This is a genomic window from Lysinibacillus sp. VIII_CA, assembly GCF_049943995.1.
Lineage (GTDB): Bacteria > Bacillota > Bacilli > Bacillales_A > Planococcaceae > Lysinibacillus > Lysinibacillus pinottii.
Genome location: NZ_JBNFXM010000007.1, coordinates 173015 through 215257, shown reverse-complemented (window position 1 = coordinate 215257; position 42243 = coordinate 173015). Strand labels below are relative to the sequence as shown.

39 protein-coding genes and 1 riboswitch (1 of these 40 running past the window's edge) are annotated in these 42243 nt (G+C 37.7%); of the genes, 3 read left to right on the top strand and 36 right to left on the bottom strand.

Features of this window, described 5'->3' with window-relative positions; genetic code table 11:
* Positions 1-196: 196 nt before the first annotated feature.
* The 13 genes from ACP3VS_RS12375 to sufC all read right to left on the bottom strand — a co-directional run bounded on the left by ACP3VS_RS12375 (position 197) and on the right by sufC (position 13190).
* A complete protein-coding gene (locus tag ACP3VS_RS12375) occupies positions 197-547 on the bottom strand; it encodes a YutD family protein (RefSeq protein WP_031417695.1) in 351 nt (116 codons plus the stop codon).
* A gap of 32 nt (positions 548-579) precedes the next feature.
* Complete coding sequence (gene lipA / locus ACP3VS_RS12370; protein ID WP_031417697.1) at positions 580-1497, bottom strand: lipoyl synthase; 918 nt, start codon at positions 1495-1497, stop codon at positions 580-582.
* A 106-nt stretch (positions 1498-1603) separates the two neighbouring features.
* The gene (gene yunB / locus ACP3VS_RS12365) at positions 1604-2401 is read right to left on the bottom strand and encodes a sporulation protein YunB (protein WP_012292339.1); all 798 of its coding nucleotides are present in this window, start codon (positions 2399-2401) and stop codon (positions 1604-1606) included.
* A 23-nt stretch (positions 2402-2424) separates the two neighbouring features.
* Complete coding sequence (locus tag ACP3VS_RS12360) at positions 2425-3534, bottom strand: HD-GYP domain-containing protein (RefSeq protein ID WP_012292338.1); 1110 nt, start codon at positions 3532-3534, stop codon at positions 2425-2427.
* Between the two features lie 36 nt (positions 3535-3570).
* Complete coding sequence (locus tag ACP3VS_RS12355; RefSeq protein WP_036164322.1) at positions 3571-4935, bottom strand: bifunctional metallophosphatase/5'-nucleotidase; 1365 nt, start codon at positions 4933-4935, stop codon at positions 3571-3573.
* Between the two features lie 35 nt (positions 4936-4970).
* On the bottom strand, positions 4971-5795 hold the full coding sequence (locus ACP3VS_RS12350) for a sulfite exporter TauE/SafE family protein (protein WP_012292336.1): 825 nt from the start codon (positions 5793-5795) through the stop codon (positions 4971-4973).
* The gene (locus ACP3VS_RS12345) at positions 5795-6652 is read right to left on the bottom strand and encodes a DUF72 domain-containing protein (RefSeq protein WP_012292335.1); all 858 of its coding nucleotides are present in this window, start codon (positions 6650-6652) and stop codon (positions 5795-5797) included. Before ACP3VS_RS12345 ends, ACP3VS_RS12350 begins: the two co-directional genes overlap by 1 nt.
* A gap of 134 nt (positions 6653-6786) precedes the next feature.
* Positions 6787-7755: an ABC transporter substrate-binding protein gene (locus tag ACP3VS_RS12340; protein WP_198695086.1), complete on the bottom strand. Its 969-nt coding sequence runs from the start codon at positions 7753-7755 to the stop codon at positions 6787-6789.
* A 189-nt stretch (positions 7756-7944) separates the two neighbouring features.
* Positions 7945-9342 carry a Fe-S cluster assembly protein SufB gene (sufB, locus tag ACP3VS_RS12335; protein WP_031417705.1) on the bottom strand — a complete coding sequence of 466 codons (1398 nt, stop codon included), beginning with the start codon at positions 9340-9342 and terminating at the stop codon, positions 7945-7947.
* 98 nt (positions 9343-9440) lie between these two features.
* Complete coding sequence (sufU, locus tag ACP3VS_RS12330; protein ID WP_012292332.1) at positions 9441-9866, bottom strand: Fe-S cluster assembly sulfur transfer protein SufU; 426 nt, start codon at positions 9864-9866, stop codon at positions 9441-9443.
* Positions 9856-11085 (bottom strand): cysteine desulfurase, encoded by a 1230-nt coding sequence (locus tag ACP3VS_RS12325; protein WP_012292331.1) that lies wholly within the window; start codon positions 11083-11085, stop codon positions 9856-9858. The genes sufU and ACP3VS_RS12325 overlap by 11 nt, the downstream gene beginning before the upstream one ends.
* Positions 11085-12392, bottom strand: a complete 1308-nt coding sequence (sufD, locus tag ACP3VS_RS12320) for a Fe-S cluster assembly protein SufD (protein ID WP_012292330.1) — start codon at positions 12390-12392, stop codon at positions 11085-11087. Before sufD ends, ACP3VS_RS12325 begins: the two co-directional genes overlap by 1 nt.
* Before the next feature lie 18 nt (positions 12393-12410).
* Complete coding sequence (gene sufC, locus ACP3VS_RS12315; protein ID WP_016994918.1) at positions 12411-13190, bottom strand: Fe-S cluster assembly ATPase SufC; 780 nt, start codon at positions 13188-13190, stop codon at positions 12411-12413.
* Positions 13191-13711: 521 nt separating this feature from the next.
* On the opposite strand from sufC, the gene ACP3VS_RS12310 reads away from it, so the two are divergent.
* Entirely contained in the window at positions 13712-14614 is a 903-nt protein-coding gene (locus ACP3VS_RS12310; protein WP_036164331.1) for a LysR family transcriptional regulator, read from the top strand.
* 323 nt (positions 14615-14937) lie between these two features.
* Here the strand turns inward: ACP3VS_RS12310 and ACP3VS_RS12305 are convergent, their stop codons facing one another.
* The 15 genes from ACP3VS_RS12305 to ACP3VS_RS12235 form a co-directional block, all read right to left on the bottom strand.
* Positions 14938-15999, bottom strand: a complete 1062-nt coding sequence (locus ACP3VS_RS12305; RefSeq protein ID WP_099806109.1) for a glycosyl hydrolase family 18 protein — start codon at positions 15997-15999, stop codon at positions 14938-14940.
* 22 nt (positions 16000-16021) lie between these two features.
* Positions 16022-17773: a polysaccharide deacetylase family protein gene (locus tag ACP3VS_RS12300; protein WP_012292326.1), complete on the bottom strand. Its 1752-nt coding sequence runs from the start codon at positions 17771-17773 to the stop codon at positions 16022-16024.
* A complete protein-coding gene (locus ACP3VS_RS12295) occupies positions 17770-19641 on the bottom strand; it encodes a glycosyltransferase family 2 protein (RefSeq protein ID WP_426388827.1) in 1872 nt (623 codons plus the stop codon). The genes ACP3VS_RS12300 and ACP3VS_RS12295 overlap by 4 nt, the downstream gene beginning before the upstream one ends.
* A complete protein-coding gene (locus tag ACP3VS_RS12290) occupies positions 19638-21068 on the bottom strand; it encodes a polysaccharide deacetylase family protein (protein ID WP_227256894.1) in 1431 nt (476 codons plus the stop codon). Before ACP3VS_RS12290 ends, ACP3VS_RS12295 begins: the two co-directional genes overlap by 4 nt.
* Before the next feature lie 16 nt (positions 21069-21084).
* Entirely contained in the window at positions 21085-22410 is a 1326-nt protein-coding gene (locus ACP3VS_RS12285) for a nucleotide sugar dehydrogenase (protein WP_227256893.1), read from the bottom strand.
* A 668-nt stretch (positions 22411-23078) separates the two neighbouring features.
* Positions 23079-23930 carry a MetQ/NlpA family ABC transporter substrate-binding protein gene (locus tag ACP3VS_RS12280; RefSeq protein ID WP_012292322.1) on the bottom strand — a complete coding sequence of 284 codons (852 nt, stop codon included), beginning with the start codon at positions 23928-23930 and terminating at the stop codon, positions 23079-23081.
* Positions 23931-23996: 66 nt separating this feature from the next.
* Positions 23997-24665: a methionine ABC transporter permease gene (locus ACP3VS_RS12275; protein ID WP_031417714.1), complete on the bottom strand. Its 669-nt coding sequence runs from the start codon at positions 24663-24665 to the stop codon at positions 23997-23999.
* On the bottom strand, positions 24655-25683 hold the full coding sequence (locus tag ACP3VS_RS12270; protein ID WP_031417715.1) for a methionine ABC transporter ATP-binding protein: 1029 nt from the start codon (positions 25681-25683) through the stop codon (positions 24655-24657). The genes ACP3VS_RS12275 and ACP3VS_RS12270 overlap by 11 nt, the downstream gene beginning before the upstream one ends.
* Positions 25684-25766: 83 nt before the next feature.
* A riboswitch (SAM riboswitch) is annotated at positions 25767-25870 on the bottom strand.
* A gap of 56 nt (positions 25871-25926) precedes the next feature.
* The gene (locus tag ACP3VS_RS12265) at positions 25927-26238 is read right to left on the bottom strand and encodes a thioredoxin family protein (protein ID WP_426388825.1); all 312 of its coding nucleotides are present in this window, start codon (positions 26236-26238) and stop codon (positions 25927-25929) included.
* 15 nt (positions 26239-26253) lie between these two features.
* A complete protein-coding gene (locus ACP3VS_RS12260) occupies positions 26254-26595 on the bottom strand; it encodes a hypothetical protein (RefSeq protein WP_031417716.1) in 342 nt (113 codons plus the stop codon).
* 91 nt (positions 26596-26686) lie between these two features.
* A complete protein-coding gene (gene gcvH, locus ACP3VS_RS12255) occupies positions 26687-27067 on the bottom strand; it encodes a glycine cleavage system protein GcvH (RefSeq protein WP_025116632.1) in 381 nt (126 codons plus the stop codon).
* 81 nt (positions 27068-27148) lie between these two features.
* Positions 27149-27505 carry an arsenate reductase family protein gene (locus ACP3VS_RS12250; protein WP_031417717.1) on the bottom strand — a complete coding sequence of 119 codons (357 nt, stop codon included), beginning with the start codon at positions 27503-27505 and terminating at the stop codon, positions 27149-27151.
* Between the two features lie 186 nt (positions 27506-27691).
* On the bottom strand, positions 27692-29476 hold the full coding sequence (locus ACP3VS_RS12245) for an acyl-CoA dehydrogenase family protein (protein ID WP_426388823.1): 1785 nt from the start codon (positions 29474-29476) through the stop codon (positions 27692-27694).
* A gap of 258 nt (positions 29477-29734) precedes the next feature.
* The gene (locus ACP3VS_RS12240) at positions 29735-30907 is read right to left on the bottom strand and encodes an acetyl-CoA C-acetyltransferase (protein ID WP_031417718.1); all 1173 of its coding nucleotides are present in this window, start codon (positions 30905-30907) and stop codon (positions 29735-29737) included.
* Between the two features lie 48 nt (positions 30908-30955).
* A complete protein-coding gene (locus ACP3VS_RS12235; RefSeq protein WP_031417719.1) occupies positions 30956-33340 on the bottom strand; it encodes a 3-hydroxyacyl-CoA dehydrogenase/enoyl-CoA hydratase family protein in 2385 nt (794 codons plus the stop codon).
* A gap of 376 nt (positions 33341-33716) precedes the next feature.
* Here ACP3VS_RS12235 and ACP3VS_RS12230 point away from each other — a divergent pair, with 376 nt between their 5' ends.
* Both ACP3VS_RS12230 and ACP3VS_RS12225 read left to right on the top strand, forming a co-directional pair.
* Positions 33717-34034 carry a thioredoxin family protein gene (locus ACP3VS_RS12230; protein ID WP_031417721.1) on the top strand — a complete coding sequence of 106 codons (318 nt, stop codon included), beginning with the start codon at positions 33717-33719 and terminating at the stop codon, positions 34032-34034.
* A gap of 59 nt (positions 34035-34093) precedes the next feature.
* Positions 34094-34597 carry a C39 family peptidase gene (locus ACP3VS_RS12225; RefSeq protein ID WP_031417723.1) on the top strand — a complete coding sequence of 168 codons (504 nt, stop codon included), beginning with the start codon at positions 34094-34096 and terminating at the stop codon, positions 34595-34597.
* 90 nt (positions 34598-34687) lie between these two features.
* Here ACP3VS_RS12225 and ACP3VS_RS12220 read toward each other — a convergent pair whose 3' ends face one another.
* From ACP3VS_RS12220 to ACP3VS_RS12185, 8 genes are all read right to left on the bottom strand, one after another.
* The gene (locus ACP3VS_RS12220) at positions 34688-35575 is read right to left on the bottom strand and encodes a 5'-3' exonuclease (RefSeq protein ID WP_031417725.1); all 888 of its coding nucleotides are present in this window, start codon (positions 35573-35575) and stop codon (positions 34688-34690) included.
* 108 nt (positions 35576-35683) lie between these two features.
* On the bottom strand, positions 35684-36676 hold the full coding sequence (locus ACP3VS_RS12215; RefSeq protein WP_031417726.1) for an agmatinase family protein: 993 nt from the start codon (positions 36674-36676) through the stop codon (positions 35684-35686).
* Between the two features lie 240 nt (positions 36677-36916).
* Entirely contained in the window at positions 36917-37909 is a 993-nt protein-coding gene (locus tag ACP3VS_RS12210) for a polysaccharide deacetylase family protein (RefSeq protein ID WP_197224254.1), read from the bottom strand.
* 4 nt (positions 37910-37913) lie between these two features.
* On the bottom strand, positions 37914-38618 hold the full coding sequence (locus tag ACP3VS_RS12205; protein ID WP_012292305.1) for a hypothetical protein: 705 nt from the start codon (positions 38616-38618) through the stop codon (positions 37914-37916).
* A gap of 22 nt (positions 38619-38640) precedes the next feature.
* Positions 38641-40314, bottom strand: coding sequence for a GNAT family N-acetyltransferase (locus ACP3VS_RS12200; protein WP_031417730.1), 1674 nt, complete (start codon positions 40312-40314; stop codon positions 38641-38643).
* Between the two features lies 1 nt (position 40315).
* Positions 40316-41446 (bottom strand): glycosyltransferase family 4 protein, encoded by a 1131-nt coding sequence (locus ACP3VS_RS12195; protein ID WP_031417731.1) that lies wholly within the window; start codon positions 41444-41446, stop codon positions 40316-40318.
* 10 nt (positions 41447-41456) lie between these two features.
* On the bottom strand, positions 41457-42092 hold the full coding sequence (locus tag ACP3VS_RS12190; RefSeq protein WP_426388819.1) for a sugar transferase: 636 nt from the start codon (positions 42090-42092) through the stop codon (positions 41457-41459).
* 140 nt (positions 42093-42232) lie between these two features.
* Positions 42233-42243, bottom strand: the 3' portion of a protein-coding gene (locus ACP3VS_RS12185) for an SACOL1771 family peroxiredoxin (protein ID WP_012292301.1). 439 nt of this gene lie beyond the right edge of the window; 11 of the gene's 450 nt are visible here — the last part of the coding sequence; its start codon lies off the right edge, out of view — the gene reads right to left on this strand; its stop codon occupies positions 42233-42235.

The following is a 42243-nucleotide window of genomic DNA, read 5'->3' as shown; positions in this document are numbered from 1 at the left end:
AAGAAACTAGCTACTTGGACGTGGCAGACAGCTTAAGAGAGCCTCTATGCTCGAAGAGTATGTTGGATACAGCAATGTTTTACCAGATATTGAAATGAAAGAGAAAGAAACATGACAAAAGCCATCGAGAATAAACTTCTCGATGACTTTTGTCTACAGTCTAACTTGATGTATGATCACATCAAGTTTCTTCTTTTTATTCTGCTAATGGTTCTTGGTCGGTTGGCTGTGCAGTTACTTCATTCACATCCAGCACCTCTGGCTGTTTCATAACTTTCCCTGTTTTACGTAAGACAAAATAAGCGCAGCCAAAATTACAATATTCATATAAATAATCTTGAAGCGTGCTTATTTTCGTATCAAAAGTTGACTTTTGATTTTTATCATCAAAAAAGCCCTTTAATCGTAATTGATTATAGCCCCAATCACCTACTATATAGTCGTATCTAGCTAATATATCGGAATACCTTTCCTGAAAAACTTCCTCCTGAAAGGCTTCGCGAAAATCTTCTAATAGTTCATATTCTAATCCTTCAACTATGATCAAAGTGACACCACCCTCTTGTTCATCCTTGACGTTTAGAGCTCTGCTTGTAACTGACGTTCTTTTGTTGCAGCATTTACTTGTTCGTCAGCATGATAACTACTACGTACAAGTGGGCCAGCTTCGCAATGTTTAAAGCCTTTTTCCATAGCAATTTTTCGCAGTTTCCCAAACTCTATCGGTGAATAATATTTTTTAACTGGTAAATGCTTTTTCGTAGGCTGTAAATATTGACCAATCGTCATGATATCCACATTATTTGCTCGTAAATCATCCATTACTTCTAAAATTTCTTCATGCGTTTCTCCTAAACCAATCATTAACGATGATTTCGTCGGAATTTCTGGTTGCATTTCTTTAGCTAGACGTAGGAACTCCAAAGAACGCTCGTATTTTGCACGAGCACGGACTCTTGGTGTTAAACGACGTACGGTTTCAATGTTATGGTTTAAAATGTCTGGCTTCGCATCCATTAGCATTTGAAGATTCTCCTTCATACCACCTAAATCAGATGGTAATACTTCAACAGATGTGAAAGGACTTTTGCGGCGAATAGCACGTACTGTTTCTGCTAAAACTTCCGCTCCACCATCTTTTAAATCGTCACGCGCTACCATAGTAATGACAACGTGTTTTAGGTTCATAATAGCTACTGAATCTGCAACGCGTTCTGGCTCTGCCAAGTCTAACTCATTTGGTAAACCTGTTTTTACTGCACAGAATCGACAAGCACGTGTACAAACCGAACCAAGAATCATCATTGTAGCCGTACGTCTTTCTCCCCAGCATTCATGAATATTTGGACAGCGAGCCTCTTCACAAACAGTATGAAGATTTTTCTCACGCATAAGCTTTTTAAGACCTTTATATTCATCATTAGTGTTTAGTTTTATTTTTAGCCAGTCTGGTTTTCTTAAATGTTCTTCTTTACTTGTAGGTTTACAAGATGTCATACGGATATCGCCCCTATCAAAAATATGCATTTTTTATATTAACTATCTTCACTGTTGTCAATGTAACATATTAAATGAACTCCAACAACTATCACAGTAAACATTTCTATTTAAAAGGCACAGGTATTTCAATGGAAGGTTGAGGCGCATCACTGCTATTGGTATAGATGTTCGGTACTGGACCTCTAGTTAACCCCATAGCAACAGGAATATCCTGTGCAACGGTTGAAGATTTACTTGCAAAAGGAACAATAATTTGGACATTTACCTCTAAATGAATGCCCACCTCAACATACGCACTATTAATCCCAAATTCCTGAATAGATGAGGTCACGTTACTATGGACATTTCCTATCACATGGAATCGTATAGGGATTTTTGGTCCTAAATTTCCGAGCAAAGGAATATTCGCTGCTTGCCCGAGTGGTACAAAAAAGACAATACCATCCCCTTCCTGAATTCTATTAATATCATATTCAACATTATCTAATTCAGGTAAATGTGATAGTTCTCCTTGTTCTGCCTGCTCTAAATACATTTTTACAAGCTCTAATGTCTCCGCTCGAACGCGATTAATAATTTCCGTATTAAACTTGGTTGTCATCATATCAGAACTACCTGGAGGAATATCTTCAATGATATCATTTACATCTAATACATTGGAGGTACGTGAGTTAATGGCTTTACTTACTACATATGATGCAATTTTTGTAGTTTGTACTTCTGCATATTGCAAATAGGTGGGCATGAGCCGTTCATTTAAATAATAAATAAATAATATAAGACAAACAACCATACTAACAATTAAAATGGTTAAACGATTAAGACGTATTCCCCTTTTATGATAAGAGCGCAATTTCATCCTTTTTCGAGGGAAAAACAAAAAAATCTCCTCCTGTTCCATAACGTATGAACAGGAGGAGTATTTTATTCTACCTTTGCAGGAACCATGTAATCCGTCTCAACATTTTCAATTAGAATGCTAGGAAAGTCCACTAAATTGATTTCATATGTAGCTGCGAGCAATTGATTTTGCTCCTCAAAAATACGAATCCATGGTAATGCGGCATCCAACGGGTTTTGTCTAGATACTATGCCACGTCGACCATCTGATAATTTTAAGATAACTCCATTTGGATAATGAACGACTGCTCTTTTTAGGGCATTTACAATGCGAGCATCATATAGCGTACCAGAGCCTGCCTCTACAATAGCTAGTCCCTGTGAAGGAAGCATTTTTTCACGATATACTCGATTAGTCGTAACCGCGTCAAAAACATCAGCCACGCCAATAATCTTGGCAAATGGGTGAATTTCAAAATCAACTAGTCCTCGTGGATAGCCACTACCGTCAATACGCTCATGATGTTGAAACGCACAATGGGCCACAAGCAATGAAATAGAATGTAAATTGCGTAATAAATCAAAGCCATAGCGGGCATGCATTTTCATGGCTTCAAATTCTTCATTGGTTAAGCGACCTGGTTTCGTTAGGATATCTTTTGGTACCATTAGTTTACCTACATCATGTAGTAATGCACCTATCCCTACTAACCGTAAATCCTCAGCAGAGTAGCCGAGCTCTTTGGCGATGGCTATCGAGTAAAGTGTCACTTGAAAGGAGTGTTGATATAAATACTCATCAAATAAATAAGCATCTGTTAATATCGTTAAAATTTCATCATTTCCAGTAACAGCAGAAAGTAATTCATCTACAATCGAGACAATTGTCTTTGATTGTTGATCTAATATATAAGAGGCATTTACTGAATTTAAACCATCGATTGATTGAAATGAATCTTTAATTGTTGTAATGACTTTATTTCGCATTGCAGGTGGCACAGTTTCTTCTACTTCAATGCCCTCCGAAATATCATCGTCAATGTATAGGTAATGTGTATTTAACTGTTGAAGTCGCTGAATAATACGGTCATTAATGATAACATCCTTCTTTAAAAGCGGATGCCCCGCCTCATTCCAAATGGTTCTGCCTAATACCATTCCTTCTTTTAATACATCGATTGAAATTAATCGCATGATTTCTTCCCCAATCCATTCTTTAAGCTCACTCTATTACTTAAAGAAACTTTGACCATAATCTATCATAATGTTTCGTAAAAATTCTGGTAAAATATATTGCTTCTTTGCATATTTGAAACTTGGATAAAAATATCCAAAAGTAAACAAATCTAATGTAACAAGTTTATAGATGTGATTGTCATCTGCCAGCTTACCATTAATTAACAACTGACGATTGTCGTTCATGGAAAAACCATATGTCAACATTTTTCCAAAGATCACACCTCTAAACCCTAATCCTTTTAATTCAATATAAGGCCATTCCTCATTTTTGGATTGCATATAGATTTCCTTCATTTCCATAACAGATAATTCAATTGTACATAAATTAATAGGATGTGGAAAAATTCGATGCAAATCTAATGCTGTCACAGTTCCCTTTGGGAGACCGTCTAAAAAAATACCAGCATTAAACAAGGCACAATCAGCACCACTTTTTTCTAAAATAGCATGTGCAAATAAATCAGATAGCTGTGAGTAGTGGAACCATTCCTTATTATAAGATTTCTTTGTCGTAAATACTGGCGTATCCAATATTCTAATTCCTTCATCCTCTAGGGATTGTACAATTTGCTGTTCGTTTTGGATATTTGGCAAGTCCTTATTATGAATTAAAGCATCCTTTTTTTCAACAATTTTCCTCATTTTTTTATCATATTCGATAACAAGATGTCCTGTGTATTGACCAAATTTTCCTCCACCTGTCAATAAAACACCATTGACGAGTTTCCCTTCTGGCAAGACATGATGTGTATGTGATCCAAATATGACGTCAATTTCTGGACATTCCTCTGCTAATAGCTCGTCTTCAGTTATCCCTAAATGGGATAGGCATAAAACAATATCAACCTCTTTACGTAGTTGATGAGCTAAACGAAGAAGTGTGCTTCGTGCTTCAACCATTTGCCAATTTAACGCCTGATAATACACTTCAAACATAGCCGTTGCTGCAATTATTCCTAGCTTCGTACCCTTTTCCGTTGTAAGCACAACATAGGGCTTCAGCCAGGCTGGATTTCTCCCCTGATACGCATCAATATTACCTACGACAACATCAAAATTCGCATCATCATATAAATGAAAAAGCTCATCATGGGACAATGTAATGCCCTCGTTATTCCCAATTGTCACTACATCGTATGCTGCCTCATTAAGTAATTGTACGTTCCCCTTACCAATCGTCGCTTCAGTATAAATATTAGAGCGATCTAAATGATCCCCCACATCAAACAAATAACTTGTTTCCCCTATTTTCGCTAGACTGCTGCGCTTCTCTTTCACATAGCTTTGCATTCGTGGCCAATACTTAAAATGACTATGCAAATCATTTGTGTGAAAAATATGGATTTTTTCAAGCATTAAAGCCACCTCATTTCATTCGCTAGTATAGCCGATTAAGCCAATATCCCTTCAACGATGGAACGAATTCCTAATAATAATAAAATAATCCGAAGAACCAGTACAAGCGTATCTGATTTAATTTTTTTATTTAAGGCTGCACCTAGCTTCGCTCCAATATATGCTCCTGGTATTACGGGAATTGTATAAAGCCATGGAACATGCCCTAAATATATATGGCTAGCCGTATTTACAACAGACGTTAAAAAAACTAAAAACATCGAAGTTGCTATTGCTACATGTGGTGGAAATAAGAACAAAATAATCATAGCTGGCACAATCATTGAGCCCCCACCTATACCAAACAGACCTGAGGCAAACCCTACCCCAAATGTAAATAAAATGGCAAACCAAATCGGATAGCCATAGACAAAGGTTTTCCCTTGTGCATCAGTAAACTCCTGTTGCAGGCCATTTTTCACAAACCATTCTACCGGCTTCAATTTGTCGCGGACAAGTAAAATAATGGATAAAATAATAAGCAAAATACCAAAGTATAAATTGAAGGATGGTAAATCTAATCCTTTATTAACCCATGCACCCAAAATGGAGCCTGGAATACTGCCGATAAAAAATATATAGCCAGTTTTATAATCCACCGTTTTCGATTTCATATAGCTTAATGTCGAGGCAAGTCCTGTAAAAATCATCATGACAACAGATAAACCAACAACTTTTTGTGGTGTTATATCTGGGATCATACCAAGGTTTAAACCGATATATAAAGTTGCTGGCACTAATACCACGCCACCACCAAGCCCAACTAATGAGCCAAGGAGACCTGAAAATAATGCAATAATTACTAATAAAATAAACGCCATTATAATTCCCCTTCAAACATGTTTAATTGTTTAGGCGCTAACCCAACATCTTTAATATTCAAAACACCCTGTAATTCCTTTGCGTTCTTCGCTGCATGATTACCTGAATTGTTATTAAATAATATAAAAAGTTCCTGCACCTCTGGCTCAAGCTTGAGAATTTGCTGCCCAAGCTGTTGCAATTCTTCTTTATTGTAGTCATATAAAAAGCGCACTTTGCGCCAGTTTTCTGCATTCCCTGTATTACGCCAGCCATGTATATTTCGCCCATGAATACGCACCAGCGCCTTATCGGCAGTTACTACAGGATAGAAGGGTACCGATCCTACGCCAGCCTGCGGCTCATCACAAATCGTATGAATAAATTGATGCTCTCTTAAAAAGTCCATTGTTTGTTGTACTACATTATCTGCATACCATGTTTGATTGCGAAATTCGATAGCCACTTGGAAATCCTTTAATTGTTGACGAATATACAATAAGTATTGAACATTTTTTGACTGACAATCAAACCATGGTGGAAACTGAGCTAAAATCATTCCTAATTTTCCAAAACGTTTAAATTCTTGGGCACATTCAATAAAAGCGTTAAACATATCATTCTTTGATTCAAAGGGAATATCTCCCCGTAAATGTCCAGTCATGCCTTGATAGGCCTTCACTACAAAACGAAAATTCTCCGGTGTATTCTCACACCATTTACGAACATTATCTTTGGATGGTATGGCATAAAAAGAAGTATCTACTTCCACCGCTAAAAAATGACCTGTATAGTCAAATAATTTATCCTTTGAAGAAGTCACTCCACTATAAAGTGAAGGGTGATCGCCCCATCCAGTTAATCCAACTACAATCATGTGACATCCTCCTTTATCTACAACATAATCATAGCATACAGTCTTCTCCTACAATTAAACATCATGTAAAAAAAATATAGCTTTTCACAAGAAAAAGCATGAGTCCTTATAGGATTGAACTCATGCCAAACAAGCTATTTATCAAGATTTTGTTGGATTGCCTCTAAAAAAGTAATACGACTAAACGCTGGGCCACCTTCCATTAGTGGGTCCACAACATTAACAAACACTTGCTCATTTTTAAAGGCATTTATATTTTGGATAATGGGATTCTGTTTAAAATCTTCTAACGCATTTGGAGCATCCGCATTTTCATCCGTTGAAAACTGGACAAATAAAAAATCTGGATTCATATCCGCTAGTTGCTCAACAGAAATCGCTTCTTGAGATGTTGCCTTAGCAATTTCAGCAGGAACTTCTAAACCAAGCTCACCATATAGAACAGGGTTTAAAAATACTTCTTTTGGATAGACATAAGCTTGTCCCCCACGAATTCGAATGGCTGCTACTTTTTTGTCTTCTAGTTTTTTTGTTAAGCTAGACTTTGCCGTTTCAATATCTGCCTTATATGTAGATAATATTTTTTCTGCCTCTGCTTGCTTGCCTGTTAATTCAGCTAATAAGTTTAAATTAGATTCCCAATTCGTAGAGATATGCGAAACTAAAATGGTTGGAGCAATTTTTTCTAATTTACTTTGTACTTCCTCTGGAAATTTCGTTGAGCCTAAAATCACATCTGGATCTAATTCTAATATTTTTTCAAAGTTTGGCTTAATCTTCTCCCCAATCGACTCTGCCTTATCTGTAACAGCAGCGTATAACTCAGGGAATTTACCACCAACCGCAATCGCTCCTACTGGATGGACATCAAGTACCACCATATCTTCCATGGCTTCCATCGCACCCGTCACAACAATTCTTTCGACCTTTTCTGGCACTTCATAGCTTTCTCCTAGATAATCTATTGTTCTTGTCAAATTTTCATTGGTAGTACTATCTTGTGTTTGTGCCACTTCCTCTTTCATCGACTCTGTGGACCTATCTTCCTCTGTTGTTTTCTTCTCTCCGCATGCAGCGAGGCTCAGCATAAATACCGCTATCATACTAATAAATAGAAACTTGTTTCTCACGTATTCATTCTCCCTTCTTTAATTGATATTGATTCTCATTATCATTTTAGTATGTCTCCTTATAAAAATCCACTATTATTTCAATATATTAAGGAAGTTGTTTTCTTTACAAAACAAAAACCCTTGCCACACACATCGTTGTGACAAGGGTTAATTGATAAATTACCCAATAGAACCTTCCATCTCGAATTTGATAAGACGGTTCATTTCTACTGCGTATTCCATTGGTAATTCTTTTGTAAATGGCTCAATGAAGCCCATTACAATCATTTCTGTCGCTTCTTCTTCAGAGATTCCGCGAGACATTAAATAGAATAATTGTTCTTCAGACACTTTTGAAACTTTAGCTTCATGCTCTAAAGAAACATTATCATTAAGGATTTCGTTGTATGGAATTGTATCAGATGTTGATTGGTTATCCATAATCAGCGTATCACATTCAATATTGGCACGAGCACCACTAGCTTTAGGACCGAAACGAACTTGTCCCATATATGTTACCTTACCACCTTGTTTAGCAATCGATTTAGAAACGATTGTAGAAGATGTGTTTGGTGCCATATGAATCATTTTCGCTCCAGCATGTTGATGTTGACCTTTACCTGCTAATGCGATAGATAGCGTCATACCACGAGCGCCTTCACCTTTTAGGATACATGCTGGGTATTTCATTGTTAATTTAGAACCGATGTTACCATCAATCCATTCCATTGTACCGTTTTCTTCAACAACTGTACGTTTCGTTACAAGATTGTATACGTTGTTTGCCCAGTTTTGAATCGTTGTATAACGGCAGTAGGCATCTTTACGAACAACAATTTCTACAACAGCTGAGTGTAAAGAGTTTGTTGTGTAAACAGGGGCTGTACAACCTTCAACATAGTGTACATGTGCGCCTTCATCCACAATAATTAGCGTACGTTCGAATTGACCCATGTTCTCAGAGTTAATGCGGAAGTAAGCTTGTAGAGGTGTTTCAACTTTAACGCCTGGTGGTACATAGATAAATGATCCACCTGACCATACAGCTGAGTTCAATGCCGCAAATTTATTATCTGTGTATGGGATTACTTTACCCCAATATTGTTTGAAAATATCTTCGTTTTCACGTAATGCTGAGTCTGTATCTTTAAACACAATACCAAGATCTTCAAGGTCTTGCTTCATGTTGTGATAAACTACCTCTGACTCATACTGCGCAGATACACCCGCAAGATATTTTTGTTCTGCTTCTGGAATACCTAATTTATCAAAAGTAGCTTTGATTTCATCAGGAACTTCATCCCATGATTTTTGTGTCGCTTCTGATGGTTTCACATAGTACGTAATTTCATCAAAATCTAAATCGCCAAGATCGCCACCCCATTGCGGCATTGGTTTTGTATAAAATGTTTCAAGTGCCTTTAAGCGGTACTCTAGCATCCACTCTGGCTCTTGTTTCATATTTGAAATTTCACGGACGATTTCTTCAGTCAAACCACGTTTTGAACGGAAAATTGATACGTCCTTGTCATGGAAACCGTATTTGTAATCGCCGATATCAGGCATTTTTTTAGCCATCGTTTCTCCTCCGTTCATTGAGCTATATTTTCGAGGTATTCAACCTTTGCCATGAGTGAAAGTATGTCACTTTCACCCAGCTGACAAGGCAGTATGCTTTATTTCACACCTTTTTCCATTGCTTTCCAAGCTAATGTTGCACATTTAATACGTGCAGGGAATTGAGAGACACCTTGCAGTGCTTCAACATCCTCAAGGTCATATTTATCGCTATACTCTTCACCCATCATCATTTTAGAAAAAATATCAGCAAGCTCTAAAGCTTCATCTACCTTTTTCCCTTTGATAAGTTGAGTCATCATGGATGCAGAGGACATAGAAATTGAACAGCCTTCACCTTCAAATTTGGCATCCTCTACAACACCGTCAGTCACTTTTAATGTTAAGTGTATACGGTCTCCACATGTCGGATTGTTCATATCAATCGTTACAGCTTCACCTTCTAAAGAACCCTTATTACGAGGATTTTTATAGTGATCCATAATGACTGAACGATATAGTTGATCTAAATTATTAAAAGACATCGCCAAAATACTCCTTCGCAGAACGTAACCCTGCAACAAGACGGTCAATATCCTCCTCTGTATTGTACAGATAGAAGCTTGCACGCGCTGTCGCTACTTGCTGAAGACATTTCATTAGTGGTTGCGCACAATGATGACCCGCACGAACAGCAATACCATTCATATCAAGCACCGTTGCCACATCATGTGGATGGACATCATCCAAATTAAATGTCACAAGTCCACAACGTTTCATTGGGTCACGTGGGCCGAAAATTTTCAAACCGTCAATTGTTTCAAGCTGATCCATTGCATAGCCAACAAGCTTATGTTCATGTTCTGCAATATTATCTAGCCCAATCTCAGTTAAGAAATCAATAGCAGCTCCTAATCCTATTGCACCTGCAATAATAGGCGTTCCACCTTCAAATTTCCACGGTAATTCCTTCCACGTTGAATCATATAACCCAACAAAATCGATCATTTCGCCACCAAATTCAATTGGCTCCATCTTTTCAAGGTGTTCCTTTTTACCATATAGTACACCTATTCCAGTAGGTCCGCACATTTTATGCCCAGAGAACCCTAAGAAATCTACATCCAATTCTTGCACATCAATTTTCATATGCGGAGCCGCTTGAGCTCCATCAACTACCATAACAGCACCATTAGCATGTGCAATTTGCGCAATTTCTTTAATTGGATTTATAGTTCCAAGCACGTTTGACGCCATTGACACCGAAACGATTTTCGTTTGAGGTGTAATCGTTGCACGTACTTTTTCTAGACTAATCGTTCCATCAGCTTCTAGCTCAATGTACTTCAATGTCGCCTTTTTTTCTTTGGCTAACTGTTGCCAAGGAATAATATTGGAATGATGCTCCATTTGAGTAATGACAATTTCATCACCCTCAGCAACATTTGCACGTCCATAACTGGCTGCTACTGTATTTAAAGAGGTCGTTGTTCCACGAGTAAAAATAATTTCTTGTGTTGATTGAGCGTTAATAAACTTACGAACCTTTTCACGTGCACCTTCATATTTATCTGTAGCACGGTTCCCTAGAGTATGCACTCCACGGTGAACATTGGAATTATCAAATTCATAATAGGCTTTAATTGCCTCAATCACTTGAACAGGTTTTTGAGACGTTGCCGCACTATCAAGATAAACAAGTCTATGACCATTTACATCCTGATTTAAAATTGGGAAATAGCTTTTAATGTCTTTATTCATCATTAGCGAACTTTCCTTTCGATAACCTCCGTCAGTTGCTTTTGAACGCCCTCAATTGGTAATTGCGTAACAACTGGCGCAAGGAATCCATGGATAACAAGGCGCTCTGCTTCTGCTTTCGAGATACCACGGCTCATTAAATAGTAAAGCTGTAATGGATCTACTCGACCAACAGATGCTGCGTGTCCTGCTGTTACATCATCTTCATCAATTAATAAAATTGGATTTGCATCCCCACGAGCTTTTTCTGAAAGCATTAATACACGTGATTCTTGCTGTGCATCTGCTTTCGTCGCACCATGTTCGATATAGCCAATACCATTAAAGATAGATTGAGCTGCATCTTTCATAACACCATGCTTTAAGATATGCCCGTTTGAGTTTTTACCCCAGTGACGAACCTCCGTAGTGAAGTTAAGTTTTTGTTCTCCACGACCAACAACTACTGTTTTTGTATCTGCATGTGAACCGTCACCAATTAGATGAGTAATATTTTCTGAGATTGTATCTGAGTCATTCATTAAACCAAGAGCCCAATCTACTTTTGCGTCACGTGCTAAGCGTGCACGACGGTTTACATAAGTCGTAAAGCCTTTTGCAAGTACATCTACTGCTCCATATGTTACTTGCGCATTATCTTGGACAACTACTTCCGCAATAATATTTGCTTGGCCTTTTGCTTGTTCCACCGTTGAAACATATGTTTCCACGTATGTTACAGCAGAATTTGCTTCTGCCACTACTAATACATGGTTGTATAATGATGCTTCAGCATTATCGTTTAAGAAAACAACTTGAAGTGGTTGTTCAATGACTACATTTTTTGGGACGTAAACAAATACGCCACCATTAACTAGTGCTGTATGAAGCGCTGTTAACTTATGTTCATCCACTTTAACAGCTTCAGTCATAAAGTATTTTTGAACAAGCTCACCATGTTCACGAACTGCTGTAAAAATATCCGTAAAAACAACGCCTTTATCAACAAGCTCTTGTGATATTTTAATGTAAGCTGGTGTATTATTGCGCTGAATATAAAGATTCTCTTGCGCTTCAAGGTCAATTAACCCTTTTGCTTCTTCAGGTAAAGCATCTAACGATGGAAATGCCTCACTATGAACTGTAAATGCTGGGAAGTTCATGAAATCCCATTTTGTAATATTAGTTCTATCTGGTTTTGGCAAATCTAAACCAGTTACTTTGTCTAGTGCTGCCGCGCGAAGCTCTGTAAACCAAGTTGGTTCACCATTTGCTTCTGAGAACGAGCGCACGTCCTGTACTGTTACAGGCAAGTTAAGTTCCACTGTCATGCTAGTTCGTCCTCCCTCTTATGCTTCTTGTTCTTCTGTTTCTTCTTCAATACCTAATTCTTTTTTAATCCAGTCATAGCCTTCTGCTTCTAAGCGTTGTGCCAGCTCTGCACCACCTGATTTCACAACACGTCCCTGCATCATTACGTGTACATGGTCTGGTGTAATATAGTTAAGTAGACGTTGATAGTGCGTGATCATTAAGCAGCCAAAGCCTTCACCGCGCATTGCGTTAATTCCTTTAGATACTACTTTAAGTGCATCAATATCAAGTCCAGAGTCAATTTCGTCTAAAATTGCGAACGTCGGTTTAATCATCATTAATTGAAGAATCTCATTACGTTTTTTCTCACCGCCAGAGAAACCTTCATTTAAATAACGCTGAGCCATATCTTCGTTCATTTCTAGGAATTCCATGTTTTTATCTAATTCACGGATAAATTTCATTAATGAAATTTCATCGCCCTCTTCACGGCGAGCATTGATAGCTGAGCGTAAGAAATCAGCATTTGTAACACCCGCAATTTCAGATGGGTATTGCATAGCTAGGAATAAACCAGCTTGAGCACGCTCGTCTACTTCCATCTCAAGTACATCTTCGCCATCTAGCTCAACAGTACCCGAAGTAACCTCATATTTAGGATGACCCATAATAGCAGAAGCTAGTGTGGATTTACCAGTTCCGTTTGGTCCCATGATTGCGTGAATTTCGTTTGTATTAATTGTAAGATTTACGCCTTTTAAAATCTCTTTTCCGTCGATAGCAACGTGAAGATCTTTAATAACTAAAGTTGACATGAAAATACCTCCATAGTGTTCAGTGAATGGGTCAACCATTCCTTAATTATCATCATTCTAATCTTAACTGAAAATCGTTCTCTATGCAAACCATTTCAATTACTTTCCTTCTCCTCAAATAAAATCTTGAAAAATAAAGGCTTTGTAAGCATTTTCAGATTATTACTATCTGGAATAGATATTGAGAATAGACTTTCTTCATTTTCAATGAAATATCTCTAATTGAGAATTGATTTCATCTAGCTACATAGTGTAAACCTCGTGAAAAGGGCTAATTGTAGAGGTTTTGTGACAAATTTGCAGTAACAACCATAACTATACTATAACCTATTTCATTAAAATGGAATCAATTAAAAATAAGATATTTTCATGGCAGTCTCTTTTACACACTAAAAAATTCTATTGTGCAAGATTACTGAATACTTAAACTTTTTTTGTATTTACAGTCACTTTTTATCTTCAATATTATATAATTGAGCTATAATCAATCTTATTTTTAGATTAATAGAGGTGAAATGTTAGTGGAGTTACGTCAATTACGCTATTTTGTGGAGGTTGCTGAACGCGAGCATATTTCAGAAGCTGCTGAGCATCTTCACGTCGCTCAATCAGCCATTAGTCGGCAAATCGCAAATCTTGAAGATGAGTTAGGCACTCCGTTATTTGAACGAGTGGGACGCAATGTGAAATTAACGCCGATTGGAAAGACCTTTCTTGAACATACCATTACGGCATTGAAGGCCATTGATTTTGCTGCCAAACAAGTAGAAGAGTATCTTGATCCTGCTAAGGGCTCTATTAAGATTGGCTTTCCAACAAGTTTAGCAAGCTATGTACTGCCAACCGTTATCTCAGCCTTTAAACGAGAGTATCCCAATTTGCAATTTCAGCTACGACAAGGATCTTATCGATTTTTAATTGATGCTGTCAAAAATCGAGAGTTAAACCTTGCCTTTTTAGGTCCGCTTCCTCCAAAAGATGAATCCATTGAGTCGACTATATTGTTTACGGAAAATATTGCCGCTCTTCTACCAGCTAATCATCCGTTAGCAAAAAGAGAGAGTATTCAGCTTGCTGAATTGAGAAATGATTTATTTGTGTTATTTCCAAATGGTTATATATTACATAAAGTGGCAATGGATGCTTGTCGTGCTGCAGGCTATATGCCTAATATTATTTCAGAGGGTGAAGATTTGGATGCACTTAAAGGCTTAGTAGCAGCTGGAATAGGCGTTAGTCTGTTACCAGAAAGTTCACTTTACGATTCTGCTGCTCGCTTTACTGTAAAGGTGCCTATTGAATCACCCTCCATTCCAAGGACGGTTGGTATTATTTCTCCTGTAAATCGAGAAATCGCCCCATCAGAAGCCATTTTTTTAAATTTCGTCAAAGATTTCTTTTCACGTCTATCTCAATTTCAATAAAAAAATTGCCTTTACTGGCGATTTGGGACTATAGATAAACTCAAAAATTATGAGTTTGCCGATAGTCTTTTTTTACAATCAAATAAGGTAAAACCTGGATATGACGGCCGAGGCGAGCCGCTTCCCTCTCTACGTTCGCTAGACTTTCCCAAATTGAAGGGTTTTGGGTAACTAATTGGCAAATCGTTACGTTTATTGATTTCATTCTTTGTCAACATCATTTCTGTTTTGTTTCTCCAAAAATCGAACAAGAGAATGACAAAAAGCCATCGAGCGTGAACTTCTCGATGACTTTTGTTGAACGTGTCTATATTACCGATTTTTTAGGGAGACAAACGCTCACCAGTTTCTTGCTCATTAATCCACTGTAATGTTTTGACACCTAATCCACCAGCACGCCACAACACTACATCATGATAGCTTTTCCTTTGGACATATTTGACCCATTTTTCAAGTGTTTCCTGATCAGCATACCAAATCTCATGACTCATATTGCTAGTATCTGTATACGTAAAATAAACAGCACCACTTGCTTTATCTCGTTGTTTCTTTGCGTTTGTTTCAGCTAATACTTTCTCCGCCTCAAGTTCCGTTAATGCAACCGTATTACCTTGAGCTACCCAATCGAAACCACCTGTAGCAAAGGCGATAGCTAATTTTTGGTTGGATTTTTTGATATTTTTTATTAAATCATTAAGAAATGAAAATGTAGCCTTCGCACCTGGACCACTATGATAGCCATGTACATTATAAGCCATTACGGTATAGCTAGGCCCATTCGGTAACTTCACATCAAATGGAAAGCTCGGCTCTAGCACTACATGCAGTGTAACATTCTTTTTCGCAAGTTCTCGGTATAGCTCCTTTAAAAATTGAACATATTTTGAAAGGTCTTCTTTAGCTATCTTTTCATAATCAATTTCAATGCCATCTGGTTGGTATTGTTCAACTACCTGCAATATATTATTGATATGCTTTTTTCTTGCTGAAGAATCCTGTACTAACCTATGCAAAAGTGTACTATCCTTTTGAACAGAAGAGGCATTATCTGTCACATAATCATTTATAAGCGTTAGAATTACATGATGTGATTCATTGAATTGCTGCTGTGTCTGTCGCAACATATCGACTGCATTATCCGTTAATAGCAATTCATCTTTATGATTAAAATAGGCACCGAAAACGCGCATATCTTGTAATCCTTGTTGGGAGTTTTGGACATCTTCTAAGGCTGATTGATTTTGCCATTCAGGTAACCACATCGATAAACGCAACTTCGCTTTATCCTTTAATTCTTCCTTTGCTATAGCAGGTGGTTCTTTACTATTACTACAAGCAGTGATAAACAACAGGGCTATACAGATAAATAATATAAAATTTTTCACTTGTTTCAAATTTCACCCCAAATTAGAAGGTTTCAATAAAGAAATCTACAACATGATTAAACAATGTTGTGCTTTTATGCTTAACCTTCTCGAAATTCGTATATTGGTTTGTAAAAATAGTTTGATCTTTCCTATCTGTAATTAAAATATCTTCAATTATTGTATCGTATATATCATCTGCATACTGTTCATGAGATGTATCTTTATGGCTAAACAATGCTCCAAATCCAATTTGAGAGCCATGGAGGCCAGGGTTTATTTGAATAGTTTCAGATAATACATGATCTACATCTACTTTTATTTTATCCTTATTTACTGTAATGTTAAATACTCTATTTTTAGTTAAGTTTCTTGGGTATTCTTCTTCAACAATCCGCGATCCCTTTTGGGTGTCCTGATACGTATAGACGGTCGCCTTATTAAACGCATACTCCTCTTCATTCCACTTAATCTCATTCAATGGGAAACGAGCCTTTTCCACAATATCTGAAGCAGGTAATTTTTCACTCACTACAAGCTCATTGTCTACCAAGGCAATACGTAAATAGCTATTTGTTTTCTCATCATAATTTACATACAACGCTTGTTCACCAACAACATTCCCTTTAAATGTAAAGTTCACGTTATATTGCTGTGGCATCATCTCCTTTAAGAGAATCCTACCTTCACTAGAAGGAGCCGATGTTAATGTAACTTCATTATTATCAAATTCTGCTGCCCCATTAATGGTTTGCCATTTTTGGGCTAATTGAGGATCTCCTATTTTAAATTCGATATTTTGATTACTTGCCTGTTTAATTTTCATCATGACATGATTGGTTGACCAATAAGGAGAAACTTGTAATCGATTCAAGTTATATAGATCACTATCTTTATCATTATAGGCACTCAATTCTAAATTAAAGTGCATACGAAACTTGTCTTTAATTTCCTTGTCATTCACACTCTGCACCAGAGGGTCCATATTATTATACAATGAATTAGCATGCATAATGGCATAGGCTTTAGGAACTTCCCCAAACTCTTGCTGATAAATTTCCTGCATAAGCTTGTAATCCTTCTTAATTCGAGCTTCCATCTCTTGTCGAGTTTCACTTGGGATCATATATTGATTACGAATAAAATCCATTAAATAGTGGTTATAGTATTCGATTGTTGTTTTATTCGGTATATTATTTTCGTCAATCATCCCTAAGGACTGCCCTTTATCATTAAAAATATTAATGTAGGTTAGTCTATATCCGTTAGAGCCTAATTCCCAATAGCCGCTTTTCTCCATCAACTTCAAATCTTTTGGCTTTAAAAATTTATGGTCGCGGGTATCCATTTTATTGGCATACGTAAACATCGTAGCCTTATAATTTAATTTTTCCATAACGTTTTGTGCGAAAATACTAGAATCGGTACGGCCATCCTCAAATGATAAAAACAAGGCTTTTTCTGGTAGTGGTTTATTCTTTTGATAAAAATCCAATATATCCTTTTGTGTAATCGTTTGATAGCCTTGTTTTTCAAGCAATGTAAGCTGTTCTTCTAAATTTTTCTTTGACACGTATTTAGAGGAGTCATTTCTACTTACACCAAAATAGGACAGTGCAATAAATCCGTCTTTATTGTTTAACGGGACCGCCTCAGCAAATCGCTTGTCTGTCAGAAAGACGGCTTTAATTAACACGACTGCTAAAAAGATAACAACTACTAATTGTATAATCGAGCGTATAATTTTCCTTCGATTTTTTTTAGCTGGCTGTAAAATTACATTTTTTTCTTTCATTCCTTCTCACCCATTTTTCTAATTTTCAACATTGAAAATCGGGATTTTCGTAATTTTTGCTTTTCCATTTTCTTTTTTTTTGCCAAAACGTCTTGTGGTGTTTCCCTTGTTCCCCATGTTGATTTCCAGAATGTTACCCATGCAACTGGCATTTGCCAGAGCAAAATAAATTCATAATAAAGAACGAAGATAAACCCGAATAACCATAATTTACTTTTCCTAAAGAATAGATGAGCCAAACTCATGAGCATGGCCATTAAAAGTAAGCCTAATAAAAAGGTAGTCGGAAAAACACCATACATGATTGGCACATAGATTAAGTTGTAGACGACGACAATTGGTGCCGCAATTGGGACAATTAAGCCTATTATGAAGAAAAGGAACATGAAGGGTTCTTTTTTCCACATAAATAGAAAGGCTCGTAAAGATTCTCTTAGCCAAGAACGTTTCCATCTCATTTGCTGAGATAAAAAAACTTTAGTGTCAGAGGGAACAATCGTCGAACAAATGGCATTATCCTGATAACCTGTTCGATGTGTTTTCAAAATATAGTTTGTCATACTACGATCATCACCAAATGTAGCAGGCTGCCCAAGAAATTTTTGATTGAGCCAGGCTGTTTCATTTTTTAAAATAAGTTCTTTTCGATAACAAGCTAATGGTCCTGATAAGCAAGTCACCGTATCAAACCAAGATTCAGCGGCCTTCATAATACGAAAGGCAATATAATAACGAACTGTCTGTAATTTTGTCAGAGCATTTGTAAATTTATTTTCTACCTCTGTCCGTCCAGCTACACCACCCATTTTAGGGTCTTGGAAAGGCTGGACTAGATTGCGGATTGCATGTGGCTCCAAAAAACTATCGGAATCCACAAAAACCACTAAGTCATGCTTTGCTTGATGAACACCGGCTACCAGCGCTTCACGTTTTCCACCATTTTGAGGAAGCTTAGAAAACTTTAAGCGATCGGTTGTTTTAAAACGCCCACCCTCAAAATGAATAAGATCTATCATTTCCTTAGCTTTTTCCTCCGTCCTATCCGTAGAGCAATCATCCACGACAATGACTTCTAACTTATCTACAGGATAGTACTGATTAATACAGCTTGAAATCGTGCGATGTATCCATTCTTCCTCGTTAAACACAGGGATAATTATGGATACACCGGGCTCATAGTTTGGATTGATGGGTACATTTTTATAAAAAATACCAAATAGGTATCTACTTAATAGAAACGTTGCCGCTATAATACTATAAAGGTATAAAAATTTATTGAATCTAAAATAAATAACACTTTCTGCTCTCATCAGCATGACAATAAGTGAGACAACCAATAAGAATAAACTCGCCATAAAAACAGAAATGCCCCAACGTTTTTTTACCATATATTTATTTAAAGGTTGGAGAAATTCGCAAGCAAAGTAATATAGCGTTTGACCATCCACCTCTTTGGTAAAATGCCGGATCACCTTTGCCTTCAACTTCACTTTTGCCTCATATCCTTCAGGCATTGCCCCACCTGGGATCGTAAAATTCATTTCTAAAATTTCATCAATTAATAATTGCTGAGGCTGTTGAGAATAAACAAGAATTCCCGTTACGGAAATATCTTCAGCATAGTATTTGTCTGAACTCATTTTATGTCTTGCTCTTCTAACCTGAACCTCAAAATGAGTTTCATAGCGTAAGCTAAGCTGTTGAAGACGATAAATTTCATTGACATCTGTCGGATCAATTTCTTCTTTCTGATAAGATGCACCTCGACGATTGACAAGGTTTCGGACATTTTCGGGATCAGGAATATTTGATAGAATCCGACGATCTGAGCGCGGTACTGTTAAAACCTCTTTTTTCGTTTTTATCATTTATTCACATCCCCATTTGCATCTTCTTCAATCCAATTTGACATTTTACTAAAGCTATAACCATCTTGTTGCAACTTTTCAATAATTAATGGAAGTGCTTCAACTGTTTTTGTACCGTCTAAGATGTGCATGACAATAACCTTTCCTGGTGCTGCTCTAGATATGACCCGATCATAAATGTCCTGAGCACTGTAATCTAAATTCCAGTCAAAGGAAGCAATATCATACATGGCAATGGTTTTAATTCCGGCAGCGGTAATCACTTTAGCAGTACGCTCATCCATAATTCCTTGTGCTGGTCTAAAATAAAGTAATGGTGGCTCCTGTAACGCATAAGTAAGAGCATTATGGGCCTTCACTAAATCATCTTGTATTTCCTCTGGCGTCATTTTAGTTACATCTAAATGGTAATAAGAGTGACTTGCCACTTCATGACCTTCCTCTAGTATTAACTTGGCTAATTGTGGATTTTTCTCCACCCCACTACCGATTAAAAAAAATGTACTTTTAATATTATATTTTTTTAATACATCTAAAACAGCTTTCACCTGCTGTTCATGTGCCCAATCATCAAAGGTAATGGCGATTTCTTTTTTAGAGGTCTCTTTTCGATAATACAAATGTGGTTCAACATTTTCATAATTCAAATTAGGTTTGACGGCATCATAACCTGCTATTTCTTCTAAAGACTTTGTTAAATATCGCTCATCTATCACATCACTTAAAGTCGTAATGGTGTAATCATGTTTTTCTGCTAATTGTGCTAGTAAAGGAATGGCATCTATAATAGCAGGATTAATATAAGTGTTGAGATGAATAATAGAACCTCTATCAATATATTTGTCAATATAATCAATCAAATCTTGGGCACTTTGCATTTTTCGATCAAGTGGATTAATGGATAAACCTATCACTGCCTTCATATCCAGTGCAGCAGCTGCTAAGCGCATATTATCTGTAATATCACCTGAACGACTTCGAACAAATTTCGGCTTATATCCTAAATGTTCTTCAAATATTTGATTCGTTAAATAAATCTCCTCATAGGTTTGGTCATAGTTTAAAGCTGTGACATCTGGAAATGACAATGTACCGTTTTGTACATCATGGCCTCTTTTTAGAATGTCTCGAACAAGCTCTGGTTCCTGTGCCACACGTAGCCCCTCTAAGAAAAAGGTGGCTTTCATATTAGATTCATCTAATTTCGCCAATAGTAGCTCCATTGTTTGATTATCCGCAAAGCCATTAAACGTTAGAGCTACTTTTGGCTTAATAATATCGACATGACTGATTGAATCACTCATCGTACCATCAGATTCCTTAATCTCTATAGAAGAATCAATTGGTTGAATCGTTTTTTGTGGAGTGGATTGACATCCTGCTAAGAACATCAGGATTAGAAGCCCACATATTTTTAGCTGTTTCATGTCCCACGAACTCTCCTTATAGTCTGTAATAATTTTTATTCTTAAATAAAAAATGGGTATTACGAGTATCAAAAATTAATGAGGCTTCCTGATCAATTAATGAATAATCAATGTTGGAATGATTGGTTAAAATCAACACAGCATCTGCATCTTTAACACTTTTCTCTGTTAAAGGAACTGTGTTTAAAAGAGTTTGTTCTACCGGGAACGTTTGTATATAAGGGTCGATAATCTGTAATGAGCTCTGACTATCAAGTAATTGCTGAATGACTCGTAGTGCAGGAGATTCGCGTGAGTCGTTTATATCTGGCTTATAAGTGACACCAATAATAACAATTTTTGCGTGGCACAGCTCAATATTTTGAATACGTAAGTACTGTTCCAGCCTCTCCACAACAAAATTAGGCATCGAATCATTTATTTTATCTGCTGCTTCAATTAAAGTTGCTGAGATACCATGCTGTTGACCCGCCCATAATAAATATTTGGGATCGACAGGGATACAATGCCCCCCTACTCCTGGGCCAGGCTTGAATGGCATAAAGCCATAAGGCTTTGTTGAGGCAGCATCTATGACTTCCCAAACATCAATGTTCATTTTATAGCACATTTGACTGAGCTCATTGACAAGGGCGATATTGATTTGGCGAAATGTATTTTCCAGCAATTTCTCCATTTCGGCAACTTTGGGACTTGTTACCGTAAATACACTAGTATGAATGACTGTTTCATAAAAACCCTTTGAAACTTCCAAACAATTAGAAGTAACACCGCCAACAACTTTGGGTGTATTGGAAACTGAAAAATTACTATTACCAGGGTCCACTCGCTCTGGTGAATAAGCTAAGAATAAATCTTGACCCACAGCAAAGCCATGCTTTTGCAAAATAGGCTGAACAATTTCCTCTGTTGTCCCAGGATAGGTCGTACTTTCAAGAATAACTAATGCATTTGCTTTAATATAACGCCCGATGTCATGTGCTGCCTCTTCTATATAGGAAATATCAGGAGTACCATCCACTGTTGTAGGAGTCGGTACACAAATAATGACGACATCTACAGAAGCAAGTTTGGAAAAATCAAAGGTTGCTTCAAAATGTTGATCTTTTAATATTTGCTGTATATTTTCTTTCGGGATATCAGCTATATAGCTCTCACCGTTTTGCAACATGGCGATTTTTTCTTGATTTTTATCAAAGCCTAAAACATGAAAACCTTTCTGGACAATTTCAATGGCAAATGGTAGGCCTACATAGCCGAGACCAATTACCCCAATTGTCGCTTTTTTTAATTGAATTTTATTTAATAAAGCTGAGCTCATCGATTTCGTGTTTATCGTCATAACAATAACTCCTTTGGCTAAACTTACATGTAATTTTTATCGCCATTTTTCCGTTATCTATTCATCCTCAATATTTAGTCATATCGAGTATTTTGCAACGTAATAGGTTATTTCTTTTCCTCATCGCCATTCTGTACAAACCCCTTTCTTCTCCACATACTTTAGTATGATTTTTTTAGTCAAAATAGATTAATAAAATCCAAATTTCACAAAAAAACTTTTCTAACAATTATATAGTACTACTCGTAACTAAACAATTTCTAAATAATTTCTTTACTCACGAAAAAACACCTACTTTTTTTTCACATACACAACAAAATAATTCATTAATTATTAAGATATTTAACAAATATATTCAGAGTCACTTATTAAGCGTAAACGAAAAAGATGCTAGGCAACACTGAAGAATGTTAATAAATAGGAATTAACATTTTTCCTTTTCAGGAAGTTGCTAAAAATCCCTCACAGCATTGGCTTTCACCGATACTGGAGGGATTAGACAAACATGTAGAACAGGGGATTATAGGAGCTTTTAAATACTTGATATAGCTATTTTTATTTCCACGGAAATCGACATCCTATCGATAATCACTATTAAAAGCAGGTAAGCAACCTCAAAAGAAAAGAGTACGTAAGTAACTCAATACTTACGTACCCTTTTTTGTAGATTATTGAACAGGTACTACTGCACCTTTCCATTCTTCTAAGATAAAGTCTTGGATTTCTTTAGAAGTTAATACTTCTAATAATGTTTTAATTTCAGGTCTTGATTCATCTCCAGCACGTACTGCGATGATGTTAACGTATGGTGACTCTTTGTCTTCAAGAGAAATAGCATCTTCAATAGGGTTTAAGCCATTATCAATAGCAAAGTTAGAGTTGATAAGTACTGCGTCCCCTTCATTGTTTTCGTACATTTGTACAAGCATTTCTGGTGCTGTATTCGCATCAAATTTAAAGTTTTTAGGATTCTCTTCTATATCCTTAATTTCTGCTGCTGTTTTATCAATACCATCTTTTAATTTAATTAAGCCCTTAGCTTCTAATAATGACAGCATACGACCGTGGTCTGATACCGAGTTAGAAAGTAAGATTGTTGCGCCTTCTGGAAGGTCTTCTAAAGACTTATACTTTTTAGAGTAAATACCAATTGGCTCAATATGAACACCACCAGCATTGACGAAATCATAGCCATTGTCTTTAATTTGCAACTCTAAATACGGAATATGTTGGAAGTAATTTGCATCCAACTCTTTTGATTCTAAATCTTGGTTTGGTAGTACATAGTCTGTATATGTTTCTACTTTAAGGTCAATACCTTTCTCAGCTAAAATCGGTTTTGCTTTATCTAAAATTACTGCATGTGGTGTATTAGAAGCTCCCACTGTTAAAGTAACGTTTTCTTTACTATCTGTTTTATCACCAGATGCTGCATTTGAATCCTCTTTTTTATCAGTACCGCAAGCTGCTAATGCTAGTACAAGTATTGATAAAAATAATCCTGTTAATAACTTTTTCATGTATGACACTCCCTTTATTTTAATGAAAATATGTTAGCGGTAAGAACCGGAATAACCTCAGTTTTATTAACGTTTATCAATTTTTTCTGTAATGAAATCACCTATCCATTGGATGATAAAGACTACTACTAAGATCAAAATAGTTGCCATTAATGTCACATCTTGGCGATTTCTTTGGAAACCGTCTAGGAAGGCTAAGTTCCCGAGACCCCCTGCACCGATTATCCCTGCCATTGCTGTATAACCGACAAGTGCTACAGCCGTAACAGTAATACCCGAAATGAGTGCTGGTAATGATTCAGGGATCAGTACTTTCCAAATAATTGTGGCTGTTTTAGCCCCCATTGAACGAGCTGCTTCAATAACACCCTTATCAATTTCTCGTAGCGCAATTAATACCATACGTGCATAGAACGGAGCCGCACCGATAATTAAAGCAGGTAAAGCAGCATTGGCTCCACGGATTGTACCAAGTAAAAACTTAGTAAATGGAATTAATAAAATAATTAACACGATAAATGGAATAGAACGGAATATATTAACGAGTGACCCTGTTAAAAAACTAACAATTTTATTAGCCCATAACTGATTCGGACTAGTTAAAAACAGGACAATCCCAATGGCTAACCCTAGAATAAATGTAATAACTGTTGAAATGGCCGTCATATATAATGTTTCATATGTAGCCTGCCACATGCTATCCCAGTCTACATTCGGAAAGAGATTAGTTAGCATCTGCAATCACCTCCGTTTGCACTTCCACTGTATTTAAATAGCTTAAGGCTTCAGTCACGTTTGCTTTCGACCCATCAATTTGCACAATGAGAGTACCATATGCACCATTTTTGGTTTGCGAAATATTCCCATGTACAATGCTTACTTCCACATCGAATTGCTTTACTAGATGTGAAATAACTGGCTGTTCTGTTTTTTCACCAACAAAAATCAATTTGACAAGTTGTCCAGTTGGATAATTTGCTTTGATTTGTTCTACTGTATCCTGTGTTTCCTTTGTATTGGTAATTTGCGCTACAAATTTCTTAGTAATGGCAGCCTGAGGAGCCTGGAAAACTTGCAATACTTCTCCACGCTCTACAATTTCGCCTGCCTCCATCACTGCTACACGATGACAAATCTTGCGGATGACATGCATTTCATGAGTAATGAGGACAATCGTTAACCCTAAACGTTCATTAATATCCACCAGTAAATCAAGAATGGCATCTGTTGTCTCAGGGTCTAGAGCAGATGTAGCCTCATCACATAGTAAAACCTCTGGATTATTGGCTAATGCTCGCGCAATCCCTACACGTTGCTTTTGTCCACCAGAGAGCTGTGATGGATATGCTTGATCACGACCTTCTAGGCCAACAAGTGCTATCAATTCCTTCACCCGTGCCTCACGTTGAGCTTTTGATACACCTGCGATTTCTAATGGGAAGGCAATGTTTTCTGCAACTGTTCGTGACCAAAGTAGGTTGAAATGTTGAAAAATCATACTAACCTTTTGTCTAGCTGCTCTAAGCTTTTGACCTTTAATCGATGAAAAAGCCTGATTGTTCACTGTTACTGTTCCTGTTGTTGGTTTCTCTAAGCCATTAAGTAAACGAATCATCGTACTTTTACCAGCGCCACTATAGCCGATAATGCCAAAAATTTCACCCTTATTAATAGTCAGGTTAACATCTTTGACTGCCGTTAATTCGCCATTTGCTGTTTTGTATTTCTTCGTTATATTTTGAAGCTGTATCATAGCGAATACTCCTTTTCTTATATAAAAAAACCCCTCCACTTATAGACAAGTAGAAGGGGTCACGTATTATACGTTGAACCGTTCTCTCATCTTTCAAAGAAAAATCTTTGGGTGATTTGGCACCTTTTCACTATGTGATGGTTGCCGGGCTTCATAGGGCACTTCCCTCCGCCGCTCTTCATAAGAGTTCGATATATTTAATGTTTTAGTAATATATTTGTTACTTTACCACGCTAATAAAGTTCAGTCAATTAATTTTTTTAACAATTCGTACAAAAAAGGTACGGATTGAAAAGCATAAATCTTTTCTGTCACTTTGCCACCGTCACAAACAAGTAAGCACGGAACGCTTTCAATTTGATGCTCAAAAGCAATTTGCTCCAAAAAATTAATATTTGCTTTCCCTAGCTTTAGGTGAGGTAATAGTTGTTCTACAATTGACATCATTTTTGATGCCACTGCACAAGTACCGCACATCGGTGTATATAAATAAAACGCAGCTTTTTCTCCGGACTGTAATGCCGTTTCCCACTGCTCTTTCGACCATTCTTCCATTTAGTTCACGCAACCTTACAAAATATATTCATTATGGATTGAGAAATGCGCACGAAGTAAAATCATGGCTAACACTTTTCTAGGTGTCGTTTCTACTTCCTTATATGTTGGCATTGTTCGTAAATGCTCTGCTTCAGGATAATGTCTGTCCATTAATGCACGTAGCTTATCGCCTGAAGTATCGGCATCAAAAAAGGTAAATAGCTCATAGCCCTCATAGGGATCGATTAGCTCTTCTAATTGATGCACACCAATTGTTCCATTCGTACATAGTATTGTAACATTCTCGTTTAAAATTGGCTCAATTTGTAGCTTATCTGAGCGTCCTTCTACTATCAAGCATTTCCCATCGAACATTACGCCACCTCCATTTAGACATTCCCACTTATACGTTATTATATAATAAAAAACGCCGGTAGTTTCCGACGTTTTTTGATTATGGCTTGTCTTATTCTGCTGTCATCTCTTCGTATTGTTCTGCTGTCATAAGTTTATCAACTTCTGATGCATCAGCAGGCTCTACGACGATCATCCATGCTTTTTCATATGGTGATTCATTAACGAATTCTGGGCTATCTTCTAAATCTGCATTAACTTCAACTACAGTACCTGAGATTGGTGCATATAATTCAGAAACAGTTTTTACTGATTCTACGCTACCGAATGGATCATCCGTTTTGATTTCATCGCCAACTTGTGGAAGCTCAACGAAAACGATATCTCCTAATTCAGATTGTGCGAAGTGCGTAATACCAATACGTACTTTTCCATCTTCTACTTTAACCCATTCATGCTCTTCAGAGTAACGTAAGTCTTTCGGTGTGCTCATGCAAAAAACCCCTCCATAATTATGTAATATATTCACTTTCAGTGTGCCATACTTCTCCTATAAAAACAAGAATAAAAACGGCTATATCCAAGCTTGCTCAAAATCGGATTCTTTAAACCCTAAAGTTACTTTTTTTCCATCTGTTACGAGTGGACGTTTTATTAACATCCCATCCGAAGCAAGTAGCTCAAGCTGTTCTTCCTCAGTCATATCAGCTAGCTTGTCCTTCAAACCAAGGTCACGATATTTCATGCCTGAAGTATTAAAAAACTTCTTCAAAGGAAGACCACTGACTTGCCATAAAGCTGTTATTTCATCCTTTGTTGGCGGCTGCTCTACGATATGTACCTCTTCATAGGAAACGTCATGATCATTTAACCACTTTTGCGCTTTTTTACATGTTGTACATTTGGGATAATGGAAAAATTGAATCGTCATTAAAATGCTCCTTTGCTGTCTTTTTCTGTAGTATACCATCATAATCATCGAGAATGGTGGAACTTCGCTCATTTCCGTAAGTCTATCCATCCATTTTGTATTTTTATCCGTTACTTTGACAAATAATTTATTTGGCACAATAAAAAACTAGCTACCCACTTACGGATAGCTAGCATTTTCCTACGATTAAACGATATATTTTTCTGCTTCAATTAATTTCACAGATGCTTCACGTTTCTTCGTAATGAGGTTGTATGGATTATTACGTGTTAATTTACGTAATGCAGATAATGTCATACGTGCTGCATCACCATCTGCGGAAGCCAGAATTGTATCTTTTGCTTCTTTTTCGATTTCTACAAATGCTTCTTGGCAGAAAATTTGAGTGTATAGCAATTTTTGATGTGCTTTTTCAACGCCATCACGAGCAATCGCTTTTTCTGTGCGTAATACAGCTGATTCCATTGCAAATAATTGATTAGCGATATTAGCAATATTCACTAATACTTCTTGCTCTTGATCAAGCTTCGCACCAAAGCGTTGTGCGGCTAAGCCTGCAGCTAATACAGCAATCTTCTTGGCATTTTTCACTAAGTATTTTTCCTGAGCTAGTGGCTCAGTGCCGATATCCTCTGGCATTAGCATTAGAAGCTCTTGCTGTAAATTTTGCGCAACCTGTAATAATGGCAGCTCACCTTTTAGTGCCTTTTTCATAAATGTACCTGGTACAATCATGCGATTAATTTCATTTGTACCTTCAAAAATTCGATTAATACGAGAATCACGGTATATACGCTCTACCTCATATTCAGCCATGAAGCCATAACCGCCGTGTAATTGTACAGCTTCATCTGCAATATAATCTAATGTTTCTGATCCAAATACTTTAGCAATGGAGCATTCAATCGCATATTCAGCGATAGCACCTGCAATCACTTTTCCTTCCTTTTGCTCCTCTGGGCTTAGCTGGCTTAAACGGTCTTCAAATAAACCCACAGTACGATAGTTTAATGACTCTGATGCATACAAATGAGAAGCCATTGTTGATAATTTTTCTTTTGTTAGGTTGAAGTCAGATAGCTTTGTTTTAAATTGCTGACGTTGGTTTGTATATTGTACCGCTAGCTCAAATGCGCGTTTTGATCCACCAATTGTTCCAACCCCTAGTTTATAGCGACCGATATTTAATATATTGAAGGCAATGACATGCCCACGACCAATTTCACCTAATAAATTTTCTACTGGCACTTCTGCATCTTCTAACACAAGTGTACGGGTAGATGAAGACTTAATCCCCATTTTCTTCTCCTCAGGACCGACTGAAACACCATTGAATGTACGTTCCACAATAAAGGCAGAGAACTTATCACCATCAATTTTAGCATAAACAACAAATACATCTGCAAAGCCCGCATTTGTAATCCATTGCTTTTCACCATTTAAAATATAATGTGTGCCTGCATCGTTTAGTTTCGCAGTTGTTTTTGCCCCTAAAGCATCCGAGCCTGAACCTGGCTCTGTTAAAGCATAAGCAGCAATTAATTCACCCGAGGCAAGCTTAGGTAAATATTTTTTCTTCTGATTCTCGTCACCGAATAGCACGATTGGTAATGAGCCAATCCCTACATGTGCACCATGAGTAATGGAGAAACCACCTGCTACAGACATTTTTTCTGCAATTAATGCTGAAGAAACTTTATCTAAGCCTAGTCCTTCGTATTCTTCTGGCACATCTGCTCCAAGCAAGCCTAATTCACCAGCACTTTTAAGGAGACGTACTGAGTGCTCGAATTCATGATGCTCTAAATTTTCAACTACAGGTAAAACTTCATTTGCTACATATTCTTCTGTTGTTTTGGCAATCATTTTATGCTCGTCAGTGAAATCTTCAGGTGTAAACACACGATCTAATTCCACATCTTCAATTAGAAATCCGCCGCCTTTAATGAAATCCGTTGTTTTTTCAGTCATATAAAATCCTCCCAATTTATCTATTTTGATAGTTTAATCCCCTATTGAATGCTGCCTCTTCAAAATCTGTAGTATTTGCTCAGAGGCTTGATTTTTATTCAGCCTACTCTCCTACCTTTTAGAGAAGGTTTCTGACGCTTTCATTTTGGTCCAAAAACCTTTTGCTGAGTGAAGACAAATATATATATAGAAAAGCTTGAAATATACTTGCTCGGAGGCAACCGGAAACAGTACACCTCAAGCTGATCTAGTGAAAAATTATAGAATTTCAAATACTCCAGCGGCTCCCATGCCGCCACCAATACACATAGTTACCACGCCATATTTCTTACCTTGACGCTTTAATTCATGAATAAGTTTTAGTGTTAAAATAGCACCCGTTGCACCAAGTGGATGTCCTAATGCGATAGCTCCACCATTTACATTGACCTTATCTTGGTCGATGCCTAAATGACGGACCACCTGTAAGGATTGCGATGCAAATGCTTCATTGATTTCCCATAGATCAATCGCATCTATTGATAAACCTGCGATTTCTAACGCTTTTGGTACCGCCACAATGGGACCAATCCCCATTACTTCAGGTGGTACACCACCCACTGCAAAACCTAGGAATTTTGCCATTGGTGTTAAACCTTGCTTGACTGCCTCTTCACGCTCCATTACCAATACAGCTGCTGCACCATCAGATGTTTGAGAAGCGTTCCCTGCTGTCACACTCCCTTTCACATGGAAAGCTGGACGAAGCTTCGCTAAACCTTCAACCGATGTACCTGAACGGACACCCTCATCCATGCTGAAAGTGAATTTTTTCACCTGTGGCTTATTGTTCTCATCAACATAATGTTGTTCCACTTCTATAGGTACAATCTCATCATTAAATTTACCTTCTTTAATTGCCTTTTCAGCAAGTGCATGTGAGCGAACAGCAAAAGCATCTTGATCTTCGCGACTTACATTGTATTGACGAGCTACTTCCTCAGCTGTATGCCCCATTCCCATATAATATTGTGGAGCTGTTTCAGCTAACGTTGGATTTAAGCGGGGCGTGTTCCCCACCATTGGTACCATACTCATTGATTCAACACCACCAGCGAGGATGGCCTTTGAGTGCCCGAGCATGATTCGCTCAGCTGCATAGGCAATCGCCTGTAGACCCGAAGAACAAAATCTATTAATGGTTAGTGCAGGAGTTGTATCTGGTAGTCCGGCAAGTGCACCGATGCTACGAGCTACATTCATCCCCTGTTCTGCTTCTGGCATAGCACAGCCTAAAATTAAATCATCTATCGGTCCCTCATAGCCTGCTCTTTTTAATGTTTCTTTGACAACGGCAGCACCAAAGTCATCTGGTCTTACTGTTGCTAAAGAACCTTTTTTTGCTTTTCCAATTGGAGTTCGTGCTCCTGCTACAATAACGGCTTCACGCATCGTATAATCCCCCTTTGTTTCATGTGCAAGTTTTGTCTATTTCGTCCATTAGTTACGAAGTGGTTTCCCCTTTAACAGCATATGTTGCATTCTTTGCTGTGAAAGTGGATCAGCAACAAGGCTAAGGAATGCCTCACGCTCTAAGTTTAATAGATACTGTTCATCTACTAATGTGCCATATGGAACCTTACCACCCGCAATCACATAAGCTAGCTTTTTAGCAATTTTCAAATCATGCTTACTGATAAAGCCTGACTCATACATACCTTGCGCACCAATGAGTAATGTACCGTAGCCTGATGCACCAACCACAGGAACTTTTGTTGGGACAGGTGGTTGATAGCCTGCTTCATAAAGTGCTAAAGCCGCTTGTTTCGCGTCATATAATTGATGGTCTGGGTTAACAGAAATTCCATCTGCGAAGTTTAAGAAGTTATTTTCACGTGCTTCCTCACCAGATGTTGAAACTTTCGCCATGGCAATTGTTTCAAATACTTTATTTGCAATATGTTGATAGTCTATTTCTACACCATTTGGTAGACCCTTTAGGAATTTTTGATAAAGCGCTTTATTCCCTCCGCCACCTGGAATTAATCCAACGCCTACTTCTACTAAGCCCATATATGTTTCCATCGTTGCCTGGATATGTGCAGCAGGTAAGCAAACCTCTGCACCACCACCTAATGTCATCGCAAACGGAGCCGCCACAACCGGCTTACGTGAATATTTAATTTTTTGCATCGCATCTTGGAAAGCCTTAATGACAAAGTCTAGTTCAAAGATATTATCATCCTGTGCTTCGACTAAAATCATTCCTAGATTTGCACCAACACAGAAGTTTTTCCCCTGGTTTCCTATCACTAAGCCCTTATAATTAGCTTCTACCTCATCGATGGCAAAGTTTATCATTTGAATAATATCCAAGCCTATAGCATTTGACTGTGAATGGAACTCTAATAATGCAATTCCATCACCTAAGTCTATTAAACTAGCACCTGTATTGGATTTAATCACGCCATGTTTTTTCTTATATCGTTTTAAATCGATTTCCTTTTCATTGACAGGCACTTTAACATACTCCGACCCATTATAGTAAGCCAAGTCACCATCTATATCGGAATAGAAAGTTTCAAACCCATTGGCTATCATCTCTTTTACAAAGGCAGGTACTTCTCGACCTTCTGTCTCCATTTTTGCGACAGCTTCTTTCACGCCAATAGCATCCCAAATTTCAAATGGTCCTTGTTGCCAGCCGAATCCCCATTTCATCGCATTATCAATAGCCACAATATCGTCTGCAATTTCACCGTATAGCTGAGCAGAATAAATTAATGTTGGAGCAAATATCCCCCATAATAATTCACCTGTACGATCCTTTGCATATGTTAAAGCCTTCACTTTATTAGCTAATCCACGAGTTTGTTTCGCCATTTCAATGGAAGGTGTCTTTAATTTTTTCACAGGACTATACGCCAAAGTCATTGGGTCAATTTCATGAATCTCTTTTCCTTGCTTTATGAAGAAGCCCTGGCCTGATTTTGCCCCAAGCCAACCGTTCGTGACCATTTTTTGCAAAAACTCTGGTACAGCAAATACTTGCTGCTCCTCACCTGTTGTTTGATCGTAGACATTTTTAGCTACATGAATAAATGTATCTAAACCAACAACATCTAGCGTTCGGAAAGTTGCCGATTTAGGACGACCAATAAGTGGACCTGTCACGGAATCCACTTCCCCAACTGAGTAACCACCTTTTAACATTTCTTGTAACGTGATGAGTAACCCATAAGTGCCGATGCGGTTAGCAATAAAATTAGGTGTATCCTTTGCTAGCACAACGCCCTTTCCAAGCACATCTTCACCAAATGTTTTCATAAAGCTCACTACTTCAGGTGCAGTTGTATCAGCTGGAATCACCTCTAATAATTTTAAATAGCGAGGTGGGTTGAAAAAGTGTGTGCCAAGAAAATGCTTTTTAAAATCCTCTGAACGTCCTTCTGCCATTGCATTAATACTAATCCCGGATGTGTTTGAACTAATAATTGTTCCAGGTGTACGAATAGCATCGATTTTTTCATATAAACTTTGTTTTATAGGTAAGTTTTCTACAACAACTTCAATAATCCAATCTACATCTTTTAGTTTCCCTAAATCATCCTCAAAGTTGCCGACCGTTAGTAGTGATAAATTTTTCTTAGAAGTAAGTGGTGCTGGCTTTTGCTTTAACAACTTTTGCAAAGCTCCATTAACAAGACGATTTCTTACAGCTGGATGCTCTAAGGAAAGACCTTTTGCCTCTTCCTCATGTGTTAGTTCCTTCGGTGCAATATCTAATAGTAATGTTGGTATACCGATATTAGCTAAATGTGCTGCAATTCCAGAGCCCATCACCCCAGAACCTAGAACAGCAGCTTTTTTAATGTTATAAGTCACAAGCAATTCCCCCTTATTCTTCCATTGAATGAATAGCCATTCATTTTTTGGCCAAAAAAATATCAAGTGTACCTTAGTGGATTTTTGTTCCTCTGCTGAATGACTATTTACTCAATTCAACCAAGGAGCCCTAAGGTTTATCTCCGTTTCAAAAGATTGCTAATGAATGAAGATAAAACTACTTTTCTATTTTTAGTGTAGATTATTTTGTCTAATTTAGCAATCTTTTTTCAAGAATTATTTTCGCAATATACATCTTTTTTTGTTGTTTACGAGCTAAAAGGAGACAATAAGTAGCTATCACCACAGTCAAACAGAAAACTTTCAGGTTACGGGAAAAATGTGTAGAATGGTAAGCAAGGAGAGTGAATACTTAATGAAAACAATTACTACTGCAGAACAATTTAATGAATTAATCAATGGCGACCAAAAAGTACTAGTGAAATTTTACGCTGGCTGGTGCCCAGATTGTACACGTATGAACATGTTCATCGACCCAATCATTGAAGAGTATAACCAATTTGATTGGTATGAACTAAACCGTGACGAGCTTCCAGAAATCGCAGACAAATATGATGTAATGGGCATCCCAAGTTTATTAATTTTCCAAAACGGTGAAAAGCTTGCTCACTTACACAGTGCCAATGCAAAAACACCTCAACAAGTAACGGAATTTTTATCTGCTCAACAATAACAATAATGAGAGCTGCATTTCTTCATGAAATGCAGCTCTTTTTGAAAGGAGATACCATTATGCGCCAACAATTGGGACTACTCGGAAAATCACAATATGATGCATCGATTGCGCCAAACTATCGTAATTCTGCTTGTGGTCCTACTACAGTACACGTTATTTTAAATTATTTGAATGGGTCCGCTCCTTCAATTAATGAACTCTATAAACAGCTTGGTAGTACAAAAATTGGTTTATTCAAATGGCGATTGATTCGCAAATTACGCCAATTATATCCATCGTGGGATGTTCGTACTTGTTCATTAAAAGAAGCTTTGCAGGAAATTGATGCAGGGCGTCCAGTTGCTATGCGTTTTGATCGTTATTTTAGTTTTCGTTGGCGAGATCAAACCTCTACTTTCGCCTATCATTGGGTACCGCTAACTGGCTATGATATTAAAAATAATCAGCTATGGTTAATTTTCCATGACAATGGTACATCAAATCGTGATAGCATCATTCGTCAGGTACTCTATCAAAACAATGAAAAAGTATTATCCTTTGTAAAAATGGTTCCTCACTAGAGCAACTATCGAATAGCCTACTATTTGCTCTCTATTCTTTTCCCACCAATAAAAAAAGCAGAGCATAATACTATACTCTGCGATAACTGATTAAATAAGGGAATACAAAGAACGGGCATGCTTGGCAATAAGCGTGTAGCCACTCTCTTCCATCTCTTTAAATATTTGTGGCTCATAATTTGGTAATAAGAGGCTAGAAAGGTCTGCTTCAATAGGGACATCCGTTTGAATCGTTGCAAGCTCATGCGATAATTTCAGCATATCTATTTGGTCTTGAATTTTTGTTCGTTGACCTGGCTTTAATTCACCGAGCGACGCTAGCACACTATCAATCGAGCCATATGTTTGGATTAATGTGAGTGCTTGCTTAGGACCAATACCTTTAACGCCTGGATAACCATCACTCGTATCTCCCATAAAGGCTTTCACCTGTGCAAACTGCGCTGGTTCAATACTATACTCCTCTTTAAAACGCCCATGCGTATAAATATCATATTCTGTGTAGCCCTTTTTCATAAAAGCAATCTCTGTAGATGGTCTTAAAAGTTGAAGTAAATCTTTATCCCCACTAATTACGGTAATATCTGCGTCGTCCTGCCATTTGGCAATCATAGAACCAATTAAATCATCAGCCTCCATGCCCTTCACGCCAAAATTTTGCCAGCCCATTTGGAGAGATAGGTTTTTTGCCATATCAAATTGAGGCAACATTTCCTCAGGTGGCGCTGGGCGATTTGCTTTATAGCCATCAAATAGCTCATTGCGGAAGGTATGTGCCCCCATATCCCAGCAAACTGCCATATGTGTTGGCTTCATTAAAGATTGTGCAGTTAGTACATGTCGTACAAAGCCTTGTGCTCCGTTCGTTGGAGTGCCATCCGCCAAGCGAATAAAGTGGCCCATGGCAGCCGAGGCGAAAAATGAACGGAATAACAATGCCATACCGTCAACAATCAGTAGTTTTGGTTTTGTTGTCATCATAAATTTCCTCTCTATAACCGTGCAAAGTTTATATAAATTTTTGATACCTATGAAATATTATAGCAAACTTTTAACAATCGGCATTGTCAATACACGGCAATATGCTTATAACGTCACTTTTCCTTTATTTGAGATGCGATTGCGATGATCAAGCTGAATACCTGTTAGCCATTGTAAAAATGCTGTCACACCAATCTTAACGGTTTCTGGACGTAGCGTTCCTTCCTTAGGGTCTGCATAAACAAAATCAATATGGCGAACCCCTTCATTTTCACCTATAAGTTTGAGGATATCAAATAATTCATAGGCTGTTAGACCGCCTGGTGTGGCAGCTGGAACATCTCGTGCAAACATAATATCAAGTGCATCTAAATCCACTGAAACATAAATTCGATCAACCTCATACATAAGCTGACGTAACATTTCATGTATGGTGAGCTGAATACCGTCACGTCGCATTTGCTTTAATGTAATCATATGAATGCCCTGTTCTCTAGCATAATGAATCATTTCAGGTGAATTAAAAAAACCGTGCAATCCGACATTATATATATGTCTCCCTTCCACAATGCCTGAGGCAATCAATTGATGGATAGGAGAATCTTGAGCCAAGCCAATTTCCTCTTGGTTTCTTGCATCTAAATGTGTATCAATTTGAATGATACCAATACGATCCTGCGGAAAGGCATTCTTTATTCCTTTTAGTGAACAGGCGGTAATGGCATGGTCTCCCCCAATCAAGCAAGTAAAGCTTTTTTGAAAAGCTATACTCAAATTCTCTGCTGCAGCCTCGATGGCAGATTCAGAAAGCATTCTATCTTGTTCATGAATCGCCACATCGCCAATATCAACGACTGATAATGCGCGTAAATTGATTTGCTCGTCTAAGTTATATGATTGGAAGCTTGGCCATACTTTACGAAACGCAGTTGGATATTGCGCTTTTCCAGATGCTTCTTCTGCATATGATAAAAGAGCCCCATACACGACAATATCCACATCATTTGGGTTTGGATTTGTTTGCTGCTTTATCCACTGATGCATGGCCGATCCATTCTCTTGCTTCCATCGGCATTCCGGTTCTATAAACATATACATCTACCACCTTTATATCTTTTCTATTCAAGTTAAATGAACCTACATTTTTTCACATGTCCCTCAAATGTCCTACCCAATTCCTACTCTTTCTATATAGTACCATTCGTACATTCATCTTCGTCATTTTTTTCTTTTTTCCTCTTTTCTTTTTAAATTTGAAACACAAAAAAGCAAACTAAAAATCAGTTTGCTTCAAATTTCATATGAGTTGGCGCAGTGTTCAATGAGGTTTTTAGTTTGTTACTTTTGTTGTTTGGAAAGATTTTCACAAAGTTCAGCTACCTCATACATGGAATAGCTTTCAAAATTGTATTGACTGCGTAATTCTTGAAAATAACGTAATAGCTCTTCTAGCATCGCTAAATTTTTAGCTGTATTCTTCCCAAAATTATGGGGATGCCACCATAAATGATAAAAAGCTTGGGCCTTTGCAGCTTCGAGCATACTTTCCTTTATGCGTTTTACCTTTGAGCCCTCGAATACGTGCAATGGACGAAAGTAGGGTCTTAAAAAGGCACTTGAACGAATATTAATCAGTTGCTCGTCCCGCATTTCCTCCAATGTTGCCATATGATGACCAGTAAGATTAATATAGCTATCAAGCCATTTTTTCGCTCCCAAAAATCTGCCTTTTTTCGTAAACTTTTGAGCATTATACAATGGATGATTTTCTGTTCCTCTGTAACAAACATAGCCCGCTTCTACACATGCTTTAAAATAGTCTTTATTCACTTGATTTCTCGGAAAAACCATGGACTTCATGGGCGAAATATAACCCTCAATTATGGTCTTTGTCGCGTCTAAGTCTGCACAAAAAGCAGCTTCTGTTTGACCTTTTTCCAAGCAGTAATAATGGGAAAAGGTATGGCTGCCAATTTCCTGATGTGGTGTACGTTTAATCTCCTCTATCAAAGATTTACCAAAATGTAAGAGGTCCTCTTGTTCGTTTTCGCCTACTTTAGCTAGCTGGCTATGTGCTGCATAGCGCATATTGTCATACTTAACAGGGATACCTCGTAAATAATGAGCCATTTCAGCCTTTGATTCTGCAAACAATAGTCCGACTGTCGCCCAAGTTGCATGAATGTCATATTGCTCAAATAACGCAAGTATACTGGGCAAGGCTTTCCGTACACCATATAGGTTTTTATTGTATTGTCCATATCGAAATACATCATGGACGCCCCAATTCAGCTCAAAATCTAATGAAATAACGAGACCCCCACCATTCATGTTGCTACTTCCTCCATTTTTGCACGCCTAGTAATAGTGCACGTATTTTTGATTGGGTAATGTAGCCTGAGTAAACATTGACAACTTGTCCACCAAAGCTTAGTTTGAAGGCACGTACATTTCGATTATCGGTTAATTCACCCATATCATATAAAACAAAACCTTGCTCCTTAAAATGAAGAAGATTATGCCAGATTAAAAAACGATTTGCATAGCGGTAAGGTCTCTTTAAATGTGTCGATATGGCTGACGCCGCACAGGTAGCTTCATAATAAGACATCGCTTTATTCTCATGTACAATATCCAATCGATAGCACAGTGTCTGTCCACAGATACTTTGGATTTCAGATAATAATAATGCTCCCTGTTTGTTGAGAAGCATGATCGTTTCCATTTGTGATTTACCAATAGCCTCAAGCTTTTTTCTTTTAGCAAAATGATTATAAAATTGCTGAAAAGCTCGTAAGTTTTCGACGGAAGGTTCTTTATATAAAATAACTTGGTAATATTCTTTATGTGCCCGTCGCAATATTTTACGATTCCCTTCAGAAAGTGCTAAATACAATGAAAGTTCATGCCCTTGGAGATCAATATGAATCGCTTCACTTTTAACAAGCTTTCGACTTGGTACAAGTGAATTTGTATAGCCTATTACTTTCATGGATTTTCGAACATTGGCTGGCTTTTCTAAAAAATAAAAATGTTGCATCGCAATATTCCACCGCTTACTTTTAATGGACAGAATGAACATCGCCCCCACTCTCCGTATTTTTTTGTACATGTTGTCGCTCAAAACGAGCAACTTTATAATGTTTCATTCGAATAATAGGTTTATAGCCTAGCTGTCCTAAGCGCTTCCGTTTTCTCCATTGCCAAAAGCTTGCCGTTACCCACAATGTTTGTCGCGGTTTGACTTTTCTGAAATAGGCCGTTATAATTTCGATCTGCTTGAACATATCATAGGCTAAAAAATACGTTTGCTTCGGTAATGCTTCTATTATTTGCAGCGAATCTACACGCCAATTTGTCGCGTGTAATGCAAATGCTGGCTTATTTGTCTCCGCAAAGGAATCCTTATAAACCGTGTACCCTTTATAATAGAGAGCAATGACTTCTTCCTGATCAAGCTGCATCGCTTCCTGAATAGTCATTTCCTCAAATAAGTTGCCCACAGGTTGCTGTGGTGACACATCCTCTGTTGGAGATAATTCATAGAGCTCCACGTGCTTCAAACGAATAAACCTATCTACGAATTGTTGTCCATATTCTAGCCAATCTTTGAGCTTTCCATACTTTACTAAATAGCGAAAACGGCCAAGTGTATTGCGTTTCCAGTCTACAATTCGTTGATTACTTTTTACATATTCCTTGAACCGTTCCTTTAGCAGCATTAAACCTGTCACTAGCTTTGCACGCTTTGTCCCACTGCTGGCAAGCATCCGCCTAGTAAAATCGATATTCGTACGCCAATCAAATTTGTAAGGCTCATAGCCAATGCTCATATCAAATAGCCGATAATTAGCAGCAAAAGTTCGCTGAATAGATTCCTGATTGACTATACGCCCGGGACCAAATACATTAAATGTCGGTTCATGGGCAAGCGCGTAGGTTACATAGCGTCCACGACAAAAAAGTCCATATGTGAAAGCAATCCACTGATTTTCAAAGACAAGTGCATCAACCTCTACTTGTAATGCCTCTCCATTAAGCATGGTTAAGCGCTCAAAAAAGTCTCTTTTCTTCCCTTTTGTAAAGTCACTCGTATCCAGTTTTTTTGCCCATCGTCGATCAAACAATCGAAACATTTGCCAGAGCTCGTCCTGTGCGGGAACTCTCCTTGTTACTGTACCTAGCTTCCGTAGCTTTCTTTCCCGCCGATCGACCCCATGCAGTTTCCGGCGTTGCTGGAAATGTTGTAGAAAATCTACCTCAGAAAAAGCGAGATAGGGAGTGACCACACGGAAAATATTTGCTCGTAACTGTCTTTCCACGAAATATTGTTCAATGACTTTAGTAGACACTTTACTTTCTAATAAGCCATGCAGTGAAAAAATTACGTGCCGATGCTTTCTAATAAGTTCATCGAACACAAAGGTTGTAGTGTTCATTAACCACTCTTTTTTGACAACAACCCCTGTATAATTGGCAATACCTTCACCCGCAAAGGAATACACCCTAATTCCCCATCGACTAGTCACCGTAAAGGGGAAAAAGGCTAGGATGACTCCTTCATGTTCAATAGCGATAAGCTCTACTCGTTCTTTTCGCCCAACTATTTGCCACCAATTATAAAACCAAGCAAATTCAATAAAAGGATTATCATTGTCCTCTTCCTCTAAAATGCCATCCCAGATTTCCTTGTACCACATGAGCTCATCATCTGTTCTTATGCGTATTAATTGCAAGTTAATCTCCTTTCTTTACGAGTTCTGAAACAGCTTGTTGATAGACCATTAACGTTTTTTGATACATAGGGGTAAACGTAAAATACTGTAAATAGCGTCGTTCACTCGCATTGCCCATTTTTTGGCTTAAGGTAGCATCCAATAATAAATGACGAAGCCTCTGCTTCAATAATTCTTTATCCTCTCGCTCTACTAAAAAACCATTGCCATGATCCACAACTAACTCTTTAACACCACCCACATTTGTTGCAACAATAGGGAGGCCTATACGCATGGCTTCAATAATAGAGATTGGCAGCCCCTCCCAATCTGACAACAAAACAAATACATGACTTTTCTCCAAATAGGTGTGTACATCTAATTGATCACCTAAAAATATTATGCGATCTGTTAAATTATGCTGTGCAACAAACTCTTCTAGGGCAGGTCGTAGAGAACCATCTCCAACCAATTGAAGTTGCCACGGAACATCCGTCAGTTCTGCTAAAGCCTCCAGCAATAGATCTTGTCTTTTTGGCACTTCAAAACGAGCAACCATCACAATGACTGGCTGCTCCGTATAAGTCTTTTCTGTTGAAGGATTACTGTCTATTGGAGCAATACCATTATGAATAGTAAGCAGTTTATGAGCTGGAGCAACTTTTTTCATGAGTGCTAGCTCCCGATCATAATCAGATACCGTTATAATTTTTGTGGAGAATCGCTGAACCGATTTTTCCATTCGATAGTAAAGCATCTGTTTCCTTTGAGGAACACCTTCTGTAAAGCTCCAACTATGTGCAGTAAAAACTGTTGGGATGTGCAGTAAACTACCCACTATACGACCTATCACACCAGCCTTAGATGAATGTGTGGCTACCACATCAGGGTGTAAACGTTTGATAACGGCTCTTAATTGCCAAAATGTGCGGAAATCCTTTGCTAGATGAATTGCACGTTGCATAGCCGGAATACGGATAACCGTAATTTTTTCCTCTTGTAAGCGCCAAAGGGATGGCTGGTAGGAGCCAGTCACGACAGTTACTTCATGCCCATCTTGCTTGAGTTGGATGGCTAATGCCTCCACATGCTTTTGTGCTCCACCGATTTTATCCATTCGTGTAATAAGCTGAACAATTTTCAGTATGGCCACTCCCCGTAATTTAATAGGCACCCGTTCTTGCTAGGACTACATAAAGGGTTTTCAAAACAATTTGGACATCCATCCAAAAGGAGTAATGATCAACATATTCAATGTCATATGAAATTTTTTGTCCATGGGAAATATTAGAACGGCCGTTAATCTGGGCAAGACCTGTTAAACCTGGTTTTACCTCTAGTCTTCTGGCCTGTAAATTGTTATAGGCATTTGTAATGGTCGGAACCTCCGGACGAGGCCCCACAATACTCATTTCTCCTTTTAATACATTTAACAGCTGTGGAATTTCATCAATACTTAGCTTTCGAAGGATAGCCCCTACTTTGGTAATCCGTGTATCCTGCTCTAATTTAAAAAAGTAGTCATCTGGGATACCATTCGTACATATAGCTGGCATATTGATTGGAACTGCCTGTATACACATTGTGCGTAGCTTCCAAATAACAAAGCGGTGATGATCCAGGCCAGTTCGTATTTGTTTAAAAAAAATGGGGCGACCTGTTGTGAAGAGTAAAATGAGGAATACAGCTAGCATTAGAGGGATTGTCATAAAAAGTAATAATAATGCCCCGGTAATATCAAATATTCTTTTGCCATACTGACCATAGAATGTGAGATTCTTAGTTGTCGAAACGTGCACTTCACCATCCTTTGCATTTTTTTACTACTTAACACTATATATTCATTTTGAACATTTATAGAACTATTTTAAGAAAAGTGAGTCTAGATGAAAAAAAGAGTTATACCAGCGGCACATGCTGAATAACTCGATTTTTCTTATTATATGCGCG

Excerpts from the sequence above, each read along its gene's own strand:
- sufC (WP_016994918.1), bottom strand. The coding sequence starts at position 13,190 with ATGTCAACTTTAGTTATTAAAGATCTTCACGTTGCTATCGACGGAAAA.
- ACP3VS_RS12215 (WP_031417726.1), bottom strand. The coding sequence starts at position 36,676 with ATGTATATGTTTATAGAACCGGAATGCCGATGGAAGCAAGAGAATGGA.
- ACP3VS_RS12340 (WP_198695086.1), bottom strand. The coding sequence starts at position 7,755 with ATGATAGCGGTATTTATGCTGAGCCTCGCTGCATGCGGAGAGAAGAAA.
- ACP3VS_RS12230 (WP_031417721.1), top strand. The coding sequence starts at position 33,717 with ATGAAAACAATTACTACTGCAGAACAATTTAATGAATTAATCAATGGC.
- ACP3VS_RS12285 (WP_227256893.1), bottom strand. The coding sequence starts at position 22,410 with ATGACGATAAACACGAAATCGATGAGCTCAGCTTTATTAAATAAAATT.
- ACP3VS_RS12360 (WP_012292338.1), bottom strand. The coding sequence starts at position 3,534 with ATGCGATTAATTTCAATCGATGTATTAAAAGAAGGAATGGTATTAGGC.
- ACP3VS_RS12275 (WP_031417714.1), bottom strand. The coding sequence starts at position 24,665 with ATGCTAACTAATCTCTTTCCGAATGTAGACTGGGATAGCATGTGGCAG.
- gcvH (WP_025116632.1), bottom strand. The coding sequence starts at position 27,067 with ATGAGCACACCGAAAGACTTACGTTACTCTGAAGAGCATGAATGGGTT.
- ACP3VS_RS12210 (WP_197224254.1), bottom strand. The coding sequence starts at position 37,909 with ATGAATGGTGGGGGTCTCGTTATTTCATTAGATTTTGAGCTGAATTGG.
- ACP3VS_RS12345 (WP_012292335.1), bottom strand. The coding sequence starts at position 6,652 with ATGATTGTAGTTGGATTAACTGGATGGGGCGATCACCCTTCACTTTAT.
- ACP3VS_RS12205 (WP_012292305.1), bottom strand. The coding sequence starts at position 38,618 with ATGCAACATTTTTATTTTTTAGAAAAGCCAGCCAATGTTCGAAAATCC.
- ACP3VS_RS12265 (WP_426388825.1), bottom strand. The coding sequence starts at position 26,238 with ATGGAAGAATGGTCGAAAGAGCAGTGGGAAACGGCATTACAGTCCGGA.
- ACP3VS_RS12355 (WP_036164322.1), bottom strand. The coding sequence starts at position 4,935 with ATGCTTGAAAAAATCCATATTTTTCACACAAATGATTTGCATAGTCAT.
- sufU (WP_012292332.1), bottom strand. The coding sequence starts at position 9,866 with ATGTCTTTTAATAATTTAGATCAACTATATCGTTCAGTCATTATGGAT.
- ACP3VS_RS12325 (WP_012292331.1), bottom strand. The coding sequence starts at position 11,085 with ATGATGAATAAAGACATTAAAAGCTATTTCCCAATTTTAAATCAGGAT.
- ACP3VS_RS12240 (WP_031417718.1), bottom strand. The coding sequence starts at position 30,907 with ATGCGTGAAGCCGTTATTGTAGCAGGAGCACGAACTCCAATTGGAAAA.
- ACP3VS_RS12245 (WP_426388823.1), bottom strand. The coding sequence starts at position 29,476 with ATGACTGAAAAAACAACGGATTTCATTAAAGGCGGCGGATTTCTAATT.
- yunB (WP_012292339.1), bottom strand. The coding sequence starts at position 2,401 with ATGGAACAGGAGGAGATTTTTTTGTTTTTCCCTCGAAAAAGGATGAAA.
- ACP3VS_RS12300 (WP_012292326.1), bottom strand. The coding sequence starts at position 17,773 with ATGAAAGAAAAAAATGTAATTTTACAGCCAGCTAAAAAAAATCGAAGG.
- ACP3VS_RS12295 (WP_426388827.1), bottom strand. The coding sequence starts at position 19,641 with ATGATAAAAACGAAAAAAGAGGTTTTAACAGTACCGCGCTCAGATCGT.
- ACP3VS_RS12350 (WP_012292336.1), bottom strand. The coding sequence starts at position 5,795 with ATGGCGTTTATTTTATTAGTAATTATTGCATTATTTTCAGGTCTCCTT.
- ACP3VS_RS12290 (WP_227256894.1), bottom strand. The coding sequence starts at position 21,068 with ATGAAACAGCTAAAAATATGTGGGCTTCTAATCCTGATGTTCTTAGCA.
- ACP3VS_RS12280 (WP_012292322.1), bottom strand. The coding sequence starts at position 23,930 with ATGAAAAAGTTATTAACAGGATTATTTTTATCAATACTTGTACTAGCA.
- ACP3VS_RS12270 (WP_031417715.1), bottom strand. The coding sequence starts at position 25,683 with ATGATACAGCTTCAAAATATAACGAAGAAATACAAAACAGCAAATGGC.
- ACP3VS_RS12250 (WP_031417717.1), bottom strand. The coding sequence starts at position 27,505 with ATGACGATTCAATTTTTCCATTATCCCAAATGTACAACATGTAAAAAA.
- sufD (WP_012292330.1), bottom strand. The coding sequence starts at position 12,392 with ATGACAGTGGAACTTAACTTGCCTGTAACAGTACAGGACGTGCGCTCG.
- sufB (WP_031417705.1), bottom strand. The coding sequence starts at position 9,342 with ATGGCTAAAAAAATGCCTGATATCGGCGATTACAAATACGGTTTCCAT.
- ACP3VS_RS12260 (WP_031417716.1), bottom strand. The coding sequence starts at position 26,595 with ATGTTCGATGGGAAATGCTTGATAGTAGAAGGACGCTCAGATAAGCTA.
- lipA (WP_031417697.1), bottom strand. The coding sequence starts at position 1,497 with ATGACATCTTGTAAACCTACAAGTAAAGAAGAACATTTAAGAAAACCA.
- ACP3VS_RS12220 (WP_031417725.1), bottom strand. The coding sequence starts at position 35,575 with ATGACAACAAAACCAAAACTACTGATTGTTGACGGTATGGCATTGTTA.
- ACP3VS_RS12225 (WP_031417723.1), top strand. The coding sequence starts at position 34,094 with ATGCGCCAACAATTGGGACTACTCGGAAAATCACAATATGATGCATCG.